The following is a 45,629-nucleotide window of genomic DNA, read 5'->3' on the forward strand; positions in this document are numbered from 1 at the left end:
TTGGTTCAGAAGAATTACAATTTCAACTGTAAATGGTAAGGAATGTTATGCGACCTCTAACACCATTCAAGTAAACGTTAACAGTATTAATCCGGGATCAATATCCGGAAATCAAACTATTTGTTCCGGTGGAGATCCATTGGCTTTTACAGAAGTAAATGCCACCGGAGGCGGAACCATCTCCTACCAATGGCAAAGTAATACGACCGGCTGCAGCGGTAGCTGGACCAACATAGCCGGAGCTAATTCGGCTACTTACGATGCTCCTTCGGGAGTAACGGTAACTACATATTACCGCAGAATGGCAACTTCTTTACTTAACAGCGTTGCTTGTTCAGATTACAGCAACTGTATTGTTGTTACTGTAAATGAAGTAACCGGTGGTCTTATTGCAGACAATCAAACCTTGTGTGGTAATAACCCTGCAGCTTTTAGTGTAATTACTCCTTCGACAGGTCTCGGCACTTTAAGCTATCAATGGCAAAGAAGTACTACCGGTTGTTCCGGACCGTGGACTATTATTTCAGGGGCCACTGGCGCTACTTATGATGCACCTTCCGGATTAGTAGTAACCACTTACTACCAACGCATAACTTATTCTACATTAAATGGCGTACAATGCTCAGCGGTTAGCAATTGCATCACCGTAACGGTTAATCCTGTTACAGGAGGCGCAATTGGAGGCAACAGAACCGTTTGTTACGGAGGAGATCCAAATGCCTTTACCGAAAACACCGCTGCAACAGGAAGCAATCTGACTTATCAATGGCAAATGAGCTTGGTTGGAGGCGCAGGCCCTTGGACTGACATAGCAGGCGCGACAAATACTACCTATGATGAAGCAGGTCCTATTTACCAAACTACATACTTCAGAAGAGTGGTTACCGCTACCGTTAATGCAACGAGTTGTACGGCCAATTCTAACTTTATTACCGTCTTTGTAAATAATGTTACCCCTCCATCAATTGACGGAAACCAAAGTGTATGTGACAGTTCTGATAGCCCAAGCACGTTCAATGTAACAATTACCGCTACAGGAACAGGAACTTTAACCTATCAATGGCAAAGAAGTACTGTAGGTTGTTCTGGCCCATGGACAAACATTTCGGGGGCTACAAGTGCTACTTACACTCCTACACCGGTAACACAAACGACATATTATCAAGTTAGAGTAACATCTACCCTAAATGGTGTTCAATGTATAGCATTCAGCAATTGTACAGAAATCACTTCTTATGCCAAAACTTGGAACGGAAGTATAAGCACCGATTGGAATAATGCTGCCAACTGGACACCGAACGGTGTTCCTTCTGCAGCTCATTGTGTGGTCATTCCAAATGTAACTAATGACCCTATCATTTCAGGCTCAAATTATGAAGCTTTAGCAGCCAATATCAGTTTGATGTCTTCAGCCAAACTTGAGATTAATCCAACCAATACTTTAACCATTACAAACACAGTTAATGTACATCACACAGCGAATTTTAACATTAAAAACGGAGCAAGTTTAGTACAAATTAATGATAATGCTGTCAATATTGGAAACATCAAATACACCAGAACCTCAAGAGCAATGACTCGTTATGCCTATGTATACTGGGGTTCTCCGGTAGCCGGAAATGTATCTTCGCAAATCCCAAGTCAATTTGACCTAAAGTATAGATGGCAATCTGGCGCTATGAACGGAAGCTGGGTACCATTAACGGCTACTGCTCCGGGTGAAGGATTTATCACCAGAGTTAGAAATGCAACGCCATTTAACTCAGGAACCGGCACCATCGATTTTAATTTTACCGGTGTTCCCAACAACGGACTTATCAATGTGAATGTTGACAGCTACGATGCAACCTCTTTGGTAACCGGCAACACAGCTTTATTGTCCAATCCGTATCCGAGTCCGATTGATGCAGCAGCGTTCCTAACCCATCCTAACAATACTGAGTTGGGTGGCACTTTATTCTTCTGGACTTCTGTAACAATGTACTCCGGCGCAGGGCCATATAATTTCCAAGATTATGCAAGCTGGAATTTAACCGGTTCAACGGCAACCACTCCTGCGAGTGACGCATCCAATATGTCGTTGTTACCAAACGGTAAAATTTCGTCCGGTCAAGGATTTTTCGCTCAGGTGTTTGCCGATGGCCAAATTAGTTTCGACAACAGCATGAGAGTTTCCGGTAGCAATACCCAATTCTTCAGAAACGCCAACAGCACTATGTCAGAAAAACACAGAATTTGGTTGAACTTGTCGAATAGTCAAAATAAATTCCGTCAAACTCTAATTGGCTATGTTGCCGGAGCAACCAACGAACTAGATCGTTTGTACGACGGAACGACTTTTACCTCGAATGAAATCAATATCTATTCGTTAGTAAACGATTCAAAATTAGTAATTCAAGGTAAAGCCCTTCCTTTTGACCAAAATGATGTAGTTCCTGTAGGTTATTCAATAACCACTGCGGGTGATTATACTATCGCAATTGATCATATGGATGGTGTATTTGAAAACAACCAAACGGTTTATTTAAAAGACAAGCTATTGAATGTAGTTCACGATATAAAAACGAATGCCTATTCCTTTGCTACTGCTGCAGGAACTTTTGACAATCGTTTTGAAATTGTATTCAATGCCAATGCTTTAGGAACAGGAGATTTGGAAGGCAACAATGCTGTAGCTTATGTAAAAGACAACCAATTACATATCGAATCAGTAGTCAATATTAAGGAGATTGTGATTTATGAGTTGTCTGGCAAAAAAATAAACACGATTACCAACAACGATTTAGACACTTCACTTTCAACAGCCTTTAACTACCCGAACGGTGTTTACATCATCAAAGTAATGTTGGATAACGATGTAATTGTTCCGATAAAAGTGGCTAAGTAAAAAAGAGGTCTTGATTGGGTTTTTTAATCCAAAAAGTTTAAACATAAAAAAACGTCCTGAAAAATCAGGACGTTTTTATTTTTGATAAGAGAAGTGAATTACTTCACCAAAGTCATTTCATCAACTATATGCTTAGCGCCTGAGTAATTCTCAATTACCCACAACACATAACGAATATCAACGTTAATGGTTCTTTGTAATTTGCTGTCGAAGATAACGTCTCCGGCCATCGCTTCAATGTTACCGTCGAAAGCCAAACCGATTAATTCTCCTTTACCGTTTAATACCGGTGAACCTGAGTTTCCTCCGGTGATATCATTGTCAGTTAAGAAGTTTACGTGTAATGAACCGTCTTTATCAGCATAACGTCCGAAATCTTTGTTCTTGTTCATCTCTAAAACTTTCAAAGGCAAATCAAATTCTTGATCTCCTTTTTTGTATTTCTTAACTTGACCTTCTAAAGTAGTGTAGTTGTTTACTTTAGCGTCGTTACGCTTGTCAGCCGGTAACGAACGTACTTTTCCGTAAGTCAAACGCAAAGTTGAGTTGGCATCCGGATATTTGATAGTTCCGATTTTTGACTCTCTTAAACCTTCTACTAACAAGCGGAAAGAAGCACTAAAGTCATTTTGCGCTTTAGCAATTTCGTCTGATTTAGAGCTGAAGTGTGTCAACATATCATTTGATAATACATACAATGGATCGTTGTCTAAAACACCTTGACTAGGAATCACCAAAAACGCTTTAATACGATCTAACGAAGTGAAAATACTCATATCAAAAGCAGCATTAACGTACTTAGTGAAATCGTTTCCGTTTTCGTCACCAATCTTTTTCACTGCCGGTGCAATAGCATAACCGGTTGACTTGGTGGCGTATAATTTTAATTGCGCTGCTAAAATGTCTTTCTCAGCAGGAATGTGTAATTCTTTGTACATTTCTGTAGCCATTTCTTCAATAGCCGGAGCCATTTGAGCACGCTTGGCGGCATCAGCTTTAACATAAGCATCCAATTGTCTTCCTAAAGTTCTACCGATAGTTCCGAAAGAAGTGGTTCTGAACAATTGTTGCATGTAGTTATCGTGTCTTGACTTTTCATTGGTCAAAGCATAGAATTTGTTGATGTTGGCGATAACATTACCATACTTAGCTTTATTAGCCGGCTTATTGGCCCAAGCATTAAACTTAGCTTCTTGCGCAGCTTTGGTTTTTGCAGTACCGAATTTAGTCAACGCGTCAATCATCCCTTGACGGTTTTTCCAATAGTTAGCTGTTGAAGCATATTTAGAAGCATACACCAAGTTCAAAGCATCGCTTTGGTCCATGTACTTTTTCATGTTGTCCATACCGGTTTTAGCACCTTCAACCCAAGCCGGATAAGCAAACTTCACGTTTTGCTCAATACCGCCCGCAGGCATCCAGCGGTTGGTTCTTCCCGGATAACCTAAAATCATGGCAAAGTCATTCTCTTTTACACCATTGATGTTTACCGGTAAATAGTGCTTTGGTTGTAACGGCACGTTGTTTTCTGAATATTCAGCCGGATTTCCGTCTTTGTCAGCATAAACACGGAACATAGAGAAATCGGCTGTGTGACGTGGCCATTCCCAGTTGTCGGTATCACCACCAAATTTACCTAAACTTTCCGGAGGAGTTCCTACCAAACGCACGTCTTTATAATCTTGGTACACAAAGTAGTAAAACTCGTTGCCTTGGAAAAACGAACGAACAGAAACAGTATATTTTCCGCCACCGTTATTTTCTTTTTCGATAGCCGCAATCTCAGCATTGATGGCTTTTTCTCTGTCGGCTTCCGACATTGAAGGATTAACTTTAGCCAAGATACGCTTAGTACAATCGTCCATTCTCACGAAAAAACGAACAAATAAGCTGGCAGGCTTCATTTCCTCTTTACGGTTTTTAGCCCAAAATCCATCTTTTAAATAGTTTTTTTCTGCCGATGATAATTCGGCGATAGCATCATATCCGCAGTGGTGATTGGTTAATACCAAACCGTCTTTAGAAACGATTTCGGCTGTACAACCTCCGTTAAACTGAACGATAGCATCTTTCAAACTGTGGTTGTTGATACTGTAAATTTCTTCGGCTGTCAACTGCAAGCCCATTTTTTGCATGTCTCTGTGGTTTAAACGCTCGATGAACATCAAAAACCACATTCCTTCGTCGGCTTTTACGCTAGTCGGAACAAGCATAATGGCAGCAATCAAGGATAAAATAATTTTCTTCATTGTGATTAAAAGTTTTAATTGTTTGTGTTTTAGCAACCTACAAGACACAAAAAAATTGAAAATGCAGGCTAAAAACGATTGCGAATATACTTTTTTTTAAGGAGTAAGCAGAAAAACCGCTTTAAAAACTATAACGATTGAGTGAATTTTAACTTAATTTTTAGAAATAAAAAAAGCCACCCTTTCGGATAGCTTTATGAAGATAGTATGCTGTGGATTAAATACCGTGACTGTTTTCAGGCTCTTCGGTATCTACATTCAGCATTTCCCAAAGTTTGTCTTTCAATTCGGTTAATCCTTGATTGGCTACTGATGAAATAAACAAATACGGCAAACCTTTAAATTCTTTGTCCAATTGCTGCTTGAGTTCGGCTTTCAATTCATCGTCTAGCATATCGCATTTGGAAACAACCAACAAACGGTCTTTGTCGAGCATTTCCGGATTGTAGCGACGCAACTCATCTAATAAAATTTCGTATTCTTTTTTGATGTCATCCGCATCAGCCGGCACCAAAAACAATAAAGTGGAATTTCTCTCGATGTGACGTAAAAAGTAATGTCCTAACCCTTTACCTTCGGCCGCACCTTCAATAATTCCTGGAATATCAGCCATGACAAACGACTGGAAATCTCGGTACGCTACAATGCCTAAATTCGGCTTTAGTGTTGTGAACGGATAATCCGCAATCTTCGGCTTGGCAGAAGTCAATACCGAAAGTAAAGTCGATTTTCCGGCATTTGGGAAACCTACTAAACCTACATCGGCTAAGACTTTCAACTCTAAAATCACATCTAATTCTTCCGGCGGCATACCTGGTTGTGCGTACCTTGGCGTTTGATTGGTGGCGCTTCTGAAATGCCAGTTACCCAATCCGCCTTTTCCGCCTTTGACCAAGATTCTTTCTTCACCGTGTTCGGTTATTTCGAATAAAATCTCTTCCGTTTCTTTATCACGTACTACGGTTCCGAGTGGCACTTCGATGATTTTATCTTCGCCGTCGTGACCGGTACTGCGTGAACTTCCGCCATCGCCACCGTGACCGGCTTTAACATGACGCGCAAACTTTAAGTGAAATAAAGTCCACAGTCCTTTATTCCCTTTCAATATGACGTGACCGCCTCTTCCTCCGTCTCCGCCATCAGGCCCGCCTTTTTCAATAAATTTCTCTCTATGCAGATGCGAGGATCCTTTCCCTCCTTTTCCGGAAGAAACATAAATCTTTACGTAGTCTACAAAGTTTCCTTCTGTCATTTTATTCAGTATTCAGTGTTCAGTGTTCAATGTTCAGTAGGCTTTCTACTGACAATGGCACTTTCAACTATTCTTTTATCGCTTTTACAAGCACTTTATCAATCTTTACGCCATCCATATCGATGACTTCTATTTCAAATTTGTTCCAAATCAGTTTTTCGCCTGTTTTAGGAATATTACCCAACTCGGTCATGATTAAACCACTTACGGTAGTCACATCATAATCGTTAATCAATTCGTCCATATCGAAATACGTCAAGAAATCGTGTAACGAATAATGACCGTCAACCAACCAAGTCCCGTCTTCACGAGCGATTAACTTGAACTCGTCTTCGTAGAAATCGGCGGCATCGCCTACCAAAGCTTCTAAAATATCATTCAACGTAATAATTCCTTGAAAAACACCGTATTCATCGGTCACCAAAGCATAATGCACTTTAGATTTCTTGAAATTCTCCAGCGCTTTGTAAGCCGAAGTGTGTTCAATCAAATACACCGGATCTTTGGTAATGGTTTTCAAATCGAACGTGCCTTTTTTCTCAAAAGCCGAAAACAAATCTTTCAATAAAACCACGCCAACTACATCGTCTAAGTTCTCCACACAAACCGGATAAACCGAATGCAATTCATCTAAAACTTTTGCTTTTAACTCTTCAATAGTATCTTCATACGACAGATAAACTATCGATTTACGGTGCGTCATTAACGAGTTGACTTTTCGATCGCCAATGTGAAAAACACGCTCTACGATGTCTTGCTCAATTTCTTGCACTTCACCGCCTTCGGTGCCTTCTTTGATGATGGCTTTAATTTCTTCTTCGGTCACTTTACCATCGGCAGTTGGTTTGATTTTGAAAACATCCAACACAAAATCGGTTGACACGGTTAGCAACCAAATAAACGGCATTGTTACTATAGAAACCATTTTCATCGGAACAGCCACGGCTTTGGCGATAGCTTCTGGATAGTTCAACCCAATCCTCTTGGGCAATAATTCTCCTAAAACCAAGGAAAAAAATGTCAGCACAACGACTACTATCCCAACAGAAAGCGAATGAGCATAAGGTTTTAAACTAGCAAATCCTTCTACAAACAACTTGACATCTTCGGTGATCTTGTCGCCTGAATAAATACCGGTAAGAATTCCGATTAAGGTAATTCCGATTTGAACTGTAGATAAAAATTTATTGGGCGAATTGGCCAAATCTAAAGCCACTTTCGCATTGGTATTCCCTTTCTTAGCTGCGGTTTCCAAACGGTTTTTACGTGCAGATATCAAAGCGATTTCCGACATCGAAAACACCCCGTTAAGCAGGATTAAAAAAAGAATAATTAGTATTTCCATTTGTTATTGGTTGCGAGTTTTGGGCTGTAAGGTTGCGGGTTTAACTCGACCCGAGCAAAGCGAATTGACAAAGCAAACAAGCACCTCGGAACTTAAAAACTATCAAAAACGTTTGTAAGTCTTTCTGTTACTTCCTCAATAGTCCCGATACCGTTTACCGCGTGAAATTTGCCTTGAGCTTTATAATAATCCATCAAAGGTGCGGTTTTTTCGTTGTATTCTTGGTAGCGATTGCGAATTTTTTCTTCATCTTGATCATCAGGTCGGCCAGAAGTTTTACCTCTTTCCAATAAACGAGCCACTAAAATATTATCGTCGGCCTCTAAAGCAACAGTAGCCGTGATGTTTTGTCCTTTTGCCTCTAAAAATCGGTCCAAAGCTTCTGCCTGTGCGAGCGTTCTTGGAAAACCATCGAATAAAAATCCGGCCGATTGTGGGTTTTTATCCACTTCGCTTTGCAACATTTGAATGGTCACTTCATCCGGAACCAAATCGCCTTTATCCATGTAGGTTTTGGCTAATTGGCCTAACTCGGTGTCATTTTTAATGTTGTATCTGAAAATATCTCCGGTTGACAAATGTGTCAGGTTGTATTTATCTTTTAAAAATTCAGCTTGAGTACCTTTTCCGGCACCCGGTTTTCCGAAAAGAACGATATTGATCATTTTGTAAAAGTTATATGTTGTATGTTGTTAGTTAAAATGTTGTCGTTGCAAGTAAATATTCTGTTTGTTAGCTTTTTTGACCTACAACCCAGAACCTAAAACTTACAACCTACTGTGCCAATTGGTAAACATCCGGCAAATTTCTTCCCAATCCGTCGTAGTCTAAGCCATAGCCTACGATAAATTTGTTTGGAATGCGGATACCAACGTAATCAATTTTAATCTCTTTTTTATAAGCTTCCGGTTTGAAAAACAAGGTGGCAATTTTCAAATGTTTTACTTTTTTCTCTTTAAAAATGGCCTTCAATTCTTCCACTGTATTTCCAGTATCAACGATATCTTCTACAATGACAACCGTTCTTCCTTCTAAATCTTGGTCTAAACCGATTAATTGTTTCACATCTCCTGTACTTTGCGTACCTTCATAGGAAGCCATTCTAACGAAATTCACCTCGCACATCCCGCGGTATTTTTTCATCAAATCACTCAAAACCATAAAGGATCCGTTTAAAACCCCAATAAAAACAGGCACTTCATCAAAAAAATCATCATCCATTTGCTTAGCCATATTGGTAATTGCAAAATCAATTTCTTCAGAAGAAATAAATGGCTCGAAGGATTTATCGTGTAAGTGTATCATGTTGATTTGATTTTGAAATAAGCTGCAAATTTAAAGAAGTCTAAAGTATTACAAACTAAGTATTGACACTTTTTTGCAAAATAGATATATTTACCAAATGGATGCGACTTACTACCAAACCATAGCCAACAGCACAGCCCATCGCAAAAGCCGAGATGACAATAAAGATTTCATCTTTAACCATCCCGACTATTTGCCGTATTTACTGCAAATCAGTTACAACACCAAAGACAAAAACCACCACAAGGCCTGCTGGATCTTAGAATTGATTTTCGAGGAGCAATTGGAACTGATTTTACCGCATTTAACTGATTTTTGCGACAATTTAAAACACTACACTTCGGATTCTGCCGTTCGCTCTTTGTCGAAAATCTGCTTATTTTTGGCCCAAAGCAAGACCATCAAGCTAACCGAAACCCAAGAAGAACAAATCATCGAAGCTTGTTTAGATTGGCTGATCCAAACCGACAAAGCCGCGAACGCTGCGTACAGTATGAGAGCCTTGTACTTTTTGGGAAAAAGACATACTTGGATAAACGACGAATTAAAACTTATTTTATCCCGCGAATTCGTAAACCAAACGCCGGGTTATCGCTCGGCCGTTAAAGACCTTTTAAAACGATTGCGATAGTTTTACGGAATACTTATCTTTGCGCAAACACAACTACTACAATGAACTATTTCTCATCCGATTTTAAACTCGGCATCCTTGGCGGAGGTCAATTAGGTAAAATGATTTTGGCCGAAACGCGAAAATTTGACATTCAAACTTATATACTGGATTCCAGTGATGAAGCGCCAAGCCGATTTGGGAGTCACGCTTTTTACAAAGGCAGTTTGATGGATTTTGATACCGTGTACCAATTTGGCCAACTCGTTGATTTATTGACGATAGAAATTGAAAATGTCAATCTGGATGCTTTGGACCAATTGGAAGCAGAAGGTTTACCGGTTTTCCCATCGCCTAAAACGTTGCGACTCATTCAAAACAAAGGCAAGCAGAAAGACTTTTACGTTGCCAATCATATTCCGACTTCACCACACCAACGCTTTGTAGACTTAAAGGCACTAAAAGATGCCGTCACATCGAGCGCAGTCGAGATGCCTTTCGTATGGAAATCGGCTCAATTTGGTTATGACGGCAACGGCGTAAAAATAGTGCGTTCTACCCTTGATTTGATTAACTTACCCGATGTAGAATGTATCGCGGAGGAAATGGTACCGTTTAAAAACGAGTTGGCCGTTATTGTAGCGCGTTCCGCCTCGGGAGCCATCAAAACTTATCCTGTGGTGGAAATGGAATTCCATCCCGAAGCCAACCAAGTAGAATATGTAATCTGTCCGGCACGCATCGACGAGAAGGTCGCCCAAAAAGCCACTGACATTGCCCTGAAAGTTTCGGAAGCCTTCAATCATGTTGGCTTATTAGCGGTGGAAATGTTCCAAACAGCTGACGATGAAATTCTGGTGAATGAAGTCGCCCCAAGACCACACAACTCCGGTCATTACAGCATAGAAGCCAGCTATACTTCGCAGTTTGAAAACCATTTGCGAGCCATATTAAATTTACCTTTAGGCAATACCGATAGCAAAGTGGCCGGAATTATGGTAAATTTGGTGGGCGAAGAAGGCTTTTCGGGTCCGGTAGTTTATGAAAACATCGAAAAAATTATGGCCATTGACGGCGTAACGCCACATATTTACGGCAAAAGAGAAACCCGTCCATTCCGAAAAATGGGACATGTAACCATCGTTAATGAAAACATGATCGAAGCCAGAAAGATTGCGGAAGAAGTGAAAAACAGTATCAGAGTAATTAGTGAAAAATTATTATAAATGATGAATTTTAAATTTTAAATAAAAACGAATCATTTATAATCTAGCATTCAAAATTCAACATAAAACATGAGCAAAGTAGCTATCATTATGGGTTCTAAATCGGATTTACCGGTTATGCAAGAAGCCATCGACATCTTAAACGGATTTGACATCGAAACGGAAGTTGATATCGTATCGGCCCATCGTACGCCCGAAAAATTATTCGAGTTCAGTAAAAATGCTCACCAACGCGGGATTTCGGTCATTATAGCCGGAGCCGGTGGTGCTGCTCATTTGCCGGGCATGGTGGCTTCTATGAGTCCGCTACCGGTGATTGGCGTTCCCGTAAAATCGAGTAATTCTATCGATGGCTGGGATTCGGTGTTGTCTATTTTGCAAATGCCGGGCGGCGTTCCGGTAGCCACTGTGGCCTTAAACGGTGCTAAAAACGCCGGTATCTTAGCCGCGCAAATTATAGGCAGTCACGACAAATGCGTCCTCGATAAAATCATTTTCTACAAAGAAAGCTTGAAAGAAGCCGTCAATAAATCGTCGGACGAACTCAAAAAATAAAATGATTTAGGAGCTGTTTCCCGCTATACGTTGCAATCTTTTTACCGCTTTTGTCACCCTGAACTTATCTAAGGAACTTTCTAAAAAGCGCTAAAAAGGATTTCCACTACTATCGGGGCTAGAAACCATTTATAATAAACACATGAAAATCTTAACCTCAACATTCCAAACCAAACACAATACTGCGCCATTTTCTCAAATTAAAATTGAGGATTACCAACCGGCGTTTGAAGAAAACATTGCCAAAGCGCGCGCCGAAATTGACGCTATCATCAACAATACAGTAGCGCCGACTTTTGAAAACACCATTGAAGCCTTAGATTTTGCCGGACAAGCCTTAGACCGTTTGTCCTCTATATTCTTCAACTTGAATTCGGCCGAAACTTGCGACGAAATGCAAAAAATTGCCCAAGAGGTTTCGCCTTTGCTAACGGCTTTCGGTAACGACATTACCTTAAATGAGGATTTATTTAAAAGAGTTAAAGCCGTTTATGAGCAAAAAGACCAACTGAATTTAACGCCTGAGCAAGCCACTTTGCTCGATAAAAAATACAAAAGCTTTACCCGAAACGGTGCGTTACTTTCCGAAGATAAAAAGGAAGTTTTACGCGAAATCGACAAAACTTTAGCCAAACTTAAACTGACGTTTGGCGAAAATGTATTGGCCGAAACCAACAACTACAAACTGCACATTTCCAACGAAGCCGATTTACAAGGCCTACCCGATGGTGCTAAAGAAATGGCGCGTTCCCTGGCCAAAGCCGACGATTTAGACGGTTGGCTGTTCACCTTAGATTTTCCGAGTTATTTGCCGTTTGTAACCTATGTAGACAACCGCGAATTGCGCAAAGAAATGGCCATAGCCGCCGGCAAAAAAGCCTTTCAGGAAAACGATTACGACAATCAGGAAAACGTAAAAAACATCGTGAAATTGCGTCACGAAAGAGCGCAATTGTTAGGCTACGAATCGCATGCGCATTTTGTTTTGGAAGAGCGCATGGCGCAAACTCCGGAAAAAGTACAATCGTTTTTGAATGATTTACTAGCCAAAGCCAAACCGGCTGCACAAAAAGAATTCGCCGAACTGACAGCTTTTGCAAAGGAACTAGACGGATTGGAAAAGTTGGAAAAATGGGACGGCGCTTACTATTCGGAGAAATTGAAACAAAAATTATTCAGTTTAGATGACGAGATTTTAAAACCGTATTTCCAACTGGAAAACGTGTTGAACGGTGCGTTTACCGTGGCTGAAAAATTATTCGGCATCACGTTTAAAGAAGTGTTTGACATTGATAAATACCACGCCGACGTACAAACTTTTGAAGTAGTAGACTTTGAAGGCCAATTGGTAGCCGTTTTCTATGCCGATTTCTTCCCGAGAAAAGGGAAACGCAATGGCGCTTGGATGACGTCATTCAAACCACAATATATTAAGAATGGTGTCAATGAAAGACCACATGTTTCGATTGTGTGTAATTTCACGCCACCAACAGAAACCAAACCTTCTTTATTAACTTTTAATGAAGTGACGACTTTGTTCCATGAATTCGGACACGCGCTACATGGCATGTTGGCCAATACGACTTATCCGAGTTTATCGGGAACATCGGTCTATTGGGATTTTGTGGAATTGCCGAGTCAGATTATGGAAAATTGGTGTTACGAGCCCGAAGCCTTGGCGTTGTTTGCCAAACATTATGAAACCGGCGAAATCATTCCGCAACAATACGTGGACAAAATTAAAGAAAGTGCGAGTTTCTTAGAAGGTATGGCTACATTACGACAATTAAGTTTCGGGATTTTAGACATGGCTTATCACGCCAAAGCGCAAACCATAGACAATGTAAAAGCGTTTGAAAAAGCGGCTATGGAAATCGCTTCTTTGTATCCTGATGTAGCCGAAAACTGCATGAGTGTTTCGTTTTCGCATATTTTCCAAGGCGGTTATTCCTCGGGTTATTACAGTTACAAATGGGCGGAAGTATTGGATGCGGATGCTTTTGCGTATTTCCAAGAGCGAGGCATTTTCGATAAGGAAGTCGCTGCTAAATTCAAAGACAATGTGCTTTCCAAAGGCGGTACCGAATTACCGATGGAACTCTACAAACGTTTCCGCGGACAAGAACCACAACCGGAAGCATTGTTAAAACGTGCGGGATTGATTTAAAAAAAGTATTATGAACATAATAGAAAAATTTCAAAATATAAATCCTGAAATGAACATATTCAGCCATATGTTTAACATTAGTTATAATGATTTAATCATTGAATCGTATGAATATAAGATGGGTGAAGACTATTTTTCAAAATATTTAATTAGTTATGAGAAACAAAATATATTAGATTCATTTAATGATAAACAAAAAGACTTTTTATTAATCAATTCTGAAAAATGGAGATTTGAGTTTAAAAAAAATATCATTAATAAGATAGATAAACTCAAAGAGTCATTTTTAAATTCAAAACAAAACCCTAATCTTGAAGTAGGCTTTTGGCATAATTATTCTAACTATAAACACAAGCACCTTGATAATTGGTTACTTATAGTTCAAGAAACAAACTTGGTAAAGGAAGAAATTGAATGCTTGATGATTTTTTTTAATTTTTTTAATGCTTATGCTCAACATTTTTTAACTGAAGAAGCTGAAAAATTCATAAAAAAAAAGCAAGAAAAAGAAGATGAAGAAAGAGATAGATATATTCGTGATGAAATAAAATATTGGAGTAATCCAGACAATTGTTATAATGAAGGCGGTGGTGGTGATGAATGGTCTGACCCAGATGAATTTTGGACTTAAAATTAAATCTTATAAGATGAAAATAGCAATCCTTGGTTGGGGTTCATTAATATGGCAACCCAAAGATTTAGTTTTTGACGAAGAGAATGGATGGAAAGAAAACGGTCCAATTTTACCAATAGAATTTGCAAGAATCTCAAAAGATGGAAGACTAACTTTAGTAATTTCAGAAAACGGCACAAAAGTTCCTGTTTTATATGCTTTATCAAATTATCAAAATTTAGAAGAAGCTGTTTTAAATTTAGCAGTTAGAGAAGGATCAGGAAGAAAGAGTATTGGAAGTTATGATAAAACAAAAGATAAATTTTCATCAGATGTTTTTTTTGAACAAAATATTTTAGACTGGATAAAAAATGAAGATATTGATGCTGTAATTTGGACAAATTTGGGTGAAAATTGGAATATTAAAAACAATAATGGAGAGATTATTCGTCAAATTCAACCTAATAATAGAATTGAATATCTAAAAGAATTAAAAGGCAACACCAGTGTTTTAGCAGAAGAATATATTCGTAGAACTCCACCTCAAATACAAACCCATTTTAGAAAATTGATTGAAGAAGAATTAAACTGGACACCAATTCAAAATGAATAAATTTGAGGACACCTATCAACATCCACTTATAGTTTGTAAACACGAACTAGATTTGTCAGATATTGAAACTTTGGGTGAGCTTTTATCTAAACAATTGAAATTAACTATTGAAATAGATGATAAATTGTTTTTCAAAAAGAGAATTTATAATCCAATTGAAAAAGGAGAAGCAAGATTAATTGCATTAAGATCATCTTTGATTCCTGAAAAGAGATTTCATATACAATTGGATGAAATAGTACTCTTTATCTGTACAGATTTTATTGAAATAAAGTTTGATATTCCTCTTGATTATTTTCATTTATCAGAATTAAACAGTCGAAATGAACTTTTAGAAATAGAATTATTAAAAATTTTCTTTGGTCAACTAAAATCTATAGGAATTGATGAAGTTCATTTTGGAATTTTTAGTGAATTTGAAAAAGATGAAGGTTTCAACTATAGCTGGAAAAATATATATAGAATTATATCTAATCAAGAGAACTATTTTAAATTAGATATTTAACATTAAAAAACTAACTTTCTGTTGGTTTAATCCATTTCCCTATAGAACTCTACAAACGTTTCCGTGGACAAGAACCGAGACCGGAAGCTTTGTTGAAACGCGCGGGATTGATTTAGACTGCTTAGATTATTAGACTGCTTAGATTATTAGACTGCTTAGAATATTAGACTGATCAGAATATTAGAAACCGAAGTTTAGGCTTCGGTTTTTTTGTGCACTATACCCGCGTTAGGGATGGGAGCAAGTACCGCGTACTGCGGACAGCCCGACCCCGATAGCCAAATATTCGGGTCAAAGCAGATTATGCTTATCGGGGGAACGCCCTACTCCTAAAAACAAAAAAGCCACCTTGCGGTGGCTTTCTTTATAGTGTTAAAGAGGTTTAGTTTTTCACCACTTTGATTGTTCTGGCAGCATTAGCTGTTTGTACTTTTACAAAGTAAGTACCTGCGGCTAAGTTTGACATGTCTACTGTAGTGCTTAAAGCATTTACGTTTTTAGCAGTTACTTTTTGACCTACAATATTGAATACTTCGATAGCCGTGATGGTATCGGTGTAATCTACATTCAACAATGAGTTCACCGGATTAGGGTACAATTTTAAACCGGCTAAATCAAATGAATCGTTTCCTAAAGTTACGGTAACTGTTACGGCAAAGGCTGCACTACGACATCCTTGCGTTGAAGTATTTACAACATAGTAAGTAGTACCGCTTACCAATTGAGTTCCGGTAGCTAAAGGATTTAAATTATCGATGGCATCGTCCTCTGAGGCAAACCACGTTAAATTATCTCCGGTAACCACTAAAGAAGCGATAGTAGCTTCAGCAGGATCGTTAACATTGAAAATTTGAGTTGGGTTTCCGGTTGGAGTGGCAACAGTATTTACCACAACAGCTACAGTAGCTTCGCCAAAACATCCTGAATTAGGGTTAGTTCCTCTTACGGTATAAGTGGTATTTGCTGTTGGTGCTACCGTTACTGATTCACCGGATAATGCACCAGGGTTCCATGACCAAGTCAATCCGAAAGGAGCCGGAGCTAATTGACCTCCGAATACCACATTTAATCGCTGCGTGGAAGCTGCAGGAACTACAGTACCGGCAGTTACCAAGTTTTGAAGTGAATTGGTAGCCAATGTTGTACTGGTAACAGCCGAAATAGTGGTATTAGCAGTAGTAGCTGTAAAGTAAGTGATTGCATTATTAGTACTATCGGCACCATTTTGTCTGATATCAACAATAATGTTAGAAACACCATCCCAGTAGTAAGGTGTAGCGAAAGTAATGGTATTCAACCCAACTTGGTGGTTGTAAGTTGACGGACCATAAACGGTAGTTAAACCTGTAGTTTGAAATGCAGTCAAGGCTGTGTTAGCAGTTGTTCCGATACTAATTGAGAAATTAGTAACATTAGTCCCTGACCCTAAAGTAGTGATATTATAAGCAATAGAAGTAATATTTCCGGCACTCAATCCTAAAGCTTGTAATTCGGCTGCAGTGAAAACCGTTTGGTTCCAATACTGTGCCCAACGGTTACAAAAGGCTGTAGGTTGAGAAGTAGCACTTGTTAAAGTAGTCGCATTTCCAACCGCCAATGTACCTGTTACAGTTGAATTCAACACTGTTGAACTTCCTTCACAAATAGTATTTTCTGTAGCTGAAGCAGCAACAACCGGATTCTGGTTGATGTTTACCGTAACGTTAGTGTTAGTAGAACACAATGCCCCTGAAGATTGTGTTGCAGTTAGCGTGTAATTGGTAGTTGTAGAAGGATTGAAAATCCAACCATTAACAGCATCTCCCGTTACGTTTGTTGATGGAGACCAAGTAAAAGTGTTGTAATCAGTACCACCGGCTGTAAGGGTAACTGGGCTTGAAGATTGTCCTTGACAAACGCCAGCCGTATTGTTAGTACTTACCGTTAAGGCAGGAGCCGCAACTACTGAAGCTACAACTTCAGTTCTGGCAGAAGTACATCCTTGGTTGTATTTTAAATCATAGAAATAATAGTAAGTACCTGTAGTGGTTCCACCCCATTCAGAAGAGGTAACCGTTACTTTACCATCGGTTCCAACATATGGGAAGGCTAAAGTTGAAGAGTCTCTGATTAGATTCACTCCGGTATAGGCTTTCACCAAGATTCGGTATCCTGTTCCGGCAGGAACTGTAAAGTTAAGAGGAATAACATTTGGAGTGGTTGTTCCTCCGGCAGCAACTGCTACATCACCTGTGGCGTACAATTCGGTCAAAGCAGCATTGGTAACTTTGATATTTACCGTACCAGCTGTGGTGGAATACAACGATACGCTTTGTAAGTTCAAACTCTCGGTTGCATTGAAAACAATACCCCAGTTTGCAAGAGTAGTTCCGGTTGCAGAAGCAGGAGGAGCCGATTTACCGGAAGATTGTGTAACACCTGTTGAAGCTTGTGCCCAATATGAGGTTGTAGTATTAATACTTGGCGTGGTAAAAGAGCCACCGGTTGCCAAAGCTAATCCGCCTGTTTGGGCTGCATACCAAGTTATAGTTCCTTCATTTGAAGTAGCCGATAAATTTACTGTTCCTTGACCACATACCGAACCAGGAGTAGTTGCAGTAATTACCGGAGGATTACATAACGTTTTAAAAGTTACCGGAACTGAAGTCCAATCGCTCAATCCATTAGCATCACAATTGGTTCTGATCCAAACGAAATAATCTGTACTTGGAGTCAATCCTGAAACTGTTGCAGTTACCACTCCTTGTCCAACACTATCTGAAGGCGTTGTGCCTGATGTTGGAGCAGTATTAGAAGTTGAATAATAATAATCGTAACCATTATTAGTTGAAACAGAACCCGTCCAGTTAAAAGTAGCACCTGTAGCTGTAACATTATTAATGGTTAAACCGGTTGGCGCTAAACAACTTGGCTGTGCAATTACAGTAAGTTTGTAATCTTCTGCTTCTGTTCTTGTGTTAGTTGAAGCACAAGCATCCGGAGCAATGGCATTGAAATCCACTCTGATTCTTAATCTGTAATCTCCCAGTGGCGTACCGTTTGGCACTACAAAACTTCCGACTTGATTGCCTCCGAATGCCGTAGTCACGAAAACTCTTTCGGTGGTATTATCAAACACCAAATCATTGTTCCAATCTACCCAAATACTGGTTCCTAGAGTTCCGCCAACAATATCAGAAGCAAAGTTGATAGTTCCGGTAGCATATTGACTCACAGTAGCTGTTGTATAGTTATCTTGATAACCTGTTGCTGTATATCCGGAAGCCAGATTTGAAATGTTAGTACTTCCTCCGGTTGTTGAGAAATTATTGATGTAAGTAGCATTAGAGGTCGATGAAGGGACACAGTGTCCTGTATAAAAAGTTGAAGAACTCCAAGCACTGAAATTACCTGAACCACAATTTGATCTTACATAGAAGCTGTAAGTAGTGTTTGCTGTTAATCCACTTATCGGAGCATTTAAACTACTAGTAGTTCCGCTTGAAACTAAGCCGACAGCACCACTTCCTGCGGCACCGGAGGTTCTAACTTCGTATTCATAACCGTTTGCAGGTGCAGAAACAGAGGCTGTCCAAGAAATAGTAGCGCTGGTAAAAGTTAAATTCCCTGCGGTCAATGCGGTAGGTGCTGCACATGATGGCGGTGTCCAAGTATATGTTAAACCACTACTTGGAACTGTTGATCCGTTAAAGGCCATAGTGTTGTTATTAGCAGTTCCTGCGGTAGAATTGATCCAATCTCCCGTACCGACTGCTATGGTTCTGTTACTATATATAGTAGTAGAACCTCCTCCTAAACCAACTTGAGGATAAACCGTGGTTAAGGGAGTAACCCTGTCTACACAAGCTCCGTAAACAATTTTCACGACACCTGTAGAAGTGTTCAAACGGATTTGAAAATTCAGATTTTCCGTTGAAGTTGCGCCGGCTCCTGAAGCAGCGTATCTGCAAACATTAGCCCACTGCAACACAAACTCACTTCCTACTTGTTCCCATCTTACCTCAGGAGTTCCAGTGCCAGCGCTTGCAGCTTTGGCATCTAAATCAGCTGCAAAAGCCGCTACTGCGTTGCGTCCGGCAGAAATTGGCGTGTTGGTTGTGGTTGTACTTCCGAACAATACATAACCATTAGCGCTCACAAAAACTGAAGGATAAGACACTCCCTGAAATACAAAAGCAGTAGGCAATGTAATGGTGGTAGTGTTGTCATCAAAACCGTCATAACCTGTCCAAAGAACAGTTCCACCAGTAATGGGTGAGTAAACATCTGCCGTTTGTGAAAACGAATAAGATGTAACTTGAGCCAATCCTAAGTTACTACAAAAAAGAAGTAGTAACGTAAAGACTGCATACCAGCTTTTAAATAAAACAGTGTATCCCTGTTTTGCCAGTAAAGTAGTTTTTTTCATGATAATAATTTTTAGTTAACTTAGCTAAAGTAAGGTGTTTTGAGAGCATTTCTTATCAATAACCCTCCTTTTAACTTTAAAGATTTATTTTTCGTAACAAATTTACGATTTTTACAATTTTATATATATAAAAACTGTTAAATGAACCTATCTTTTCATCTATGAATTCAACCTCAAGAAAGACCTTGAAATAAATTTCATTTATTTTTGAAAGTTTAAAAACTTTTGTTTAACTTTGGAGTATGACAATGAGCATTTTTAATGCAATTTGCATTTGACCTTTTAAAAATCCACAAAAAAGACAAATGAAATTTAGAGAAGCAAAAAATAAATTCGTTCAAACTTGGGGCGCATTGGGTTCACAATGGGGAATCAACAAAACTATGGCGCAGATTCATGCTTTATTAATGGTGTCGCACGAACCGGTTTCTATGGAAGACATCATGGAGGAATTGCAAATTTCCCGTGGAAATGCCAGCATGAACTTGAGAGCACTTATGGATTGGGGTATTGTATACAAAGAATATAAAACAGGTGAGAGAAGAGAGTATTTTACAGCAGAAAAAGACTTGGATGAATTAGCGGTAAAAATCTCTAAAGAACGCAGCAAACGCGAAATCAAACCGGCTTTAAAGGTATTGAAAGAAGTATCTTCTATTGAAGCAGACGGAACAGCAGAAGAAAGACATTTTGTAGAACAAACTTCCAAACTGTATGATTTTGTTTTAAAAGCCGACAACGTTTTGGATAAAATGACCGAGTACAAAGACAACTGGTTAGCGCAGATTTTAATAAAATTTATGAAATAAACCGTTCGATGAGACAAATAAAAAAAATAGAATAACGAATTAAATAAAACCCTTTTTTTTAATCAAAACTTTCATTTTTTTCTGAAAGTTTAAAATAATAAATAAAATGAGAACCATTAAACACTTAAACACCTTTGCTATTGGACTTCCCTTTGTCATATTAATGAGCTATCCTATTTTTAAAGAAAGTGCTTTATTCTATTCACTTCTTTCCACTATGGCTACCGGATTCATTCAAGTTATTTTAGGATTATATATGTTATTTAATAACCCAAACGATAGAAAACTACAATTTTATATTGTTAATGTAGTAACATTTTTTACGCTTTGGTTTATTAATGATTATATAGATTACAATGATATTTTAACCTTGATTCTGTTTTTTATCCCTCCATTGTTAGCTTTCTATTTAACTTTTATAATCTATAAAAAAGCAAAACTATGAACCTCAACCTCATTGGCTACGCCATTTACTTATTGATAACGATAGTAATTATTATCAAAGTAGGCCAAATTTGCTACCAAAACGGCAATATTTATGTGGCGCAACTCATTCCTGACCACACGGATTTATGCCAAAAAATCAATCAAGTGCTACTGTTAGGCTATTATTTGCTAAACATTGGGTACTGTGCCATGACCTTAATCTCTTGGGAAAAAATTACCACACTCAACCAACTCATTGAAGTCATCGCTTTCAAATCGGCCATCATCATCGGAACCATCGCCTTGATGCATTACGGCAACATTTACGTTCTCACCAAATACATTCAAAAATTAATTTAAATACTTATTATTATGGAAACTACAAAAATCATAATCGGTTACGCCATTTATTTACCTGTGGCTTTGTTTTTAACTTACTATGTTTCTAAGACGTTGTTCAAAAACAGTAAAATTTATATGTTAGACATTTTTAAAGGAAGAGAAGAAATTGCCAATGCTACCAACAAACTCTTTGAAACGGGATTTTACCTGCTCAATCTTGGCTTTGCTTTGATGATTTTAGAGATGAATCTATACGAAGACAGTTACCAGCGATTGATTGAAGAACTCAGTTATAAAATTGGAGGATTTACCATTTACTTGGGTTTGATGCTTTTTTTGAACCTCTACTTTTTCTTTAGAGGGAAACGAAAAGCCAGAGAAGCACAAACAGAAGAACGCTTAGTTTTCAAAGCCTAATACAAACTAAAAAGAAGCCGAAGATTGACTTCGGCTTTTTTATTGAAATAAAACCAGTAAAACCCACCACAAAATCGGAATGCTTTCCACCCAAAAAGAAGTATAATATTGACTGCGTTCCAAAGTAGAGAATTTAATGGCAATGGCATTCACAATGGCAATCACAATAGCAATAACCAAATATTGAGACTTGACATTCTCATTAAAATTGAAATTGACAACCTCTAAAACAACGTACAACAACACCAATAAATAGCCCGCTTTTTTAGCATTCGCTATACCAAATTTTTGTGGTAAAGTATTCAATGTGGTATCATCATGTTGGCTGTCATAAATTTCAAACGGAATCATCAAAGCGCTCACAAAAAGAAATCGCTTGAAAAATTCGAGCCCGATAATCCCCTCAAAACCGGGCAACGCATTAATGAATACAAATGCGGTTAAATAAGCAATCACAAAACTTACCCAAAACATTTTTACCACACCAAACTTTCTCAAAAAAGGATAGACCAGAACCATTCCGGTCGCAATTACCATTTGAATTTTTATCGAATCTACCATGCGAATAATAAAAAACAAATACCCAAAGATTGCCAAAAGTGTGACAACCAAAATCCATAAGTGTTTTTTAAGACTAAAATTGCCTTTCTGAAATACTTCAAAATATTTCAAAAAATTATACCCAATTATGGTCCCGAAAAACACACAACACGGATAAGTAATATGCCGGCACAAGTCGTTTGAAAATGTCGTTACATATGTCAAACTAAACAACGCCAAACCCACATGTATACTACTGTTGATATAAAAGTCGAGAAGTCGTTTAAAAAATAGCATAGGCTAAAAGTAAGCAAAGTGTTAATAAGAAGCTATTTTGGTTAAAAAATTCTCAAAATATTAGACTTTGTTTAGCACAAAATTAGAACATTAATAATTACTTTTGTTGGTGTTAAAAAACCGTAGTGTTTTGCAACCGACATACACAACTAAACACATTTAGAACCTTACAATTTAATGAAAACAGACGCATTTGCATTACGCCACATAGGTCCGCGTGAAAGCGACCTGAACCATATGTTCAAAACCATCGGAGTAGAAAATCTTGATCAATTGATCTACGAAACCATTCCGAATGATATTCGATTGAAAAACGACTTGAACTTAGAGGCGCCCATGACCGAATATGAATACTTGTCACACATTCAGGAATTAGGTCAAAAAAACAAATTATTCAAATCCTATATTGGTTTAGGATACCATCCGACTATAGTGCCAGCTGTAATCCAAAGAAATATTTTTGAAAATCCGGGTTGGTATACTGCTTATACGCCGTACCAAGCCGAAATTGCACAAGGCCGATTAGAAGCAATTTTGAACTTCCAAACCATGGTAATGGAATTGACCGGAATGGAAATCGCCAACGCTTCCCTATTGGATGAAGGAACCGCCGCCGCTGAAGCTATGGCTTTACTTTACGATGTTCGTACTCGTGACCAAAAGAAAAACAATACCTGTAAATTTTTCGTTTCCGAAGAAATTTTACCGCAAACCTTGTCTGTGTTGCAAACGCGTTCTATGCCTATCGGTGTGGAATTGGTAGTTGGCAACCACGAAACCTTTGATTTTTCATCCGATTTCTTCGGAGCCATTTTACAATATCCGGGCAAGTTCGGACAAGTAAACGACTACGGGGCTTTTATTGCCAAAGCGCAAGAAAACGAAATTAAAGTAGCCGTAGCCGCTGATATTTTATCGTTAGCCAAACTGACTTCTCCCGGAGAGATGGGCGCTTCAGTGGTAGTTGGAACTACGCAACGTTTTGGAATCCCGATGGGATTTGGTGGCCCACACGCCGCTTACTTTGCGACTAAAGAAGAATACAAACGCTCTATGCCGGGCCGTATCATCGGTGTCTCTATCGACGCCAACGGAAAACGTGCTTTGCGTATGGCATTGGGAACTCGTGAGCAACACATCAAACGTGAAAAAGCGACTTCCAACATCTGTACCGCACAAGTTTTACTAGCGGTAATGGCCGGAATGTACGCGGTTTTTCACGGACCGAAAGGATTAAAATACATTGCCAACAAAGTACATGCTTCAGCAGTAACTTTGGCCGATGCTTTAAATAAATTAGGCGTTTACCAAACCAATACCGCTTTCTTTGATACGATTTCAGTAAAAGCAGATGCAGTTAAAGTTAAAGCCATAGCTGAAAAACAAGAGGTTAACTTCTTTTACATCGACAACCAAACGATTTCAATTTCCTTGAACGAAACGACTTCGTTAAGCGATTTGAATCAAATCATAGCCATTTTTGCAGAAGCAACCGGCAAAGAAGCTTTTACCGTTTCAGGTTTAAGTTCCCAAAATAATTTCCCGACTTCACTCGAAAGAACCTCAACGTTTTTACAACACGAAGTATTCAACAACCATCATTCTGAATCACAGTTGATGCGTTATATCAAAAAATTAGAGCGCAAAGATTTGTCGTTAAACCACTCCATGATTTCCTTGGGTTCTTGTACGATGAAACTCAATGCCGCTGCTGAAATGTTGCCTTTGTCGATGCCAAACTGGAACAGTATTCACCCGTTTGCCCCGACAAATCAAACAGAAGGTTATCTTACCATGTTAAAAAAACTGGAGCAACAGCTGAATGTAGTAACCGGATTTGCAGGCACTACTTTGCAACCTAATTCTGGTGCGCAAGGCGAATATGCCGGTTTGATGGCGATTCGTGCTTACCATTTATCACGCGGTGATGCTCACAGAAATGTGTGTTTGATTCCATCTTCGGCACACGGTACCAATCCTGCTTCAGCGGCTATGGCCGGTATGCAGATTATCGTAACCAAAACGATGGAAAACGGTAATATCGATGTGGAAGATTTGAGAGCAAAAGCCATTGAGCACAAAGATAATTTGTCGGCCTTAATGGTGACTTACCCGTCAACCCACGGTGTATTTGAGAGTGCTATTTGCGAAATCACTAAAATTATTCACGATAATGGTGGTTTAGTCTACATGGATGGCGCTAACATGAACGCCCAAGTTGGTTTGACTAATCCGGCTACTATTGGTGCCGATGTTTGTCACTTAAACTTACACAAAACATTTGCTATTCCGCATGGCGGTGGCGGTCCTGGTGTTGGTCCGATTTGCGTTAACGAAAAATTGGTACCATTCTTACCTACCAATCCTATTGTAAAAGTTGGCGGCGAACAAGCCATTACAGCCATCTCATCCGCACCATACGGTTCTGCTTTGGTTTGCTTGATTTCTTATGGTTACATCACCATGTTAGGTGCTGAAGGTTTGAAAAAATCAACAGAGCACGCCATTTTGAATGCCAATTATATGAAAGCCCGTTTAGAAGAACATTATCCTGTATTGTATTCAGGTGAAATGGGACGTGCGGCCCACGAAATGATTTTAGATTGTCGTGCTTTCAAACAAAACGGTATCGAAGTAACCGATATTGCCAAACGTTTGATGGATTACGGTTTCCACGCACCAACGGTTTCTTTCCCGGTAGCCGGAACTTTAATGATCGAGCCAACGGAGTCAGAAGACTTAGCAGAATTAGATCGTTTTTGCGACGCTATGATTGCCATCAGAAAAGAAATTGAAGTTGCATCGGCTGATGACCATAATAACGTATTGAAAAATGCACCGCATACTTTGGCAATGCTTACTGCTGATACTTGGAGCTATCCATACACTCGTGAGCAAGCGGCTTATCCTTTAGAGTACATACACGAAAACAAATTCTGGCCAAGTGTTCGCCGAGTAGATGATGCTTACGGAGACAGAAACTTAGTTTGTTCTTGTGCGCCGATTGAAGCGTATATGTAATTTAAAATACGAAGTAATAAGTAAAAGGTTCCAAGTTGTATAATTTGGAACCTTTTTTTCAGAACCGGTTTTTTTACAAATTCAAAAACGACCAATGAACGACATTCAAAACCAAGACGATTTATATTTATTAGTAGATGAATTCTACAAAAAGCTCTTATCCGATGAGTCTATCAGTTATATTTTCACTGATGTAGTAAAAATAAAACTCGAAGAACATTTACCTATTTTGGTTACCTTTTGGTCTCAAGCCATTTTGGGAACCGGTGGATATACCAACAACCTAACGCAGATTCATTTGGATGTCAATGCCAAATCTTACTTGTCACCGGAATTATTTAAAATTTGGCTCAATCATTTTTACAACACGGTCGATGAAAACTTCAAAGGTCAAAAAGCAGAGCAAATCAAAACACAAGCCTTAAGTATCGGAACAATTATGCAAATTAAAATTGCCCAACAACAAGGTGATAAATTATAGCATTCTTATTTTTAACTGAGTTTTGCTAAACAATTCACAATTCTTTTAAAAAAAGAAACCTTCCTTTACCAACTATTGATTTTATTAATAATTTAGTGTTGAAATCATTAGCATATGAATATAAAAATAACCGGTTCGGGATGTTACATTCCCACCGAGATCGTGACCAATTCCGATTTTACCAAGCACGTTTTTTTAAACGATGACGGTACGCCTTTCCCCTTACCTAACGAAGTTATTACCGAAAAATTTTACGACATCACCGGCATTGAAGAACGCCGTTATGTTACCGATAATTTACTAACCTCCGACATAGCCGCTATAGCTGCCAAAAAAGCGATTGAAAAGGCCGGAATTGATCCGGAAACATTAGACTATATCATCTTTGCTCATAATTTTGGCAACGTAAAAAAAGGGGCGATTCAAACTGATATATTACCAAGTTTAGCCACCCGAGTTAAATTCGATTTGCGTATTAAAAACCCGAAATGTGTGGCGTATGACATGCTTTTTGGTTGTCCGGGTTGGGTAGAAGGTGTCATTCAGGCACAAGCCTTTATCAAAGCCGGTATGGCCAAAAAATGTTTAGTAATTGGTGCCGAAACTTTGTCTCGCGTAGTAGACATGCACGACCGCGATAGTATGATATACTCTGACGGTGCCGGCGCTACCATTATAGAAGCAACTGAAGAAGAAGGCGGTATTTTAGCACACGCTTCTGCTACTTTTACGTACGACGAAGCCTATTATTTATTTTTCGGAAACTCGTTTAACAAAGAGCACGATCCCGATGTGCGTTACATCAAAATGCACGGGCGAAAAATTTATGAGTTTGCCTTGAGTCAGGTTCCCAAAGCCATGAAAGAATGTGTTGATGCCAGTGGTATCGATATCAGCAACATCAAAAAAGTACTCATTCACCAAGCCAATGAAAAAATGGATGAAGCCATCATTCAACGCTTCTACAAACTTTACGGGCAAAAAGCACCGGAAGGCATTATGCCGATGAGTATTCACAAATTAGGCAATTCAAGTGTAGCTACTGTGCCTACGCTTTATGATTTATTGGTTAGAGGCTCCTTAGAAGGACATTCTCTTGCCAAAGGTGATGTAATTTTGTTTGCCTCAGTCGGCGCCGGGATGAACGTGAATGCCATTGTATACAGAATGTAATTTTTTACGGTTTATGGTTTAAGGTTTGTAGTTTATAGTTAATTTTGCTCGACATAAATAACTTCGATCAATGTACGAGAAGACCTATCCAAGTAAACGCTTTAACCTTACTTTACAATTTTTAAAAAAACACGTTTCAACAGCTGAAACCGTCTTAGATTTAGGTGTGCCCAATCCGTTTTCTAAAATTATGGAAGACAATGGTTATACCGTTATCAATACCAAAGGCGAAGATATAGACAACGACCAAACTGCCTTACAGACCGAAAACTATAGCGTTTTTACTGCCTTCGAAATCTTCGAGCACTTGCTTAATCCTTATACTGTGTTACAAAACGTTAAAGCTGATAAAGTTTTAATTTCTATTCCGTTGCGTTTGTGGTTTTCACCGGCTTACCGAAGCAAAACCGATATGTGGGACAGGCATTACCACGAGTTTGAAGATTGGCAACTCGATTGGTTATTAGAAAAAGCAGGCTATAAAATTGTAGACCGCCTGAAATTTACGCATCCGGTAAAAAAGTTAGGGTTCCGTCCTTTATTGCGTTGGATTACACCTCGCTACTACTTGGTGTATGCTGAAAAAGTAAAATAATGAACTACTATATTGTTATTCCGGCGCATAACGAAGAAGCCTTTATGGCACTTACGTTACAATCTTTGGCAGACCAAACAGTTTTGCCAACGAAAGCCGTTATTGTGAATGACAATTCTACCGACAAAACGGCTGATATTGTTTTGGCTTTTGCCGAAAAATATCCTTGGATTTCATTGCTCAACGCTACTTCCGATGTGATTCATTTGCCCGGCAGCAAAGTAATTCTGGCCTTTCAAAAGGGATTAGAAACTTTAGATGATCAATACGACATTATGGTCAAGGCCGATGCCGATTTAATTTTCCCTCCGAATTATTTTGAAACCATCATCAATCATTTTCAATCCGATGACAAAATCGGAATGGTTGGCGGATTTGCTTATATTGAAAAAAACGGCGAATGGCTCTTGGAAAACTTAACCGATAAAGATCACATTCGCGGTGCCTTTAAAGCCTATCGAAAAGCAACTTTCCAACAAATAGGCGGATTAAAACCGGCTATGGGTTGGGATACTGTAGACGAATTGCTTTGCAAATTTTACAAATGGAAAGTAGTAACCGATGAATCTTTGAAAGTCAAACACCTTAAACCAACCGGCGCTAATTATAACCAAACAGCGCGTTACAAACAAGGAGAAGCTTTCTACACTTTGGGTTACGGCTTTTTCATCACGGCCATTGCTTCTTTAAAATTGGCCATGCGCAAAGGCAAACCGCTACTTTTTTTAGATTACATCAAAGGGTTTTGGAAAGCGAAATCGGCTCAAAAACCATTATTGGTTTCAGAGGAACAAGCTAAATTCATTCGGAATTATCGCTGGAAAAAAATGAAAGAAAAGTTGTTCTGAGAAAGTTGCGTTAGGGATTCCTTCGGCAGACGCTTTGCTTGTGCGTAGTGAAAATCCTTTTTAGGATAGCCCAGTAGCCCAATGAAAGAAAAAATTCAATCCTAAAAAGATTGTAACGAATAGCCCGACCAGAAGGGACACAAGGCTGAAAGCCGACTGCCACAGGAAACGCCCAAAAACTTATAACTTATAACTTATAACTCATAACTTCTGCTTATTTTTGACATTATTTTAAGCCCATGATGCTCGTAAGGTATTTATCGCAAATAGGGAAATATTTCCTGATGTTGAAAGAAGTTTTCCGCAATCCCACAAAATGGTCGGCTATGCGACAGTTGATTTTTAAGGAGATTGATGATTTGATCATTGATTCGCTTGGGATTGTTTGCTTTATTTCGTTTTTCGTAGGAGGTGTAGTGTCGATACAAACGGCTTTGAACTTGACCAATCCGTTGATCCCCAAATACCTCATCGGTTTTGCCACGAGACAATCGGTTATTTTGGAGTTTGCGCCAACCTTTATCTCGATCATTATGGCGGGAAAAATGGGCTCATTCATCACTTCAAGTATAGGAACTATGCGGGTTACCGAACAAATTGATGCCTTAGAAGTAATGGGTGTAAATTCGTTAAACTATTTGATTTTCCCTAAAATTATTGCCTTGCTACTCTACCCTTTTGTGATTGGAATTGCGATGTTTTTAGGCGTATTTGGCGGATGGATTGCTTCGGTTTACGGCGGCTTTGCTTCGAGTAACGAATTTATTACCGGAATCCAACAAGAGTTTATTCCTTTTCATATTGCTTATGCCTTTATCAAAACCGTAGTTTTTGCCATGTTGCTGGCTACTATTCCCTCATTTCACGGTTATTATATGAAAGGCGGCGCTTTAGAAGTGGGTAAAGCCAGTACGGTTTCGTTTGTATGGACTTCGGTAACCATCATTTTATCGAATTATATTTTAACGCAATTACTGTTAACCTAATGATAGAAGTTAAAAATGTAGAAAAGTCTTTTGGAGACAGCAAGGTGTTAAAAGGAATTTCAACCGTTTTTGACGCCGGAAAAACCAATTTGATTATTGGGCAAAGTGGTTCGGGAAAAACAGTTTTGCTAAAGAGCTTGTTGGGTATACACTCACCCGACAAAGGTACAATTTCATTTGATGGGCGTATTTATTCGGAGTTAACACCGGATGAAAAAAGAGCTTTGCGAACTGAAATCGGCATGGTATTTCAGGGCAGTGCGCTTTTTGACAGTATGACAGTGGAAGAAAACGTTGGTTTTCCTTTAAAAATGTTCACCAATAAAACCGATGCCGAAATTAAAGAGCGAGTGAATTTTGTAATCAACCGTGTGAACCTCATCAATGCCAATCATAAAAAGCCTTCCGAAATTTCGGGTGGTATGCAAAAAAGGGTGGCGATTGCACGAGCCATTGTAAACAATCCTAAGTATCTTTTTTGTGACGAACCCAATTCGGGTTTAGATCCCAAAACAGCTATAGTAATTGACAATTTGATTCATGAAATCACGGTAGAATACAATATAACCACCGTAGTTAATACGCACGACATGAACTCGGTTATGGAAATTGGCGATAAAATCATCTTCTTGAAAGAAGGCATTTTGGCTTGGGAAGGCACCAAAAAAGACATCTTCAAAACCGATAACGAAGCGATAACTGATTTTGTATATTCGTCTAATCTGTTCAAAAAAATCAGAAAAGCGCAGAATAAGGAAGACTAATTAGTCGTGTATCAAATACACCCAACCCGATTTTACTTCTCCGGTATCCATAGTGGCTAAATAGTAATAAGTAGCACTGGGTAGAATGTGACCGTACTTGTCTTGGCCTTTCCATTGGTTGACATAATTTCCCATTTCGTAAACCAGCATACCGTATCGATTGAAAATTTTTAATCTTTCGACACCAAAGCCTGTTAAATCTAACGAATCATTATCGCCATCATTGTTGGCCGAAACACCTTTCGGAATCGAACAGATGGTTCGAATTACATTGATGGATTGGGTAACACTACACCCATTTTGATCCGTAATAGTTAAATCATAGTTCCCGGTAGCCGCTTTGGTAATCACAATCGGATTTTGTGAACTGCTAAAACCGTCTGGCCCGGCCCAATCAAAAGTGACATTCGAACCCGTAGTAGCTGCAACCACATACTCGTCATTGATACAATCTTGACTCAAACTAACAATCGGCAACTGATTAACAGTAATTTCTACAGTATCTGGTGTCGATTGGCAACCGTCGAGCACTGTATAAACGGAATACGTTCCGCTGTCTGTCAAGGATAACGGATTTAACATTGGATTTTGCTGTTGGGAAGCAAATCCATTTGGTCCGCTCCAAACATAGGTCGCATTCGGCACTGTAGAAGCGTATAAGTTCAAACTTCGAGTATCACAAATGACTGTATCGGAGGAAGCTATAGGCTGCTGTGGAATTTCTTTTAAAGTAATGTTTACGAAGGCCTCATCAGAAGCATTACAATTGCCAACCACTCGATATTTAAATTGATAGGTACCGAAAGCTACCGCAGCAGAATTCCAAAGATTGTTAGTCAAAGTTCCACTGGAAGTTAGTTCTGACCAAGTCCCATTAGCATCATAACTACCTTGTAAAAGCGCAAACAAATTAATATTGCCTTGACGACCACAATACGAAACCGTGTTGTTGTCACCGGCATTAGGTTGGGTATTCGAAACATTAATGGTATAACTCAACACCTGATTCAAACAAGATGCTGTGTTGTTCGTATAAGAAATGCTTACATAATATGTTCCGTTATTATTGGGCACATTAAAAGGTAAAAAATCTAATGAACTTGTTGTACTCAAGATGTTGGCGGTATCGTTTCCTTTCCACCATTGGTACTGGAAAAAAGCAAAATCGGGCACGGACAAAGTCAGGTTTTCACCATTACACAAAATGGTATTGGCGGTGATTTCTAACGGATTTGGACTCACAATTTCAAAAGCGCTGTTTAATAAATTACCACAGGCATCTTCCACTTGAAAGTTGTAAGTAGCCGCTTCCAAACCGGAGAACATATTAGAGTTCCCGTTATCTACTGCAAAGGGCTGTCCGTTTTTAGTAGTAATTCGGTATTGCATTGGATTTAAGCCTTCTGCCAGTACAATTACTTCAAATGTATTGCCGCAGGAAACAGCATAAACATCAGTAATCTTGGGTAAACCATTAAATTCAAATTCTTGCAGCGTTTCATAACATCTAAACAACACTTCATCTTCAAAAAGATCAAACACTTTCAAGACACGGAAACTTCCTAATGTAGCAAAATTGTAATTGATAGCGTTATTAACCAACGGATAAGAATTTGAATTATTAGGCAGAAAACCTTCCGTATAGCCAACATTAGTTACAGGATGTCCCCAACTGTTAGTAATAGGATTCCATTTTTGCAACCAATAAGTAGTAAAGCCCAAATTGTTTGAACTATGCGCTAACGACAAGTCAAATGAACCGCAATTCGGATTGATGACAATATCGGTTACCGGTTGATATCCTTGTATAGTAAAAGGCACAATAAAAGGAATACCGCAAACTATAGCTTCAAAAGTGTAATTTCCGGCCGGAAGCATGTCTAAAAAGAAAGCTGTTCCGTTTTGATTAATTCCGTCTGATACGTTAAAAGGCAGTGTTTGTTGATAGGAAGGCGGCGCTGTAAGTATAGTCACCGAGGACAATTCGGCTGTAAAATAAACAGCACCATATCCGGGTGAACAACCTATTCCTAAAATGGGTGCCGGAGGTCCGGGTGCCGGAATTAGATCAACTATAATTTCAATCGGGTCAGTACCTCCACATAATCCTATTGCGTTAAACACATAAGTTCCAACCGGCAAAACCAATCCAATATAATTGGCTGAATTAATTTGGGAAGTATAATTATAGGGAAGCGGTAAAGTATATGCCGGCGGTGCCGAAATCAGGAACAACTCTTGTATGTTATAAATCAAAACTGAACCGAAGTTACAGCCTACATTGTAAACCAAATCAAAAGGCGGACTCTCAGTAAAAATAACTTCAACAACAATGGTAAACGATTCGTTACAAGGACTAACAGCTTTAAAGGTGTAAGTACCGGCTATCATATCCGGAACAGCAACAGAATTATTGACTATTTGGGAAGTGAAATTATGTGGTACGGACAAACTATAGCCTGATGGTGCTGACAATAAGTTTAATGTTATTACATTGAAAAAAACAGCCGTTTTATGAGAACAATCGATAGGTGCCAACGAATAATAAGGATCCGTGTTCAAATTAGAAATCAACCCATTAACAGTGAAAATTGTTCCACATCGATCAACAACCGTAAAAGTATAACTGTAATTTTCTTCAAAAAAAGGTATATTTTGTAAAAAAAACTGTCCCGAAGACACGGTTTGAGTATAAACCAAATTAGGTCCGCTTGGCGGAGTTACCGTAGTAGTTACGGTTAATGGGTAAGCAATAACGCCATTAGGAACTAGCGGTTCAAATTCGGCGCTAACATTAACACTACAATCATCCAATTCTGGCGGAAACAATTCAAACTCCAAATTCGTATTGGCTTTTTCAACAGTATAGGTTTGTGTAACAGCTTCGCCACAATTGTCTCGAACCCGAACTTGGTAGGTTCCTGTAGTTAGGTTTGGAAACGTATTAGAAGTTTGTATCGGTCTTATTACAGGGCCGGAAAAAATTTCGTAGTTAACCGCCGTCCCCGTGAGAGTAGTGATGATTATGGAACCGTCAAAACTACAAATCTCGTCGTTCCCTGTAACTTGATAGGTCAAGATATTAACTTCGTCATCAATAGTAACATCTTGTTGTTGACTTCCACTCTGACTTCCTAAAGATTGCGTAGCGATAACACGGTAATCTCCGGCAATTAATCCGGTTAAGCTCGTTGCGGATTGCACAGAAATAGGTGTAGTAACATTCGGCAAGCGGTAAACAGAATACAGCATAGTTGCTCCTGCCGTGGTATTTGAAACTGAAAATTGTAACTCTCCGTTAGCTGTACAAGTTTCATCTACTTTTGTTACTGCAAGGGTAAAATTGGACAATTGTCCAAAGGTGAATTGAGTCAGAAACAGCAAAATCACTCCAATTTGCCAACGCATATCTTTCATGGTAATAGCATTTTTAACTCATGAAAGATACGATAAATCTTATTTGAATGCGTAAATTCTTAGTATTTGATACAAAAAAAAGAGCAAATGCTCTTTTTGAATTATAATTTGTCGGCCATAGCAGTGATTCGCTTGATGTCTTGTTCTTTACTTTTTGGGTAAATCATCAGCACACTATCGTTGTCTACTATGATGTAATCATCTAAGCCATCAATAACGACTAACTTTTGAGCATTAGAACGAATGATGTTATTAGAGGCATTTTCTAAAATAACAGTGGCATTTACTACGGCATTATTTTGATGGTCTTTATCGAGTTTTTCGTGTAACGAACCCCAAGTTCCCAAATCATTCCAATCGAAAGTGGCTGGCAATACATAAACATTATTGGCCTTTTCCATTACGGCATAATCAATGGAAATATTTTCAGCGTTTGGATAATTATCGAGGATAAATTGCTTTTCGTCAGTCGTGTTGTAACTGTCAAATCCATTTTGGAACAAAGCGTTCATTTGAGGTTGAAATTTTTCAAAAGCCTCTGTAATGGATTGAGCACTCCAAATAAAAATACCGCCGTTCCACAAAAAATTACCGGCTTCCAAAAACGACTTGGCCGTTTCGTAATCTGGTTTTTCTCGGAATTGGTTAACTTTCTTAATCGGATTAGCATCAACTTTATCAAATTCTATATACCCAAATCCGGTGTTTGGGAAAGTAGGCTGAATCCCTAAAGTCATTAAGGCTTTTTCCTTTTCACAAAAATCAAAACACTGTTGCAAATCGTGTGCAAAAGCAGCTTCATCTTCAATCCAATGATCGCTGGGCGCCACAACCATTACTGCATTGGGATTTTGTTTTTTTATTTTTAACGATGCGTATAAAATACAAGGTGCCGTATTTCGCATGGCAGGTTCCAACAAAACCTGTTCCGGCTTAACCATTGGCAACTGTTGTAAGACCAAGTCATTATAACGTTCGTTGGTTAAAATTAGAATATTCTCAGCCGGAATTAATCTAGACAAACGGCTAAAAGTTTTTTGAATCAAAGTTTCGCCCGAGCCCAACATATCGTGGAATTGCTTAGGAAAGTCGGTTGTACTTACCGGCCAAAATCGAGAACCGACACCGCCGGCCATTAGTATTGCGTAATAATTGTTATTCATTTTTTTTGGAGTAACTGAGTTGCTAAGATACTAAGTTGCTTTGTGTTTTTTGCGAATTTATCCCGGAATTATTTCAACTTCTGCATTGGCGTTAAACAAATACAAGCGTCCGGTTTTGATTTCAAGGCATTCGTAACGCTTCACTCGAAGTCCTTTCTTTTGGAAAATTCTGCCGTTTTTGATTCGGAACAAACTGCCGCTTGGGACTTCGTGTACAAAATGAATATCGGGTTTTCGCTCGTCAAATTGCTTTAAGGCGAAAGCCAATCGAGCATCTGTATCGCTACTTGCCGTGGGATTTCGGAAATGATTCGCCACCAAAGGTAACACCGAATGCGGAAAAATCTCCGGCCGGATAAATGGCACCATCAACCGCTGAAACGTATGCTTCCATTCGTTGCCATGTGGTTTTATCAAACGCCCGAATTTTTCATAAGCCACTAAATGGGCAATCTCATGAATCAAAGTGATGAGGAATCGGTATTTGTTCAAATTAGCATTCACCGTAATCTCGTGCTTTCCTCCTACCGCTCTGCGATAATCTCCGTGGCGTGTTTGGCGCTCGTTGACTATCTTCAAATGCACATTGTTGCTTTTGATCAACTCAAAGCAAGGCAATACGGCGTGTTCGGGCAGGTATTTTTGAAGGACTTCGCTCAAAGAATTATGAGTTATAAATTATGAGTTATGAGTTGTTTTTTGAGGTTATAATGATACTTTTTATGATTTTTAAGACTTCTACACATTGAGGATAAATAGTATTGAATTCTTTGGTTGAAATATAATCTGTCTCTTTTAAAAGTTCCAACCTGTACATAGTTTCGTCACATTCCTTTTGAGAAATGGATAGTTTATGAATGAAATCAAGTTTACTTTGTGCGTTAACAGCCTCTCTTACATTGGCTCCAACCGAGGTGACTGAACGTAAAAACTGCTTACTCATAACAAATTCTTTCTTATCCGAAATTAAACTTTTATAAAATTTAATCCCTGAAACGGCAAGTTCAAAACTTTTCGCTTTAATGATACTTTCACTCATAACTTATAACTCATAATTCATAACTGACTATGGTGTAGACGAACTTACTTGAATTACTTTTCCGTTGTGATACTTGTTACCGGTGAGGGCGAAATTTGCAATGTAATCGGACATTTCAGCTGCGGAAATTGGGGCTTCATAACCGGGAAAGGCTTCCTGTAACATTTCGGTATTTACGGCTCCGAGTGCTAAAACATTAAAGGCAATGCCTTGTTCTTTGTACTCTTCCGCTAACAATTCCGATAGCGTAATCACAGCACCTTTACTCGAACTGTAAGCTGCTAATCCGGCAAACTTCATGCTGCCTTGAATGCCACCCATCGAACTAATCGTAACCACGTGACTTCCTTTTTTCAAATACGGCAAACACACTCGTGTTAAATTGGCCACTCCAAAAACATTCACTCGATAGACACTTTCAAAGTCTTCTTGTGCCGTTTGCGAAAATGGTCGGTTTAGCAAACTCCCGGCATTGTGAATGATGACATCCACTTTCTCCCAAGCATGAGTAAGAAACTTATCTACCTCAGCCAATTCATCTTCTTTACCCAAGTCCACCGACAAACAAGTAATGTTTTCATTTTCTATTAAAGCTTGTGGCGTTTTACGGGAAATGGCCAGCACTTGGTGTCCGGCTTTGGCCAATTGTAGCGCCAATTCATAACCTATGCCACGCGATGTTCCAGTAATAATGATGTTTTTCTTCATAGCTTTCTTTTCTAGGGTAAATATAGTAAAACCTGAAAAGCTTACAAAAAGAAAAACCTTCCCGTGAAGGAAGGCTTTATATTAATTTTGAGAAAGAATTTACGAAACCAATCCTCTCGAAATAACAATTCTTTGAATCTCTGACGTGCCTTCGTAAATCTGTGTGATTTTAGAATCGCGCATCATTCGTTCTACGTGGTATTCGGCTACATAACCGTTTCCACCGTGAATTTGAACCGCTTCGTTAGCCACTTCCAAAGCAATTTCGGATGCGTACAACTTGGCCATAGCACCAGAGTGCGCAATGTCTTTGCCTTCATCTTTTTCAGCAGCTGCTTTCATGATTAACAATTTGGCTGCTGTAATTTTAACATACATATCCGCCAATTTGAAAGCAATGGCTTGGTGCTTGAAAATTTCTTTCCCGAAAGCTTTTCTTTCGTTGGCGTATTTTAAGGCTAATTCGTAAGCTCCGGTAGCGATACCTAAGGCTTGAGAAGCAATTCCGATACGACCGCCGTTTAATACATTCATCGCAAAATTGAACCCGAAACCATCCGCTCCGATACGATTTTCCTTTGGAACTTTAACATCGGTAAACATTAACGAATGGGTGTCGCTGCCGCGGATTCCCATTTTCTTTTCTTTCGGTCCGATTTCAAAACCTTCCCAACCTTTCTCCACGATAAAGGCGTTGATTCCTTTGTGTCCTTTTTCAACATCAGTTTGCGCCATTACTAGATACGTAGAAGCGGTTCCTCCGTTGGTAATCCAGTTTTTGGTTCCGTTTAACAAGTAGTAATCGCCCATGTCTTTGGCGGTTGTTTTTTGAGATGAAGCATCACTCCCTGCCTCCGGCTCCGACAAACAAAACGCCCCAATTACTTCTCCTTTTGCCAAAGGCACTAAGTATTTCATTTTTTGTTCTTCTGAACAATATTTTTCCATTCCGGCGCATACCAAAGAATTGTTCACCGACATAATAACCGCAGCTGAAGCATCTACTTTGGCAATTTCTGTCATGGCTAATACATAAGAAACGCTGTCCAAACCGGCACCGCCATATTTCGGATCTACCATCATCCCCATAAACCCTAACTCTGCCATCATTTTGACTTGCTCTGTTGGGAATTTAGAGTGCTCGTCTCTTTCTATTACACCCGGCAACAATTCGGCTTGTGCAAAATCGCGGGCCGCTTGTTGAATCATTAACTGCTCTTCGGTTAAATTAAAATCCATATACTGTAACGGTTATTGTTTGTTGTTTCTTTACTTTTGGTGCGCAAAAATAGGATTTAAAAGTTAGAATTTCAAACGTTTTCGTAATTTTAGCCAATGTTGAAAGAAAGTTATATAGTTATAGGCGTCATGTCGGGTACTTCGCTCGATGGCGTCGATTTGGCGCACATTCATTTCTCGGTTATTGAGGGAAAATGGCGCTACAAATTTTTGGAAAGCGAAACTATCCCATACACCGAAGATTGGTTAAACAAATTGCGAACGGCCGTTGATTTTTCTCAGAAAGAATTACAACAACTGAACCTTGATTATACCGCACTTTTGGGCAACATTATCAAAGACTTTATCCGCCGGAATAACATCAAAAATCTCGATGCCGTTTGCAGTCACGGCCACACGATTTTGCACCAACCCCAAAACGGTTTCACTTTGCAGATAGGCAACTTAAAAGAAATTGCTGAAATAGTTGGTCAAACAGTAGTTTGTGATTTTCGGGTACAAGATGTCAAGCTTGGCGGACAAGGTGCGCCTTTGGTACCGATTGGCGACCGAATTTTATTTGCTGAATACGACTATTGTTTGAACCTAGGCGGATTTTCCAACATCTCTTTTGAACAAGACGGAAAACGCATAGCATTTGACATTTCACCGGTGAATACCGTATTGAACTTTTACGCGAATCAACTCGGCTTACCTTATGACGACAAAGGGGAAATAGCCCGAAGCGGTGAAACCGATATGACCTTGTTGGAAGAATTAGACAACTTATCTTACTACCAAAAAACGTATCCGAAATCGTTGGGTTTTGAATTTGTCAAAACCATCGTGTTGCCTTTGATGGAAAGTTACGACCTTCCTATTGAAGACAAAATGCACACATTTATCAAACATATAGCGAAACAAACCGCTTATGCGTTACCGGAAAGAAAAGGCAAAATGCTCGTAACCGGCGGCGGCGCTTACAATACTTTTTTGTTGGAATGTATGCAAAATTACTTGACTGAAATGACCATAGTGGTACCCGATGCCAAGACCTTAGAATACAAAGAAGCGCTGATTTTCGGACTCCTAGGCGTTTTAAAATTACGCAAAGAAATTAATGTTTTGAGTAGTGTTACAGGGGCGAAGAAAGACCATAGTAGCGGAAAGTGCTACAAGCAAAATTAAATCCAGGAAGTTTCCAACCTTTTTCTTTTTTTTCTACTCTATTTCCTTATACAAGGTAGCAACTGTAATTTATTGTCTTAACACACAATAAATTAACAAGTTTTTTCGTTTTAACTTAAAACCCGAAATTATGAAAAAGGCACTTTTAGCACTGTTCTGTATTTTTATGTTTGGTGAAATTTTTAGTCAAACTGAGTTTGAAACTCATAAAAACGGACTAATTTATCCTGATGCCACTATGAGTAAATTGGGAAAAATTGTTGACTCATTAAATTTAAAATTCAAGACCTGTGAACTAAACAAAGTTTTTTATGCCAACAGTCAAACGATTGGACATATAATAACGCTCGAAAACACCGATTGCAAAGAGGCGCGCAAAGATTTAGACAACAACATTTCGTTTGAGGATTTTATAAAAAAATATCCTGCTGCAAAGGTTAAAAAGGAGGTATTGTTACTAAAATTCAAGTTTGAGGATTATAACGAAAATGAAATCATATCGTTTAGCGAAATTGAGTTAAATGATGGATATGGACTCAAAATCCAAAGACCTTACAAAGACAATCTGTTCAACAAAGCAGTCAAAAATACTTGGCTATATGATTATTATGAAAAAACAAGCTATTCGAAAGAAAGTGTAACGGCATTTTATTTTCCGGAAAATTTCTCTTCCATACCCATTCACGATAACTATGCTAAACTGATAGGCTATGCCGATTGTTTGATTGACACTACGTCGACCAAACTGTTAAAAGAGGCTAAACAAGGATGGTTTAAAACTCCCGAAAATTGGCAAAACCTTAGTGATAAGAAAAAAGCAAACCTACTAAAGGAATTGCGTTCTAAAATAGTTATAGGAGGTTGCAGCATGGATGATTCTCCAAGAATTCACGCCATGTATATCGCACTTCTCTCTGCCGAGACAACCAATTGGGAAGTTTTCTTAAAATCACATCTTGACATCATGAATGATCGATTTGAAAGGGTATCTGATGGAAGCTATGCTTATGGCAGAAGAAAAACCTATATCAAGGAGCTTGAAGAATTAAATATTAATGTAGTGAATCTTTTATTAGGCATTTCATTGCGAATGGAAAACCCAACCAAAAATCATTACTACGGCAATATCAGCCGATTGGGTAGAGCAATAACTGAGTCCAAAGACAAGAAAGTTTTTGAAGAAGCAATATTAGCAATGATTGAAGACAACAATCTAGATGACTACAACAGAGTATCAGCTTATTTTCTGTACCTAAGCTATAACAACCACTTAGAAGATCAGACAGAACAACAAAACAACTTAGATAAAGTAAGTAAAGCAGTTGCAAAACTCCCAGATTATCTAAAAACCAAAATTAAAATCAAGGATATCAAAACCCGATAACTCGGCTATACAACTTATTCAAATAAAGCCTGACGGATTTTAATAACTGTCAGGCTTAGCTATTTGTACAAATCCCAACACGCAACGCGCAACTCCTAACTCATAATTCCTATATTTGCACCACTAACAAACTAAACTAATGAAAGATTTACTTAAAAAATTCGAAAACAAACAACCTGAAATAGTATTCCATTGGAAAGATAACGAAACCGATGCCGAAGGATGGACAGTAATTAATTCCCTGCGCGGTGGTGCAGCCGGTGGCGGAACCCGTATGCGCAAAGGACTAGACATGAATGAAGTGTTATCGTTGGCCAAAACCATGGAAGTGAAATTCTCAGTGTCCGGTCCGGCTATTGGCGGTGCTAAATCGGGAATTAATTTCGACCCGAATGATCCGCGTAAAAAAGGGGTTTTGCAACGTTGGTATAAAGCGGTTTCTCCACTATTGAAAAGCTATTACGGAACCGGTGGCGACTTGAATGTAGACGAAATCCACGAAGTAATTCCGATGACCGAAGAATGTGGTGTATGGCATCCGCAGGAAGGTGTTTTTAACGGACACTTCAAACCTACCGAAGCCGATAAAATTAACCGTATCGGGCAATTGCGTCAAGGCGTAATTAAAGTAATCGAAAACCCGAAATTTTCTCCTGATGTATTGCGTAAATATACCGTAGCCGACATGATTACCGGTTATGGCGTGGCCGAAGCCGTTCGTCATTATTACGATATTTACGGTGGCGATGTGAAAGGCAAAAAAGCCATCGTACAAGGTTTCGGAAACGTAGGTTCGGCAGCCGCTTTTTATTTGGCCGATATGGGTGCTAAAGTGGTTGGTATTATTGACCGCGACGGAGGTGTGATTAAAGAAGAAGGCTTTTCGTTTGAAGAAATCAAAAGGTTGTTCTTGAACAAAGACGGCAACAAATTGGTGGCTCAAAACATGATTCCGTTTGCGGAAATTAACGACAGCATTTGGAAATTGGGTGCCGAAATTTTCACCCCATGCGCAGCCTCTCGTTTGGTAACTAAAGACCAAGTAGATACTATGATTGCTTCCGGACTGGAAGTGATTTCATGTGGTGCGAATGTACCGTTTGCCGATAAAGAAATTTTCTTTGGTCCGATTATGGAAGAAACCGACAGCAAAGTGAGTTTGATTCCGGATTTCATTTCCAATTGTGGTATGGCGCGTGTTTTTGCCTACTTTATGGAGAAAAAAGTACAAATGACAGACGAAGCCATTTTCTACGACATCTCGGAAACCATCAAAAAAGCCTTAGAAAAAGCACACGATTTGAATTCGGATAAAAAGCATATCAGCGCTACGGCTTTTGAAAATGCTTTGAAACAGTTGGTGTAATATTTCATTAACTGTACGGATTACACAATATTTAGTACCTTTAAGCGTTATAAAGTAAACTAACACCGGATAAAATGAGTTTTGAAATATCAGATAACGATAAAAAATCCTTAGCCATCACTACGTTAGTGTATGCTGTTTTACTGTTGTTGTTATTCTTTTTGCGCTTTTGGCCTCCGGCTGACATGAAAATCATGGGCGGCGGCGGCGGTGGCGGCATCGAAATGAATTTTGGCGACAGCGATTACGGAATGGGCGACAATTACAAAAGCGAAGTCCTTAACGTTAAAGACCAAGCTAAAGTTACCCCAACAGCAGCCTCGCCTGAAGATGATGTAATTGCGGATGAAAGTGATGACAACGAAACCAACGTAGCCATTCCGAAAAAGGATATTAAAAAAACGCCTACGCCGGTGGTACCGAAAAAAGACATCAAACCTACGCCCGAAAAACCTAAAGTTTCTAAAAATGCGAATGACGCTTTGTCGAGTTTGTTAGGTAACAAAGGTGGCGATGGTAACGATACCAAAAGCGGCAACAAAGGTAATGCCGGCGGCAACTTAAACTCTAACGGTTATTACGGTAACGGCAGCGGAACAGGTTCGGGTGGCGGAAACGGCAGTGGCAACGGAACCGGAAACGGTTCGGGTAGCGGCTCAGGCAGTGGTAGCGGAAGCGGTGGCGGAAACGGCAGTGGCGCGGGTTACTCTTTAGGTAACAGAAAGGCACTTGTTAAACCAACCCCAAAAAATCCGTGCGGTAATGAAAGTGGTAAAGTTGCTGTACGAGTAAATGTAGACCGAAACGGAAATACGATTAGTGTAACCACAGGAGTTCAAGGAACAACAAACACCAACAGTTGCTTAGCGGCACAAGCTAAAAAAGCTGCAATGGAAACCAAATGGGAAGCCGACCCTAATGCTTCTGAAAAACAAACAGGTACCATTATTTATATTTTTGGTTTTCAGTCTCAATAAAAACGTGAACTATAGCCCTGATAGCAGTGGCATCCTTTTAAAAAAAATCTCCACCCGAAAAGGTAGAGATTTTTTTTAAAAGATAGAACGGATAGCAGGACGACTGTGGTAAGAAAGATAATGGTCCCGCTCCTTATTCTTAGACTATTTCGGACTCGTAGCGATAACGAATTTCAATTTGTTTCTCACGCCTATTTGCAGCACGTCTACTAAATCTTGTACTTGCAAATTGAACGGAATTCTAATCACAACGGTTTGTTGCTTAGAAGGGTCGATTTTAGACAACAAGGTGGTTTCCAATTGCTCGAAAGCGACTTGTTCTTTGTCGATAAAAAACTCTTTCTGTTCAGTAACAGAGAGTGTAATCAATTGCTTGTTGGTTTTTTCGTTGGTTTGCGACTTAGGCAAGGTCATTCGAATCACATTGGGATTGGCCAAGGTGGAAATGATGAGAAAAAACAACAACAAGAAAAACATAATGTCGCTCAAGGACGAGGTGGCGACTTCTGCGTGAAATCGTTTATTTCGCTTTATGGCCATTGGGTCTTTGGATTATGTTGACAAATTCTAATACTTGTTTTTGAATAGACAACGAGAAGCTGTCGATGCGACCGTTAAATAAGTGGTATGCAGCATAAGCGATGATACCAACGATTAAACCGGCACCACTACTGATCATTTTTTCGTATAAACCGCCGGAGATATTTCCGATACTGATGTCTTCGGTAACTGAAATACTATAGAAAATTTTGATTACCCCGGAAATGGTTCCGATAAACCCTAACGTAGGCGCGATACCGGCGATTAACCCGAGTTGGCCTAGGCGTTTTTCCATGTAGCCGATTTCGATGTTGGCTGCGCGTTCCATATTGGATTCGATTTCATTGATATGACGACCGATGGTAAGCACACCTTCTTTGATCACATTGCCTTGCGCATTGCCGCTTCTTTCGGCTGCGTTTACTGCCAATTCGATGTTGGCATTATTCAAATGATTGCGGATATCGGCCATCAAATGATTGTCGATTTTAGCCGCTTTTTGGATGTACATATAACGCTCGAAAATGACATACAAAGTGTAGAAAAGTAAGATGGCGATAGGAATTAAAAAAAGACCACCTTTAAAAAGGAATTCTAAGACCGAAACTTCATTAGTTAAAGCGGGATTGGCAGTATTGGCGGCTGGAATATTCTGAGCTAAACTGTCCACTTGCAACTGTAAAAATGTACTGATCATATTTGTTTAATTTTGGGCTGTTAATTCTGAAAATAGTTTCAAATTTGTATTGACCGTATCGGCATCACAATATACAACGAAAAAAAAATTAAAAAAGTATATCAAAAAAATATTTTCCCGAAATTATGAACTACCAGGAAACCTTGGAATGGATGTTTAACAAACTGCCGATGTATCAAACGCAGGGAGCAACAGCTTATCGAAAAGACATCACCAATACGGTGCTGTTGGCAGAGCATTTAGGGCAGCCCGAAAAACAGCTCAAATGCATACACGTAGCCGGTACTAACGGGAAAGGCTCTACTTCTCACCTATTAGCTTCTGTCTTGATGGAAGCCGGGTATAACGTTGGCCTTTACACCTCGCCTCACTTAAAAGATTATCGAGAGCGAATTACCATAAACGGCGAACCAATTTCAGAGGCTTACGTAGTAGAATTCATGGCCAAAAACAAAGGCTTTTTTGAAACGCATCAGTTGAGTTTTTTTGAGATGAGTGTGGGTTTGGCTTTTGAGTATTTTGTGCATGAAAAAATCGACATAGCCATTATTGAAGTAGGCATGGGCGGCCGATTGGATTCGACCAACATCATTACACCATTGATTTCCGTGATTACCAATATTGGTCTGGACCATACCCAATTTTTAGGTGATACTTTAGAAGCGATTGCTTTTGAGAAAGCCGGGATTATCAAAAACAACATTCCTGTAGTGATTGGCGAATACTTAGCGGAAACCAAACCTGTATTTACGACTAAAGCGAAAGAAACCCATTCCGAGCTATACTTTGCCTCCGATTTAGTACAAGAAGATTATCCTTGCGGCTTGTTGGGCGACTATCAGTTTTACAATAAAAAGACCGTCATCCAAACTTTGCGGGTTTTACAGGAAAAGCAATTGTTGCAAGTTTCTGAAGACGCCATTAAAAACGGTTTCCTGAAGGTGATTGACAACACCCATTTACAAGGGCGATGGCAACAATTGGGCACTAATCCGAAAATTATTTGCGATACGGCACACAATGCTCACGGTTTGACAGTGGTAATAGAACAGCTAAAAAAGGAAAAATACAATCAATTACATTTGGTTTTGGGTGTGGTAAACGACAAAAAACTGGATGATATTTTGATTTTATTGCCCAAAAACGCCCAATATTATTTTTGTAAACCAAATATTTCTCGCGGATTAGAAGCAACCGTTTTACAAGAAAAGGCCGCAACATTCGGACTTAATGGCCCAATATACAATTCTGTTTCAGAAGCTTACGAACACAGTAGAAAAATGGCCGCAGCTGAAGATTTCATTTATGTTGGCGGCAGTACTTTTGTAGTGGCAGAAATTTTGTAATTTTTTTCGATTTTAATTTGCAGAATCAAAAAACTGCCCTATATTTGCACCGCAATCAAGCACAAAACGGGCGATTAGCTCAGCTGGTTCAGAGCATCTCGTTTACACCGAGAGGGTCGGGGGTTCGAATCCCTCATCGCCCACAACCGTTT

General features: G+C 39.1%; 39 protein-coding genes and 1 tRNA gene (1 of these 40 only partly in view). 25 read left to right on the top strand and 15 right to left on the bottom strand.

Annotated elements, in window-relative coordinates:
- Positions 1-2,887: the 3' end of a beta strand repeat-containing protein gene (locus SK086_RS12620; RefSeq protein ID WP_324692068.1), read on the top strand. 5,006 nt of this gene lie to the left of the window's left edge; only the last 2,887 of its 7,893 coding nucleotides appear in the window; its start codon lies beyond the left edge, outside the window; the stop codon is at positions 2,885-2,887.
- A 98-nt stretch (positions 2,888-2,985) separates the two neighbouring features.
- Here the strand turns inward: SK086_RS12620 and SK086_RS12625 are convergent, their stop codons facing one another.
- The 5 genes from SK086_RS12625 to hpt all read right to left on the bottom strand — a co-directional run bounded on the left by SK086_RS12625 (position 2,986) and on the right by hpt (position 9,038).
- The gene (locus SK086_RS12625; protein ID WP_324692070.1) at positions 2,986-5,136 is read right to left on the bottom strand and encodes a S46 family peptidase; all 2,151 of its coding nucleotides are present in this window, start codon (positions 5,134-5,136) and stop codon (positions 2,986-2,988) included.
- A 217-nt stretch (positions 5,137-5,353) separates the two neighbouring features.
- The gene (gene obgE, locus SK086_RS12630) at positions 5,354-6,388 is read right to left on the bottom strand and encodes a GTPase ObgE (protein ID WP_290873258.1); all 1,035 of its coding nucleotides are present in this window, start codon (positions 6,386-6,388) and stop codon (positions 5,354-5,356) included.
- Positions 6,389-6,455: 67 nt separating this feature from the next.
- Positions 6,456-7,682, bottom strand: a complete 1,227-nt coding sequence (locus SK086_RS12635) for a hemolysin family protein (protein ID WP_407652330.1) — start codon at positions 7,680-7,682, stop codon at positions 6,456-6,458.
- A 143-nt stretch (positions 7,683-7,825) separates the two neighbouring features.
- Positions 7,826-8,398 (bottom strand): adenylate kinase, encoded by a 573-nt coding sequence (locus SK086_RS12640; protein ID WP_324692073.1) that lies wholly within the window; start codon positions 8,396-8,398, stop codon positions 7,826-7,828.
- Positions 8,399-8,507: 109 nt separating this feature from the next.
- Entirely contained in the window at positions 8,508-9,038 is a 531-nt protein-coding gene (hpt, locus tag SK086_RS12645) for a hypoxanthine phosphoribosyltransferase (RefSeq protein ID WP_324692074.1), read from the bottom strand.
- Between the two features lie 97 nt (positions 9,039-9,135).
- On the opposite strand from hpt, the gene SK086_RS12650 reads away from it, so the two are divergent.
- The 7 genes from SK086_RS12650 (at position 9,136) to SK086_RS12680 (ending at position 15,327) form a co-directional block, all read left to right on the top strand.
- Positions 9,136-9,669 carry a hypothetical protein gene (locus tag SK086_RS12650; protein WP_324692076.1) on the top strand — a complete coding sequence of 178 codons (534 nt, stop codon included), beginning with the start codon at positions 9,136-9,138 and terminating at the stop codon, positions 9,667-9,669.
- Positions 9,670-9,710: 41 nt separating this feature from the next.
- Complete coding sequence (locus SK086_RS12655; protein WP_324692077.1) at positions 9,711-10,874, top strand: 5-(carboxyamino)imidazole ribonucleotide synthase; 1,164 nt, start codon at positions 9,711-9,713, stop codon at positions 10,872-10,874.
- A 69-nt stretch (positions 10,875-10,943) separates the two neighbouring features.
- On the top strand, positions 10,944-11,429 hold the full coding sequence (gene purE, locus SK086_RS12660) for a 5-(carboxyamino)imidazole ribonucleotide mutase (RefSeq protein ID WP_295338562.1): 486 nt from the start codon (positions 10,944-10,946) through the stop codon (positions 11,427-11,429).
- A gap of 142 nt (positions 11,430-11,571) precedes the next feature.
- A complete protein-coding gene (locus SK086_RS12665; protein ID WP_324692078.1) occupies positions 11,572-13,596 on the top strand; it encodes a M3 family metallopeptidase in 2,025 nt (674 codons plus the stop codon).
- 10 nt (positions 13,597-13,606) lie between these two features.
- The gene (locus SK086_RS12670) at positions 13,607-14,227 is read left to right on the top strand and encodes a hypothetical protein (RefSeq protein WP_324692079.1); all 621 of its coding nucleotides are present in this window, start codon (positions 13,607-13,609) and stop codon (positions 14,225-14,227) included.
- 16 nt (positions 14,228-14,243) lie between these two features.
- Positions 14,244-14,822 carry a hypothetical protein gene (locus tag SK086_RS12675; RefSeq protein WP_324692081.1) on the top strand — a complete coding sequence of 193 codons (579 nt, stop codon included), beginning with the start codon at positions 14,244-14,246 and terminating at the stop codon, positions 14,820-14,822.
- Complete coding sequence (locus SK086_RS12680; protein WP_324692083.1) at positions 14,815-15,327, top strand: hypothetical protein; 513 nt, start codon at positions 14,815-14,817, stop codon at positions 15,325-15,327. The genes SK086_RS12675 and SK086_RS12680 overlap by 8 nt, the downstream gene beginning before the upstream one ends.
- Positions 15,328-15,709: 382 nt before the next feature.
- On the opposite strand, the gene SK086_RS12685 is transcribed toward SK086_RS12680, so the two are convergent.
- The gene (locus tag SK086_RS12685; protein WP_324692085.1) at positions 15,710-19,735 is read right to left on the bottom strand and encodes a beta strand repeat-containing protein; all 4,026 of its coding nucleotides are present in this window, start codon (positions 19,733-19,735) and stop codon (positions 15,710-15,712) included.
- 305 nt (positions 19,736-20,040) lie between these two features.
- Here SK086_RS12685 and SK086_RS12690 point away from each other — a divergent pair, with 305 nt between their 5' ends.
- From SK086_RS12690 to SK086_RS12705, 4 genes are all read left to right on the top strand, one after another.
- Positions 20,041-20,544 carry a GbsR/MarR family transcriptional regulator gene (locus SK086_RS12690; protein ID WP_290873285.1) on the top strand — a complete coding sequence of 168 codons (504 nt, stop codon included), beginning with the start codon at positions 20,041-20,043 and terminating at the stop codon, positions 20,542-20,544.
- A gap of 106 nt (positions 20,545-20,650) precedes the next feature.
- Positions 20,651-20,989 (top strand): hypothetical protein, encoded by a 339-nt coding sequence (locus SK086_RS12695; protein ID WP_290873288.1) that lies wholly within the window; start codon positions 20,651-20,653, stop codon positions 20,987-20,989.
- Positions 20,986-21,330, top strand: coding sequence for a hypothetical protein (locus SK086_RS12700; protein ID WP_324692086.1), 345 nt, complete (start codon positions 20,986-20,988; stop codon positions 21,328-21,330). The genes SK086_RS12695 and SK086_RS12700 overlap by 4 nt, the downstream gene beginning before the upstream one ends.
- A 12-nt stretch (positions 21,331-21,342) precedes the next feature.
- Complete coding sequence (locus SK086_RS12705; protein WP_324692088.1) at positions 21,343-21,729, top strand: hypothetical protein; 387 nt, start codon at positions 21,343-21,345, stop codon at positions 21,727-21,729.
- 39 nt (positions 21,730-21,768) lie between these two features.
- Here the strand turns inward: SK086_RS12705 and SK086_RS12710 are convergent, their stop codons facing one another.
- A complete protein-coding gene (locus SK086_RS12710; RefSeq protein WP_324692089.1) occupies positions 21,769-22,290 on the bottom strand; it encodes a hypothetical protein in 522 nt (173 codons plus the stop codon).
- A gap of 453 nt (positions 22,291-22,743) precedes the next feature.
- Between SK086_RS12710 and gcvP the strand changes: the two genes are divergently transcribed.
- The 7 genes from gcvP to SK086_RS12745 all read left to right on the top strand — a co-directional run bounded on the left by gcvP (position 22,744) and on the right by SK086_RS12745 (position 30,434).
- The gene (gcvP, locus tag SK086_RS12715; protein ID WP_324692090.1) at positions 22,744-25,587 is read left to right on the top strand and encodes an aminomethyl-transferring glycine dehydrogenase; all 2,844 of its coding nucleotides are present in this window, start codon (positions 22,744-22,746) and stop codon (positions 25,585-25,587) included.
- 94 nt (positions 25,588-25,681) lie between these two features.
- On the top strand, positions 25,682-26,068 hold the full coding sequence (locus tag SK086_RS12720) for a group III truncated hemoglobin (protein WP_290875379.1): 387 nt from the start codon (positions 25,682-25,684) through the stop codon (positions 26,066-26,068).
- A gap of 114 nt (positions 26,069-26,182) precedes the next feature.
- Entirely contained in the window at positions 26,183-27,241 is a 1,059-nt protein-coding gene (locus tag SK086_RS12725) for a 3-oxoacyl-ACP synthase III family protein (RefSeq protein WP_324692091.1), read from the top strand.
- A 70-nt stretch (positions 27,242-27,311) separates the two neighbouring features.
- Positions 27,312-27,836 carry a class I SAM-dependent methyltransferase gene (locus SK086_RS12730; protein WP_324692093.1) on the top strand — a complete coding sequence of 175 codons (525 nt, stop codon included), beginning with the start codon at positions 27,312-27,314 and terminating at the stop codon, positions 27,834-27,836.
- Positions 27,836-28,684 carry a glycosyltransferase gene (locus SK086_RS12735; protein WP_324692094.1) on the top strand — a complete coding sequence of 283 codons (849 nt, stop codon included), beginning with the start codon at positions 27,836-27,838 and terminating at the stop codon, positions 28,682-28,684. Before SK086_RS12730 ends, SK086_RS12735 begins: the two co-directional genes overlap by 1 nt.
- Positions 28,685-28,923: 239 nt before the next feature.
- Positions 28,924-29,670 (top strand): MlaE family ABC transporter permease, encoded by a 747-nt coding sequence (locus SK086_RS12740; protein ID WP_324692095.1) that lies wholly within the window; start codon positions 28,924-28,926, stop codon positions 29,668-29,670.
- Complete coding sequence (locus tag SK086_RS12745) at positions 29,670-30,434, top strand: ABC transporter ATP-binding protein (protein ID WP_290875396.1); 765 nt, start codon at positions 29,670-29,672, stop codon at positions 30,432-30,434. The genes SK086_RS12740 and SK086_RS12745 overlap by 1 nt, the downstream gene beginning before the upstream one ends.
- Here the strand turns inward: SK086_RS12745 and SK086_RS12750 are convergent, their stop codons facing one another.
- The 6 genes from SK086_RS12750 to SK086_RS12775 form a co-directional block, all read right to left on the bottom strand.
- Positions 30,435-33,851 carry a T9SS type B sorting domain-containing protein gene (locus SK086_RS12750; RefSeq protein ID WP_324692098.1) on the bottom strand — a complete coding sequence of 1,139 codons (3,417 nt, stop codon included), beginning with the start codon at positions 33,849-33,851 and terminating at the stop codon, positions 30,435-30,437.
- Positions 33,852-33,952: 101 nt separating this feature from the next.
- Positions 33,953-35,014, bottom strand: coding sequence for a mannose-1-phosphate guanylyltransferase (locus tag SK086_RS12755; RefSeq protein WP_324692100.1), 1,062 nt, complete (start codon positions 35,012-35,014; stop codon positions 33,953-33,955).
- 57 nt (positions 35,015-35,071) lie between these two features.
- Positions 35,072-35,674 (bottom strand): SprT-like domain-containing protein, encoded by a 603-nt coding sequence (locus SK086_RS12760; protein ID WP_324692102.1) that lies wholly within the window; start codon positions 35,672-35,674, stop codon positions 35,072-35,074.
- Between the two features lie 25 nt (positions 35,675-35,699).
- Positions 35,700-36,053: a four helix bundle protein gene (locus tag SK086_RS12765; RefSeq protein WP_324692104.1), complete on the bottom strand. Its 354-nt coding sequence runs from the start codon at positions 36,051-36,053 to the stop codon at positions 35,700-35,702.
- A gap of 27 nt (positions 36,054-36,080) precedes the next feature.
- Entirely contained in the window at positions 36,081-36,761 is a 681-nt protein-coding gene (locus SK086_RS12770; RefSeq protein ID WP_324692106.1) for an SDR family NAD(P)-dependent oxidoreductase, read from the bottom strand.
- Positions 36,762-36,860: 99 nt separating this feature from the next.
- Positions 36,861-38,000 (bottom strand): acyl-CoA dehydrogenase family protein, encoded by a 1,140-nt coding sequence (locus SK086_RS12775; protein ID WP_324692108.1) that lies wholly within the window; start codon positions 37,998-38,000, stop codon positions 36,861-36,863.
- 96 nt (positions 38,001-38,096) lie between these two features.
- Between SK086_RS12775 and SK086_RS12780 the strand changes: the two genes are divergently transcribed.
- From SK086_RS12780 to SK086_RS12795, 4 genes are all read left to right on the top strand, one after another.
- Positions 38,097-39,167: an anhydro-N-acetylmuramic acid kinase gene (locus SK086_RS12780; protein ID WP_324692111.1), complete on the top strand. Its 1,071-nt coding sequence runs from the start codon at positions 38,097-38,099 to the stop codon at positions 39,165-39,167.
- A 130-nt stretch (positions 39,168-39,297) separates the two neighbouring features.
- Positions 39,298-40,551, top strand: coding sequence for a hypothetical protein (locus SK086_RS12785; RefSeq protein ID WP_324692113.1), 1,254 nt, complete (start codon positions 39,298-39,300; stop codon positions 40,549-40,551).
- A gap of 139 nt (positions 40,552-40,690) precedes the next feature.
- Positions 40,691-41,917: a Glu/Leu/Phe/Val dehydrogenase dimerization domain-containing protein gene (locus SK086_RS12790; RefSeq protein ID WP_290875548.1), complete on the top strand. Its 1,227-nt coding sequence runs from the start codon at positions 40,691-40,693 to the stop codon at positions 41,915-41,917.
- Between the two features lie 74 nt (positions 41,918-41,991).
- Positions 41,992-42,894, top strand: coding sequence for an energy transducer TonB (locus tag SK086_RS12795; protein ID WP_290875546.1), 903 nt, complete (start codon positions 41,992-41,994; stop codon positions 42,892-42,894).
- A gap of 144 nt (positions 42,895-43,038) precedes the next feature.
- Here SK086_RS12795 and SK086_RS12800 read toward each other — a convergent pair whose 3' ends face one another.
- Both SK086_RS12800 and SK086_RS12805 read right to left on the bottom strand, forming a co-directional pair.
- Positions 43,039-43,434, bottom strand: coding sequence for an ExbD/TolR family protein (locus tag SK086_RS12800; protein ID WP_290875544.1), 396 nt, complete (start codon positions 43,432-43,434; stop codon positions 43,039-43,041).
- The gene (locus SK086_RS12805) at positions 43,415-44,128 is read right to left on the bottom strand and encodes a MotA/TolQ/ExbB proton channel family protein (protein ID WP_290875556.1); all 714 of its coding nucleotides are present in this window, start codon (positions 44,126-44,128) and stop codon (positions 43,415-43,417) included. The genes SK086_RS12800 and SK086_RS12805 overlap by 20 nt, the downstream gene beginning before the upstream one ends.
- A gap of 128 nt (positions 44,129-44,256) precedes the next feature.
- On the opposite strand from SK086_RS12805, the gene SK086_RS12810 reads away from it, so the two are divergent.
- Positions 44,257-45,477: a bifunctional folylpolyglutamate synthase/dihydrofolate synthase gene (locus SK086_RS12810; protein WP_324692115.1), complete on the top strand. Its 1,221-nt coding sequence runs from the start codon at positions 44,257-44,259 to the stop codon at positions 45,475-45,477.
- A gap of 68 nt (positions 45,478-45,545) precedes the next feature.
- Positions 45,546-45,620, top strand: a tRNA-Val gene (locus SK086_RS12815).
- Positions 45,621-45,629: the final 9 nt, after the last annotated feature.

Source organism: Flavobacterium cheonhonense, assembly GCF_035671315.1.
Taxonomy (GTDB): Bacteria; Bacteroidota; Bacteroidia; order Flavobacteriales; family Flavobacteriaceae; genus Flavobacterium; species Flavobacterium cheonhonense.

What these genes read in the sequence shown, in the direction of transcription:
- SK086_RS12625 (WP_324692070.1), bottom strand. Translation starts at nt 5,136, where the DNA reads ATGAAGAAAATTATTTTATCCTTGATTGCTGCCATTATGCTTGTTCCG.
- obgE (WP_290873258.1), bottom strand. Translation starts at nt 6,388, where the DNA reads ATGACAGAAGGAAACTTTGTAGACTACGTAAAGATTTATGTTTCTTCC.
- SK086_RS12635 (WP_407652330.1), bottom strand. Translation starts at nt 7,682, where the DNA reads ATGTCGGAAATCGCTTTGATATCTGCACGTAAAAACCGTTTGGAAACC.
- SK086_RS12640 (WP_324692073.1), bottom strand. Translation starts at nt 8,398, where the DNA reads ATGATCAATATCGTTCTTTTCGGAAAACCGGGTGCCGGAAAAGGTACT.
- hpt (WP_324692074.1), bottom strand. Translation starts at nt 9,038, where the DNA reads ATGATACACTTACACGATAAATCCTTCGAGCCATTTATTTCTTCTGAA.
- SK086_RS12650 (WP_324692076.1), top strand. Translation starts at nt 9,136, where the DNA reads ATGGATGCGACTTACTACCAAACCATAGCCAACAGCACAGCCCATCGC.
- SK086_RS12655 (WP_324692077.1), top strand. Translation starts at nt 9,711, where the DNA reads ATGAACTATTTCTCATCCGATTTTAAACTCGGCATCCTTGGCGGAGGT.
- purE (WP_295338562.1), top strand. Translation starts at nt 10,944, where the DNA reads ATGAGCAAAGTAGCTATCATTATGGGTTCTAAATCGGATTTACCGGTT.
- SK086_RS12665 (WP_324692078.1), top strand. Translation starts at nt 11,572, where the DNA reads ATGAAAATCTTAACCTCAACATTCCAAACCAAACACAATACTGCGCCA.
- SK086_RS12670 (WP_324692079.1), top strand. Translation starts at nt 13,607, where the DNA reads ATGAACATAATAGAAAAATTTCAAAATATAAATCCTGAAATGAACATA.
- SK086_RS12675 (WP_324692081.1), top strand. Translation starts at nt 14,244, where the DNA reads ATGAAAATAGCAATCCTTGGTTGGGGTTCATTAATATGGCAACCCAAA.
- SK086_RS12680 (WP_324692083.1), top strand. Translation starts at nt 14,815, where the DNA reads ATGAATAAATTTGAGGACACCTATCAACATCCACTTATAGTTTGTAAA.
- SK086_RS12685 (WP_324692085.1), bottom strand. Translation starts at nt 19,735, where the DNA reads ATGAAAAAAACTACTTTACTGGCAAAACAGGGATACACTGTTTTATTT.
- SK086_RS12690 (WP_290873285.1), top strand. Translation starts at nt 20,041, where the DNA reads ATGAAATTTAGAGAAGCAAAAAATAAATTCGTTCAAACTTGGGGCGCA.
- SK086_RS12695 (WP_290873288.1), top strand. Translation starts at nt 20,651, where the DNA reads ATGAGAACCATTAAACACTTAAACACCTTTGCTATTGGACTTCCCTTT.
- SK086_RS12700 (WP_324692086.1), top strand. Translation starts at nt 20,986, where the DNA reads ATGAACCTCAACCTCATTGGCTACGCCATTTACTTATTGATAACGATA.
- SK086_RS12705 (WP_324692088.1), top strand. Translation starts at nt 21,343, where the DNA reads ATGGAAACTACAAAAATCATAATCGGTTACGCCATTTATTTACCTGTG.
- SK086_RS12710 (WP_324692089.1), bottom strand. Translation starts at nt 22,290, where the DNA reads ATGGTAGATTCGATAAAAATTCAAATGGTAATTGCGACCGGAATGGTT.
- gcvP (WP_324692090.1), top strand. Translation starts at nt 22,744, where the DNA reads ATGAAAACAGACGCATTTGCATTACGCCACATAGGTCCGCGTGAAAGC.
- SK086_RS12720 (WP_290875379.1), top strand. Translation starts at nt 25,682, where the DNA reads ATGAACGACATTCAAAACCAAGACGATTTATATTTATTAGTAGATGAA.
- SK086_RS12725 (WP_324692091.1), top strand. Translation starts at nt 26,183, where the DNA reads ATGAATATAAAAATAACCGGTTCGGGATGTTACATTCCCACCGAGATC.
- SK086_RS12730 (WP_324692093.1), top strand. Translation starts at nt 27,312, where the DNA reads ATGTACGAGAAGACCTATCCAAGTAAACGCTTTAACCTTACTTTACAA.
- SK086_RS12735 (WP_324692094.1), top strand. Translation starts at nt 27,836, where the DNA reads ATGAACTACTATATTGTTATTCCGGCGCATAACGAAGAAGCCTTTATG.
- SK086_RS12740 (WP_324692095.1), top strand. Translation starts at nt 28,924, where the DNA reads ATGATGCTCGTAAGGTATTTATCGCAAATAGGGAAATATTTCCTGATG.
- SK086_RS12745 (WP_290875396.1), top strand. Translation starts at nt 29,670, where the DNA reads ATGATAGAAGTTAAAAATGTAGAAAAGTCTTTTGGAGACAGCAAGGTG.
- SK086_RS12750 (WP_324692098.1), bottom strand. Translation starts at nt 33,851, where the DNA reads ATGAAAGATATGCGTTGGCAAATTGGAGTGATTTTGCTGTTTCTGACT.
- SK086_RS12755 (WP_324692100.1), bottom strand. Translation starts at nt 35,014, where the DNA reads ATGAATAACAATTATTACGCAATACTAATGGCCGGCGGTGTCGGTTCT.
- SK086_RS12765 (WP_324692104.1), bottom strand. Translation starts at nt 36,053, where the DNA reads ATGAGTGAAAGTATCATTAAAGCGAAAAGTTTTGAACTTGCCGTTTCA.
- SK086_RS12770 (WP_324692106.1), bottom strand. Translation starts at nt 36,761, where the DNA reads ATGAAGAAAAACATCATTATTACTGGAACATCGCGTGGCATAGGTTAT.
- SK086_RS12775 (WP_324692108.1), bottom strand. Translation starts at nt 38,000, where the DNA reads ATGGATTTTAATTTAACCGAAGAGCAGTTAATGATTCAACAAGCGGCC.
- SK086_RS12780 (WP_324692111.1), top strand. Translation starts at nt 38,097, where the DNA reads ATGTTGAAAGAAAGTTATATAGTTATAGGCGTCATGTCGGGTACTTCG.
- SK086_RS12785 (WP_324692113.1), top strand. Translation starts at nt 39,298, where the DNA reads ATGAAAAAGGCACTTTTAGCACTGTTCTGTATTTTTATGTTTGGTGAA.
- SK086_RS12790 (WP_290875548.1), top strand. Translation starts at nt 40,691, where the DNA reads ATGAAAGATTTACTTAAAAAATTCGAAAACAAACAACCTGAAATAGTA.
- SK086_RS12795 (WP_290875546.1), top strand. Translation starts at nt 41,992, where the DNA reads ATGAGTTTTGAAATATCAGATAACGATAAAAAATCCTTAGCCATCACT.
- SK086_RS12800 (WP_290875544.1), bottom strand. Translation starts at nt 43,434, where the DNA reads ATGGCCATAAAGCGAAATAAACGATTTCACGCAGAAGTCGCCACCTCG.
- SK086_RS12810 (WP_324692115.1), top strand. Translation starts at nt 44,257, where the DNA reads ATGAACTACCAGGAAACCTTGGAATGGATGTTTAACAAACTGCCGATG.